The sequence below is a fragment of the Variovorax rhizosphaerae genome, assembly GCF_037889975.1.
In the GTDB taxonomy this organism is placed as follows: domain Bacteria; phylum Pseudomonadota; class Gammaproteobacteria; order Burkholderiales; family Burkholderiaceae_C; genus Variovorax; species Variovorax rhizosphaerae.
In genome coordinates this window covers 56,986-113,367 of sequence record NZ_JBBKZT010000005.1, presented here as the reverse complement: position 1 = coordinate 113,367, position 56,382 = coordinate 56,986, and the positions used below count along the sequence as shown (strand labels likewise).

Sequence of the window (56,382 nt, the reverse complement as noted above, 5' to 3'; positions counted from 1 at the left end):
GCCCATGTAGCCCTGCATGGCTTGGCCGTAGAAACGGATGATGCTGGCGAGCACCTGTTCGGTGAACATCGGCGCGCCGCCGGCCTCTTCTTCAAGGATGATCTGCAGCAGGATGCTGCGCGTCAGGTCGTCGCCGCTCTTGGCGTCGCGCACCACGAATGCCGCCTTGGACATGACGAGTTGCTTGACCTCCGCCAACGTGATGTAGGTGGAGGTGTCAGTGTCATACAGCCGCCGGTTCGGGTACTTCTTGATGACCCGTATGGCCGGCTTTCCACCGACTTTCTTACTCTGCACTAGAACTCCTTGAGGTCGGAAGCGACCGCGCCCGAGGCATTCTAGGGAGCGGTTTTGTTGCACTGCGCCAAGGTTTACCCTGACCGGCAGTGCCGTGTTTTCGAAGGTTTTCTAGAGAATTCGAGGCTATTCGAGGGAACTTGTGTACTCCGCGCCGCAGACCTTGCAGATCGCAGTTTCGGGTCGGTCGTCGCTGGCCTCGCGGAAGTGCAGGGGGCTCTTGATGCCGTTGAAGACCCAGCAGCGCGGGCAGTGCTCGTGGCCCGCGACAGGAAGGTAGGCGCGTGCTCGCTGCTCGGCACGCTCGCGTGTGACAGGGACACCCTGGCGCACGGTGCGGGCCACTTCCTCAGCGGCCATGGTGCCAGCACGGCCGCTCGCCCGATCGTTCAGGCCGTAGACCACGCGGGCGAATTCGAGGGGCGCCTGCCGCAGCAGGGAAGCGAGCCGAACTTCTTCGGTCGCCGGAAAGGGCGGCGTCGAGGCCATGAATTCGCTTGGATTCCGAGTTGTCACGATAGACACTCAAGTTAACACAATCACGTCCGCGAACGCCACCAAACGAATGGGTTAAATCGCTCGTCTGGATGTTGGAGCGAATGATCGGTGAAAGAAAAAAGCCACTCGATCGAGTGGCCTTTTCTTCTCGATGCCGAGAATCACATCGAGAGTATTTTGGTAGGCCCAGACGAATTCGAATCGCCGACCTCTTCCATGTCAAGGAAGCGCTCTAACCAGCTGAGCTATGGGCCTGATGTGTGGAGCCATCGACTATAGCATGGTTTTCCGGCTCTCGACAAAATTGTCATCAACGACGTCGCGCGTGGCGCACACCATCGACCATGCCGACCACGCCCAGAACCTGCATCAGGCGCGCCGCATCGGGAATCTCGACGGTGAAGGTCATCCATGCGGTGCCCTTGATCGACTGCGTCTGCACGCCGATCACATTCATCTTCTCGCGCGCGAAGACCTCCGAGATGTCTCGCAGCAGGCCTTGGCGATCCAATGCCTCCACGGCAACATCAACGGCGTAGACGGCGCCCTCCTCGCCCTTGCTCGCGCCCCACTGGACCTCGATGACGCGCTCGGGGGATTGGGAACTCATCGTGCGGAAATTGCTGCAATCCGAACGGTGAACGCTGACCCCGTGGCCGCGCGTGACGAATCCGCTGATGCGATCCGGCGGCGCCGGCCGGCAGCATTTGGCGAGTTGGGTCATGAGCGACGACACGCCGACCACCAGCACGCCCCCCTGCACCGCCTTTTCCGTGGCGCGCGACTTGCGGATCAGCACGCCATCGTCGGGGCCCGGAGGCGGCTCGGGCGGGCGCAACAGCGTCTCGATGGTGCGCAGCGAGAACTCGTCCTTGCCGACCACTTCGAACAGGTCGTCCGCTGACTTGAAGCCCAGCCGGGAGGCCAAGTCTTCCAGCTTGAGCGCCGTCTTGCCTTCGCGCTGCAGCAGTTTCTCGACCGCCTCGCGTCCTCGCGCCACCGTCTCGTGCGTGACCTGGGCATTGAACCAGGCCCGAACCTTGGCACGCGCCCGATGGCTGACCAGGTAGCCCAGTTCGGCGTTGAGCCAGTCGCGCGAAGGGCCGCCCTCCTTGGCCGCGATGATCTCGACGGTCTGGCCGTTCTGCAGCGGCGTGTTGAGCGGCACCATCGCGCCGTCGATGCGCGCGCCGCGGCAGCGATGGCCGAGGCTGGTGTGTACGGTGTACGCGAAGTCGACCGCCGTCGCGCCCTGCGGCAACTCGACGATGGCGGCATCGGGCGTCAGCACATAGATGCGGTCGTCGAACAGGCCCTGGCCCTGCTGGCCGCCGGACAGGTCGCGTTCCCACGCCAACAGTTGGCGCAACACGGCGATCTTGGCGTCGTACTCGCCACCGGCCCACACACCGCTGTATCCCTTGGGGCCGGCTTCCTTGTAGGCCCAGTGCGCGGCCACGCCGTGCTCGGCATGGTCGTGCATTTCCTCGGTGCGGATCTGGATTTCGATGGGCTTGCCGGCCACGCCGTTGACGACCGCTCGCACCACCGTGTGCAGCGACTGATAACCGTTGGCCTTCGGGCGAGCGATGTAGTCGTCGAACTCCGCCTCTATCGGCAGGAAATGGGAATGCACCCAGGCCAGCGCGGCGTAGCAGTCCTTCACGTCCTTCACAACGACGCGCAAGGCGAGGATATCGAATACCTGCGCGAAGTCGAGCGACTTGCCACGCATCTTCTTGACGATGCTGAAGATGTTCTTCGGGCGGCCCTGCACCTTGGCCGGCACGCCCTGCGCCAACAGATCCTTTTCGAGCCGCAGGCGAAGTTGCTCGACGTAGCCTTCGCGCTCGATCCGCTTCTCATCGAGCAGGCGCGCGATGAGCTTGTAGGTCTCGGGTTCGAGGAAGCGGAACGAGAGGTCCTCGATTTCCCACTTGACCTGCCAGATGCCCAGCCGGTTGGCCAGCGGCGCGAACACCTGCAAGGACTCCCGCGCCACGCTCTCCGCCACGGGCCGTTTGCTGGCCGCCGCATAGCGCAGCGTCTGCAGCCGCGAGGCGAGGCGCAGCATCACCACGCGCAGGTCGCGCGAAAACGCGAGCAGCATCTTGCGGACGCTCTCCGTCTGGTTGGGCGCGCCATCGGCACGCGAGCCCACGGCGGCCGAACGGGTCTGCTTCTGGACGTTGACCAGCTTGGTCGTCTCGACCGCCAACGCCGCGAAGTTGTCGCCGAAGACCTTCGCGATCACTTCCAGCGGACGGTTCAGGTGCTGGCAAGAGTAGACGAGGTAACTGGCGGCCTGCATCGCCTCGGAGCCACCCATGGCAGCGACGATGGCCGCGACGGCGTCCGCGTGCGCCATCGTGTTCTCGCCGGTGTCGAGCGTCTCGTGCGCTATCAGGGGCTCGGCGAACGCGCGGGCACGCGCCAGCATGTGCTCCTGGACCGGCATCTTCTCGGCTGTGGCGGCCGACAAGGGGTAGTCGACCATCGACTCCGACGGCTTGGTGGGAGTGGCGCTTCCGAGTTCGCGCTTCACGGGGACAGCAGGAACGAACTGACGACATCGTGCTGATCCGGCGCCACCAGCGTCGGCGCGTGCCCGATGCCCTCGAACTCGACGAGCCTCGCGCGCGGACCGCGCTGCACCATGGCTTGCGCCGTGGCGGGGGAAAGCAGATCGGACACCGCGCCGCGCAGCAGCAGGGTCTGCGCGGTGATGCCGTCATAGAGCGACCACATGACGGCCTCGGATTGCGCGATGCCTTCAGGCGTCAGTGCGCGCAGGGGCGCGCCGATGGCCGGGTCGTAATGGAGCAGGAAGGCGTGGTCCTCGCCGCCGGCTTCGGGTGCGACCTTGGCGCGTCCGTCAGCGCTGCGCTGCGAGGCCGGCACCACCATGTGCCGCGAAAGTTCCATCCACTGGGCGGGCGTGTGCGGGCCGAATGTCGTCGAGATCGACCACATCGCGGCGGCAGCGTCGGCCACCGAAGCGAAGCGCCCGCTCTGCCCGACGTAGGCGCTGATGCGCTGGATCGCCTCCGGGTTGATGACCGGGCCGACGTCATTCAGCACCAGGCGACGGATCGGTGCCGGCAACGGCAGTTCGCGATTACCCGCGAGCACCATGCCGATCAGCCCGCCCATGCTGGTACCGATGTAGTCGAAGGTGGTGATGGGGTGTTCGCGCTGCAATTGGGCGAGCAGCGTCAGCATGTCGCCCGCATAAAGAGGAAGCTGGTATCCGGTGGGGTCGCGCAGCCAGTCGCTCACGCCACGGCCGACCACGTCGGGGCACACCACGCGCACGTTGCCGTCGGCGCGCACCAGCAATGCCTTGGCGAGTTCGTCGAAATCGCGGCCTTGGCGCGTCAGGCCATGCACGCAGACCACGAGGTGCGGACTTGCGGGATTCCCCCATTGCCACCAGGCCATGCGATGACCGCCCGCGGCATCGTTGCAGGGAGTGAAATGGAGGGTGGGTTCGGTCATGAAAAGGGGCCGCTGCGGCTGCTGGTAATCTTGTCGATGCATCCTAATTCATCCGGAGATTGATCAACATGCTCAAAGGCAAAACCGCCCTCGTGACGGGGTCCACCAGTGGTATCGGACTGGGTATCGCGAAAGCACTCGCGCAACAGGGCGCGAACATCGTGCTGAACGGCTTCGGCGATGCCGAGGGGCCGAAGTCGGAGGTTGCCGCGCTGGGCGTGCAGGTCGAGTACCACGGCGCCGACATGAGCAAGCCCGCGCAGATCGAGGACATGATGAAGTTCGCCGCGTCGAAGTTCGGCCGCGTCGACATCTTGGTGAACAACGCAGGGATCCAGTACGTTGCCAATGTCGAGGACTTCCCGGCGGAACGCTGGGACGCCATCATCGCCATCAACCTGACGAGCGCCTTTCACACCACGCGCCTTGCCGTGCCGGCCATGCGCCAGGCCAACTGGGGGCGCATCGTGAACGTCGCGTCCGCCCATGGCCTGGTGGCCTCGGCGCAGAAGTCGGCCTACGTGGCTTCCAAGCATGGCATCGTGGGTTTCACCAAGTCGGTGGCGCTGGAAACGGCCAGGACCGGCGTGACCTGCAATGCGATCTGCCCGGGCTGGGTGCTGACCCCGCTGGTCCAGAAGCAGATTGACGACCGCGCCGCGCGCGAAGGCATTCCGGTGAGCCAGGCACAGAATGAACTGCTCGGCGAGAAGCAGCCATCGCTGCAGTTCACGACAGTGGATCAACTCGGCGCGCTCGCGGTGTTCTTCTGCTCGCCGACCGCCGATCAGGTGCGCGGCGTGGCCTGGCAGATGGACGGCGGCTGGACGGCGCAATAGTTGCACGGCCCCCCTGGCTTCCAGGACGGCTATTTCAACTGCACGGAGCCGGACACGTTGACCACGACGCTGGTCTTGCCGGCTTCGATCGGCACGGCCGAATCGGACGCCATCGACTTGGCCTGCGCTGCCATCATGCGCGGACGGATGGGGTCGCCGCTGTTCGCGTTGACCGACACCTCCCGAAGCGTGTAGCCACCAAAGCCGAAACCCTTGGCGAGTTCGTCGGCCTTGTGCTTGAACGCGTTGATGGCGAGCGTCTGGGCTTCGGCTTCCACCTTGGCGCGCTGTTCGCGGCTCAACGCAAAGCCGACGTTACCAACCGTCAGTGTCGTGACGCGGCCGGCGACTTGGGTGATGCGGGGGAAGTCGCGGCCTTCCAGCACCATTTCGGCATAGCCGGCCCAACCACTGATCTTGCCGTCTCGCGTGTAGCGGGGTGCGAGGCTGAAGTTGCCGATGCGAACTTCGAGTTGTCCGGCCTCCGCGTTCTTGCGGGCTTCCGCCAACGCGCTCTCGAGCGCAATCTTGAGCTGGCCCTGGATGGTGGCGGCATCGGGGCCGTCACGCGTGGTGGAGAGCGTCATGGTCAGCAGGTCTTGCTGGACTTCGACCGTGCCACTGGCGGACAACTGCAGGACGTTCTGGGGCGGCGGGATCTGGGCAGAGGCAGCGCTGGCACCGGCCAGCACGACACAGGCCGCAATCCGTTGAATGGCGTTCAAGGAGGAGGACTTTCGATTGGAAGGGGGCGGTTGCAAATCAAGGGCGCTGGCTGCGCACGGTACCCGAAAGCGCGCGAGCAGGCTGGGCGTCGGCGATCGGTGTCGCAGTGGGCGCGAAGGCGGAAGGCGCACTGACGCGCCCGGCCGCTTGCGATTCAACCGTGCGCGAGGGGGAGGCACTGGCGGATTCGGACCATTGCCGTCGCAGTTGTTGCCGCAACTCGAGGCGCTCGGCGGGATTGAGATGCCGCCCCGCCATTGCATCCTCGGTCCGGACCTGGGCAACCCGCGCGGCGAGATCCGCCTCGACCGCACCCCGCAATTCGCCGCGGTGGGCTCTTTCGCCAACCACAATTTCATGCGCTGCGAGGGCGGGCGCGCAGGCGGCGGCAAGAAGCAAGGACAAGGTTCTGAAGACGGGTTGCATGGGGGTGCCAGAAGTCATAACAGGCCCACTCTGCCACCGTCAATGGCCTGGCCGGGGGTAGTAAGGCATGCTTCCGCAAGTTTTGTAACTTAGTGTCAGACGGCTGCCAAAACGACCTCAATGGGGTTGCAACGCATACAGAATCAGCGCTGTTACAAATTCACCGTTGCTGAAATGACTCAAGTTCCTGCTCGCACCGACAAGATCGTCATCGTCGACGACGACGCCCGCATACGTGACCTGCTGCGCCGGTACCTGACGCAAGAAGGGTTCGAGGTGATCGTCGCGGAAGACGGCAAGGCGCTGAACCGAATCCTGTTGCGCGACACCGTGGACCTGATCGTGCTGGACCTGATGATGCCCGGCGAGGACGGTCTTTCCGTCTGCCGCCGCCTGCGCGCAGCCAACGACCGCACGCCCATCATCATGCTGACCGCCAAGGGCGAGGACGTAGACCGGATCGTCGGCCTGGAGGTCGGCGCAGACGATTACCTGGGCAAGCCCTTCAATCCGCGCGAGTTGCTGGCGCGCGTGCATGCGGTGCTTCGCCGCCGGCCGCCGTTGGAAGCGCCGGGCGCGCCCTCCACCGACAACGAGACCGTGAGTTTCGGCCCCTTCAGCTTCGACCTGGGTTCGCGCACGCTGCGCAAGGACGGCGAAGAGCTTTCCCTGACCACCGGCGAGTTCGCCATGCTGAAGGCATTGGTGCGTCACCCACGCCAGCCGCTGTCTCGCGAAAAGCTGGCCCAACTGGCGCGCGGCCGCGAGTTCGAGCCTTTCGACCGCAGCCTGGACGTGCAGATTTCGCGCTTGCGCAAGCTGGTCGAATCCGATGCCGCGGCGCCGCGTTATATCCAGACGGTCTGGGGCGTTGGCTACGTCTTCGTGCCAGACGGCACGACCTGATCGACGTGCCTATCCCCAACGGACCCCGGCCGACACAAGCCGCTCCGCTGCCCGAAGACAGCTCGCAGCTGACGCTGCCGAGCCCGCTCGAAGGCGGCGGACCTGCGTCGCGCGGCGCACGGCTGAAGGTCGGGTTCAGCCTGTTCTGGCGCACCTTCTTCCTGTTGGCGCTCTTGTTGGTCGGCAGCACGGTGGCCTGGCTGCAAACCTTCCGACAGCTGGAGTACGAGCCGCGGGCCATCCAGACGGCGCACCAGATCGCCTCACTCGTCAACCTGACGCGGGCGGCGCTGCTGTATTCGGACGCCATCACGCGCATGTCGCTGATCAAGACCCTGGCCGATCAGGAAGGCGTGCGCATCCTGCCGCGCGAACCGGCCGACCGGTTCGCGCCGTACACCAGCGGGGCGCTGGACGAGCGGGTGACGGAGGAACTGATCGACCGGCTGGGTGAAGGCACGGTGGTGGCCAGCCAGGTCAACAACCAGGCGGGGCTGTGGATCGGCTTCACGATCGAGACCGACAACTATTGGCTGCTGCTCGACCCGACGCGCTTCAGCCGCGTGGGCGGGCGAACCTGGCTGGTCTGGCTGATCACGGCGATGGCGTTGTCACTCGCTGGCGCGGCCTTGATCACGCGCTTCATCAACCGGCCGCTGAGCCAGTTGTCGCGGGCGGCACGCGAGGTTCGCGACGGCGAGTACGAAGCGCATCGGCTCGACGAGCGCGCCCGCACCAACGAGATCCGCGCGGTGAACATCGGCTTCAACCGCATGGCCGACCAGTTGGCCAAGATCGAGCAGGACCGCGCGGTGATGCTGGCCGGGATCTCGCACGACCTGCGTACGCCGCTCGCCCGCCTGCGGCTGGAAACCGAGATGAGCGTGGAAGACGAGGACGCGCGGGCGCACATGGCGGCCGACATCGCCCAGCTCGACTCGATCATCGACAAGTTCCTGGACTACGCGCGTCCGGACCATGTGGACTTCAAGCCGGTCATGCTGCGCGACGTGATCGACGCCTGCACCTACGCCGTGCAGGACCATGAGGACGTCAAGATCAAGGTTGACGTGGCGCCTGACCTGGCCGTCATGGCGGACGAGGTGGAGCTCACGCGGGTGGTCTCGAACCTGGTTGAAAACGCACGGCGCTATGGCAAGTCGCCGGCCACCGGCGTGGCGGACATCAACATCCAGGCGCAGGCGCACAACGACGCGGTGCTGATCAAGGTGCGCGACCATGGCGCGGGTGTGGCGCCTGCCCTGCTGTCGCAATTGACCAAGCCGTTTTTTCGCGGCGATGCGGCGCGAACCTCGGCGGCAGGTGCGGGGCTGGGGCTGTCGATCGTGGCGAAGAACATCGATCGCATGGGCGGGACCTTCGCGCTCACCAGCACGCCGGGGCGTGGCTTGGCGGCGCACATCCGGATGCCGCGGGCGGCGGCGGGCGTCAAGCCGAAGCCGCCGGCGCCGAAGCAGGCGGCTTAGCCTACTACCGGTGCAGCAGCACGGTCGCGCGGGCTTCCATCGCGCGGCCTTCGCCGACCGGGCCGAGCTTTTCGGCGGTCTTGGCTTTCACGTTGACCTGACTTGGCTCGATGCTCAGCGCCTGCGCGATCCGCGCGCACATCGCGGTGATGTGCGGGGCGAGTTTTGGCGCTTGCGCGATCACGGTACTGTCGACATTGCCGATCTGCCAGCCCTCGGCGCGCACGCGCCGCGCCGCCTCGGCCAACAGGACGATCGAATCGGCGCCGCGGAACTGCGCGTCGGTGTCCGGGAAGTGACGGCCAATGTCACCCAGGGCGGCGGCGCCGAGCAGCGCGTCGGTGATGGCATGCAGGAGCACGTCCGCGTCGGAATGGCCGAGCAGGCCTGTGACGTGCGGAATCTCGACGCCACCAAGGATCAGCTTGCGGCCGGCCACGAGTTGATGAACGTCCCAACCCTCGCCGATGCGGAATGGAAAGCCTGTGGTCATGGTGCGGTGCGGGCGTGGAGGATGGCTTCGGCCAGCGCGAAGTCTTCCGGGTAGGTGAGTTTGAAGTTCTGGGCGCTGGCGGGCACCAGCAGCGGGGCCAGGCCCAACGCTTCGACGGCGCTGGCCTCGTCGGTGACGGCATCGCCGACCGATTCAAGGGCATCGATCAGCATGCCGATGCGGAACATCTGCGGCGTCTGCGCCAGCCATTTGTCGTTGCGGTCGAGCGTGGAAGTGACGCGGCCATCCGTGCCTGCCTGCTTGAGCGTATCGGCGAGCCGGTGCGCGAGCAGGCCACCGACCGGATCGCTTTCGCAGGCCGCGATCAGCGACTCGATCTGCGCTGGCGTGACGAGGCAGCGCGCCGCATCGTGGACCAGCGCCCAGTCGCGCAGGGCGGCACCGTTGGCGAGCCACGCGCGCAGGCCGGCGAGCACCGTGGCCGCGCGCGTGGCACCGCCGGCGGGGACAAGGCGCTCGGCTGCTTGCGGGAAATCCGGCAGCGTTGCGTGCACGGCCTCGTCGCCCGGCGACACGACCAGCATCAGCCCGGCCAGACGATCCCCGAGCGAGCGAAAGACATCCAAGGTGTACGCGACCATCGGCCGGCCCGCAATCGACCGGTATTGCTTCGGCCCCTCGCCGCCCGCACGGCTGCCCGTGCCCGCACAGGGAATGACAACAAACAGGCGCTCAGGGGATTGGGACATGGGGCACGGCAGCGAAAGGGCCGCCATTCTAGAATCGCCCTCGCACACCCCTCGTCCCTCGACGCGGGGTGTTCTGCATTGTCTGCACACCTGCCATGGACCTCCCCACCCTCGTCGCCGGCAAGCGCTTCACGCTGCCACGGCCGCCCTCTTCCGCTGACGCGCTGCTGATCGCGCGCCTGGCCGAACGCGAGAAGTCGGCGGGCCGCGCCGTCGCCGTGTTCACCGCCGATGCCAATGATGCGCAACGGCTCATCGACGAACTGGTGTTCTTCGCGCCCGGCCTGCGCTGCGCGCTGTTCCCCGACTGGGAAACGCTGCCGTACGACAGCTTCTCGCCCCACCAGGACCTGATCAGCGAACGGCTGGCCACGTTGTGGCGCATCAGCCAGCGCGAGGCCGACCTGGTGCTGGTGCCAGCGACCACCGCGCTCTATCGCCTAGCCCCACCCGCCTTCCTGGCCGGCTATACCTTCCACTTCAAGACCAAGCAGAAGCTTCAGGAATCGAAGCTCAAGGCGCAGCTCACGTTGGCCGGCTACAGCCACGTGACGCAGGTGGTGAGCCCCGGCGAATACGCGGTGCGCGGCGGGCTGATCGACCTGTTCCCGATGGGCTCGAGCCAGCCCTTTCGCGTCGACCTGTTCGATGACGAGATCGACTCGATCCGCACCTTCGACCCCGACACGCAGCGCAGCCTCTACCCCGTGCCCGAAGTGCGCCTGCTGCCCGGGCGCGAGTTCCCGATGGACGACGATGCCCGGGCGCGTTTCCGCAGCCGCTGGCGCGAACTGCTCGAAGGCGACCCGACCAAGAGCCGCATCTACAAGGACATGGGCAATGGCGTCGCGACCGCCGGCATCGAGTACTACCTTCCGCTGTTCTTCGAGGAGACGGCGACGGTGTTCGACTACCTCGGCGCCGAGGCGACCGTGGTGCTGCACGGCGACATGGAGCCGGCGTTCCAGCATTTCTGGACCGACACGCGCGAGCGCTATCGGCTGGTGCAAGGCGACCCGGAGCGGCCCGCGCTGCCGCCGGAAGCGCTGTTCCTGAGCGCGGAGCAGTTTTATTCGCGGGCCAAGCCGCATGCGCAGTTGGCCTTGCGCAGTGGCGACGGCGAGTCGACGCCGTTTGCCGAGATCGAAGTGCTGCCGCCGTTGTCCGTGGTGCGTGGTGCGGAAGAGCCCTTGCAGCGCCTGCAGACCCACCTGCGCAATACGCAGCAGCGCGTGCTGGTGCTGGCAGAGAGCGATGGCCGGCGCGAGAGCCTGCTCGACTTCCTGCGTGCCAGCGGCGTGAACCCGCCGGCCTTCGACACGCTCGCGCAGTTCCAGGCCGACACCGATGAGCGCATCGGCATCGCGACCGCCGCACTGGCCTCGGGCTTCGCATGGCTCGAAGCCGGCATCGACCTGGTCACCGAAACCGAGCTGTTCGCCAGCGCGCCCACCACGCGCCGCCGCAACAAGAAGCAGGAACAGGTCAGCGATGTCGAGGCGCTGATCAAGGACCTGAGCGAGCTGAACATCGGCGATCCGATCGTGCATTCGGCGCATGGCATCGGGCGCTACCGCGGCCTGGTCAACATGGACCTGGGCCAGGGCAAGAACCCTGATGGCTCGCCGGTGTTGCAGGAGATGCTGCACCTGGAGTACGCGGACAAGGCGACGCTGTACGTGCCGGTCTCACAACTGCATCTGGTGAGCCGCTACACGGGCGTGAGCGCGGATGAGGCGCCGCTGCACAAGCTGGGCTCCGGCCAGTGGGAAAAGGCCAAGCGCAGGGCGGCCGAGCAGGTGCGCGACTCCGCGGCGGAACTGCTGAATATCTATGCACGACGCGCGGCGCGCCAGGGCCATGCCTTCCGTTTTTCGGCGGGCGACTACGAGACCTTCGCGAACGACTTCGGCTTCGAGGAAACGGCCGACCAGAAGGCCGCGATCCATGCGGTGATCCAGGACATGATTTCGCCGCAGCCGATGGACCGGCTGGTGTGCGGGGATGTGGGTTTCGGCAAGACGGAAGTGGCGTTGCGCGCTGCCTTCGTCGCGGTCACGGGCGGCAAGCAGGTCGCCTTCCTCGCGCCTACCACGCTGCTGGCCGAGCAGCACTACCAGACGCTGATCGACCGCTTCGCCAAGTGGCCGGTGAAGGTGGCGGAGATGAGCCGCTTCCGCTCGACCAAGGAAATCAACACCGCCGCCAAGGGACTGGGCGACGGCACGGTCGACATCGTGGTCGGCACGCACAAGCTCCTCTCGCAGACCGTTCAGTTCAAGAACCTGGGCCTGCTCATCATCGACGAGGAACACCGCTTCGGCGTGCGCCACAAGGAGGCGATGAAGGCGATGCGCGCCGAGGTCGACGTGCTGACGCTCACCGCCACGCCGATCCCGCGCACGCTGGGCATGGCGCTGGAAGGCCTGCGCGACCTCAGCGTGATCGCCACCGCGCCGCAGCGCCGGCTGGCCATCAAGACCTTCGTGCGCACCGAAGGCAACGGCGTGATCCGTGAAGCCGTGCTGCGCGAGTTGAAGCGCGGCGGACAGGTCTACTTCCTGCACAACGAGGTCGAGACCATCGATAACCGCCGCCAGAAGCTGGAGGAGATCCTGCCCGAGGCCCGCATCGCCGTGGCCCACGGCCAGATGCCGGAGCGCGAGCTGGAGCGCGTGATGCGCGACTTCGTGGCGCAGCGCTACAACATCCTGCTGTGCTCGACGATCATCGAGACCGGCATCGACGTGCCGACCGCCAACACCATCGTGATGAGCCGCGCCGACAAGTTCGGCCTGGCGCAGTTGCATCAGCTGCGTGGCCGCGTCGGCCGCAGCCACCACCAAGCCTATGCGTACCTCATGGTGCCGGACATCGAGGGCCTGACCAAGCAGGCGTCGCAGCGGCTGGACGCGATCCAGCAGATGGAAGAGTTGGGTTCCGGCTTCTACCTCGCGATGCACGACCTGGAAATCCGCGGCGCTGGCGAAGTGCTGGGCGAGAACCAGAGCGGCAACATGATGGAGATCGGCTTCCAGCTCTACAACGAGATGCTGAGCGAGGCCGTGCGCTCGCTGAAGGCCGGCCAGGAGCCGGACCTGCTCTCGCCGCTGAGCGTGACGACCGAGATCAACCTGCACGCCCCCGCCCTGCTGCCGGACGACTACTGCGGCGACGTGCACCTGCGGCTGTCGTTCTACAAGAAGCTGGCGACGGCCAGGACCTCGGACCAGATCGACATCCTGCTGGAAGAAATCGTCGACCGCTTCGGCAAGCTGCCGCCGCAGGCGCAGACGCTGATCGACGTGCACCGCCTGCGCGTGCTGGCGCGGCCGTACGGCGTGGTGAAGGTGGACGCGGCGCCCGGCGTGATTCACATCACCTTCAAGAAGGATCCGCCGGTCGAGTCGCTGGCGATCATCCAGTTGATCCAGAAGAACAAGCACATCAAGCTGGCCGGCAACGAGAAACTGCGCATCGAGCGCGAGCTGAAGGAGCCGAAGGATCGGGCGCAACTGGTGCGGGATGTGTTGCGCAGCCTGGGGCAGCCGAAGAAGGCAGAAGTTGCTGCCGTATAAGTACGCACCGCCCACGTGGCGAAGCTTCAAATGAAAAATTGGTACGTCTGATGTCTGCTCTCCAAGAAATTGCTCCCGGCCTGGTCCTCCAGCGCCTCACCCCTCCCCTGCAACTCGCCGACTACAAGCTGATCGCCTTCGACATGGACTCGACGCTGATCAACATCGAGTGCATCGACGAGATCGCCGATGCAGTCGGCAAGAAGGCAGAGGTCGCGGCAATCACCGAGGCCACGATGCGTGGCGAGATCAAGGACTTCAAGGAAAGTCTGCGGCGGCGCGTGGCGTTGCTGGAAGGCGTGCCGGTGTCATCGCTGCAGCAGGTCTATGACGAGCGCTTGCGGCTCAACCCCGGCGCTGCCGAACTCGTGAAGGCCTGCAAGCAGGTCGGCATGAAAGTGCTGCTGGTCTCCGGCGGCTTCACTTTCTTCGCAAACCGCGTGAAGGAGCGCCTGGGCATCGACTTCGCCCGCTCCAACTTGCTCGACGAAGCCGATGGCAAGCTCACCGGCCGCGTCGTCACGCAATCGTGGGGGGACATCTGCGACGGCGCGGAGAAGCGACGTACGCTGCTGGAGGTGGCCTCGCTGCTGGGCGTCTCCCCGGCCGAGACCATCGCGGTCGGCGATGGCGCGAACGACCTGCCGATGATGGGTGAGGCCGGCCTGTCGGTGGCGTACCACGCGAAGCCGAAGGTGCGCGAGCAGGCCATGGTCGCCATCAATGAAGGCGGGCTCGACCGCCTGCTGGAAATCTGCCGCTGAGGCTGCGCCACCTCCCACGCTCCTCGAACATTTGAAAGCCTGAATGACCGACAACACGCCCCTCTACCGCGCCGATGCGTTGACGACCTTCGCTGACGCGCTCCTGCAAAAAGCCGGCCTCGCCGCGCCGATGGCCGCAGCGGTCGCGCGAACGCTGGTCGAAGGCGACCTGCTGGGCCACGACACGCACGGTCTCGCGCTGCTGGCCGGCTACGTGAAGGAACTCGAATCCGGTGGCATGACCCGGGACGGCGCGCCAACCGTGCTCTCCGACCGCCCCGCTGCCGTGCTGTGGGACGGCATGCGCCTGCCCGGCCCATGGCTCATGGAACAGGGCATGGACCTGCTCGTGCCGCGTGCGCGCCAACTCGGCACCGCGTCGCTCGTGATCCGGCGCAGCCACCACATCGCCTGCCTGGCGGTCTACATGCTGCGTGCGCTTCAGGAAGACATGCTGATGCTGCTCGCCTGCTCCGACCCCAATGCGGCAAGCGTTGCGCCCTTTGGCGGGACGCAGGCCGTGTTCACGCCCAATCCGCTGGCGATGGGCTTTCCTTTATCGCAGGGCGGCGTGATGGTCGACATCTCGGCCTCGATCACGACCAACGGGATGAGCAATCGCAAGCGCGCGGCCGGCGAGACTTTTGCGGAGGACTGGCTGATCGACTCCACCGGCAAGCCGACCAACGATCCGCAGGTGCTGTTCGACCAGCCGCCGGGCACGCTGCTGCCGGTCGGCGGCCTGAGCCATGGCCACAAGGGCTACGGGATGGCGCTGCTCGTCGAGACGCTGACAGCCGGCTTGGCGGGCCATGGCCGTGCCGATGCACCCGAAGGCTGGGGCGCGACGATCTACGTCACGATGCACGACCTGAACGCCTTCGGCGGCAAGGATGCGTTCCTGCGCCAGATGGACCATGTGGCACAAAAGTGCCAGGGCAACACGCCTGTCGACACCGCGAAGCCGGTGCGCCTGCCCGGACAGGGCGGCCTCGCGCGCCGCAATGCACAGATGCAGGCCGGTGTGCGGCTGCATCCCTCGATCGCCGCGGCGTTGGCGCCTGCGGCGGCGCGTCACGGCCTGTCGCTGGCCGACGCGCTGCTGTAGCTGTCGTTCAGGCTGAGGCTGAGGCGCTGGCCTCGCCCGCGGGCTTGGCCTTGCGGTGCCCGTGCTTGGCCAGGATCTCGACGTAGAACTGCGGGCCTTCCGCCTTGGCGATGCCGTCGATCAGGCCGGTGAGTTCGGCCAGGTGAACCGTCGCGGCGGTGTCTTGCGCGGTGCCGAACTTGCAGTCGAAGTCCCAGAAGTCGACGCCTTCTGGCAGGTCGCGGCGGCGCTCGCGCTTGATGTACTTGCGGATTTCGTGCTTGACGGCGTCGAGGACGCGGTCGGGGTGCTTGCCCTCGGGGCGCAGCTGAAAGGTTTTTCTCATGGGGCATGCTAACGCCGCGCGTAAAGTGGGCGTTGTTTCAGAAAAGAAGGTGAACAAATGGCGCGCGCAAACGACTGGGCAGGCAAGGTGATGGCGCTGATCAATGGTGGCAACCCCTCGGCGGCCATCGCGCAGATCAAGGTCGCGCCGACGGTGAAGGACCTGAAGGCGCTTCAGACCATCATGACGCTCTCGAAGATGACGGGTAAGTACCGCCAGGTCGACGCGGCGATCACCGACAACCTGGCCTTGTTGTCGGCGCCACGCCTGCACCGTTCACCCTGAAGGCGCGAGTCTTTCTACTGCGGCCGCCGATCCCGGGCCTGCGGGGTTGGCTCCGGCATGACAAGCGCTTTCGCGCAGTTGTCAGCCTCTGCCGCAACTTCGTTGGCACCGCACCAGCGTGCGGTGCCGTTCCGCGTCGCGGCTTCCCGGCTGGCGCCCTTGCTACGAAATCTTCACACTTTCGTCACAGCGCTTGACCAAGGCGCGCGATCCCCTCTTCGATCTTCTCGACATTGGCCGTCGCAAAGCTCAGGCGCAGCGTCGACACATCGGGATTCGCCGCAAAGAACGGCGCGCCGGGCACGAAGGCCACGAGCTTTTCGATGGCCCGCTTGGCGAACACATTCGCGTCGGCCAGTTTGCCATTGGCACCGGTCAGGCGGGCCCAGAAGAACAGGCCGCCACCCGGCTGTTCGAAGGCAATGGCGTCACCCAGTTCTCGCTTCAGCGCCGCGCCCATCGCTGCCGCACGCTCACCGTAGACCTTGCGAACGTTCGCCAGCGTCGCCGGCATCCGCCCGCTCTTGAGGTATTGCGCGGCGGTGGCTTGCGCGAAGGTGCTGGTGTGCGCATCGCTGAACTGCTTGCACATCGTGGCCTTGGCCAGCAGCGCGGCGGGCGCGATCATCCAGCCGATGCGCAGGCCGGGGCTCAGCACCTTGCTGAGCGAGCCGCAATGCGCGACGAGTTCGCGGCTGCCCGCCACGTCCTTCGTCAGCGCCATGATCGATGGCGGCGGCGCTTCGCCGAAGTACAGGTCGCCGTACGGATCGTCCTCCACGATCAGCGTCTGGTACTTCACCGCCAACTCCAGCACCTTCTTGCGGCGTTCGAGGCTCAGCATCGCGCCGCTGGGGTTGCCGAAAGTCGGGATCAGGTAGACGAACTTGGGCTTGTGCTCTTCGATCAGCTTCTCGAGTTCATCGGTCTTCACGCCGTTGGCATCGATTGGCGCGCTGATGAGTTCGGCGCCGTAGAGGCGGAAGCACTGGATGGTGGCCAGGAAAGTCGGACCTTCGACGATGACCTTGTCGCCGGGCGAGATCAGGGTCTTGCCGAGCAGGTCCAGCGCCTGCTGGCTACCGGTGGTGACGATCAGGCCGCTGGGGTCGACATCCACGCCCTTGGTCTTCATGAAGGCGCTCAGCTGCGAGCGCAGCGGCTCGTAGCCTTCGGTGGCGCCGTATTGCAGTGCGCCGCCGGGCTCCTCGGCCAATGCCTTCGAACTGGCTTCCTTCAGTCCCTCCACGTCGAACATCGCGCTGTCCGGAAAGCCACCGGCAAAGCTGATGATGCCGGGCGTGCCCAGCAGCTTGAAGAGTTCGCGGATGGCGGAGGTTTCGACGTTGTCGAGGCGGGTGGCGAATTGCATGGAAGGTCTCACTTTGGGGTCCGCCATTGTGGCGAAAATCCGGAATCCCGGTTGATCGCTTTCAAGCGATATTTTGACAAAATCGCCCTGAGAAGATATTGTGCATTTACCACCTTGGGGCGGTATTTCATGAACATCCTTGTCCACTCACCCTCGCAGTTGTCGGCGCACCTGAAATCGCTGCGCAAGGCACAGAAGCTGACGCAAACACAGCTGGGTGCGCGCGTCGGCGTCAAGCAGACGCGCATTGCCGACATCGAGAAGAATCCCGGCGCCGTCAGCGTCGCGCAACTGATGCAGGTGCTGCACGCCCTCGATGCCCGACTGCTGATCGCGCCGCCCAATCCGCCAGCGACGGTCGTCACCGCGCAGATGCCGACGGCCGACTGGTAAGCCGTGGCGCATCCCGAACTCGACATCTGGATGAACGGCGAATACGTCGGCGCGTGGTTCTGGACCCGCACCGGCGTGCCGGCGCTGCGCTATGACGATGCCTGGCTGCGCTCGCCGAATGTCCGTGCGCTCTCGCTGTCGTTGCCCATCCCGGCGGGTACGAAGGAACTGCGCGGCCCCGCCGTCGAAAACTACTTCGACAACCTGCTGCCTGACAGCGACCGCATCCGCGAACGACTGCGCCGGCGCTTCCAGGCCTCGAGCATCGAAGCCGCCGACCTGCTCTCGGCCATCGGCCGCGATTGCGTGGGCGCCGTCCAGTTGCTGCCCGCAGGCCAGGCACCCGAGCCATTCGACAGGATCGAGAGCGAGCCGCTGACCGACACCCAGGTGGCCCAGACACTGCGTAACGTCACCGCAGATCCCGTGCTCGGCCAGACCGCGGGTGACGAGGACGATTTCCGCATCTCGATCGCCGGCGCGCAGGAGAAGACCGCCTTGCTGCGCCTTGGCAACCGCTGGCACCGCCCGCATGGCGCGACGCCGACCACGCACATCTTCAAGCTGCCGCTGGGACTGGTCGGCAACATGCGAGCGAACATGAGCGATTCGGTCGAGAACGAATGGCTGTGCGCGCGCCTGCTGGCTGCCTTGGGCTTTGCGGTGGCCGGGAGTGAAATGGCGCGCTTCGACGACCAGAAAGCACTCATCGTCGAGCGCTTCGATCGTCGCCGGATGGATGCGGGCCGATGGATCGCACGCCTGCCGCAGGAAGACTTCTGCCAAGCCACCAGCACGCCCGCGCAACGCAAGTACGAAAGCGACGGTGGACCGGGCATGCGCGAATGCCTGTCGCTGCTCGCGGCCAGCGACGACGCGCAGGCCGACCGGCTTCGCTTCGCGCTCACGCAATTGGCATTCTGGCTGCTGGCCGCAACCGACGGCCATGCCAAGAACTACTCCATCTTCCTGCGCCGCGGCGGCGGCTATTCCATGACGCCCTTGTACGACGTGATTTCGGCATGGCCCATCATCGGCAAGGGGGCCAGCCAGGTGCCATGGCAAAAGGCGAAGCTCGCCATGGCGCTTCGATCGAAAAACGTGCACTACAACCTGGCTGGAATCCAGACGCGCCATTGGCATGAACTGGCGATCCAGGTGGGCGTGGACGGCGCATTCGAACGCATGTGCGAGCTTGTTCGCAACGCGCCTGCCGCACTGCACAGTGTCGAGCGCGAACTGCCGCCGGATTTTCCCGAGCGCGTCTGGCGAGCGGTGGACACCGGGGTTCGCGCCCAATGCCAACGCTTCGAATCCGGACTGCCCGAATCCCGGAACACCCCATGAAAAAAGACAACATCGCCCCTTTCTTCGCCATCCTGCAAGCGGCCAATCCGACGCCCGAGACGGAGCTCGAATACACCACGCCCTTCGAGCTGCTAGCCGCCGTGCTGCTGTCCGCGCAAGCCACCGATGTCGGCGTCAACAAGGCCACGCGCAAGCTCTACCCGGTGGCCAACACGCCGCAGGCCATCCTCGACCTGGGCGTGGAAGGGCTGGAGAGCTACATCAAGACCATCGGCCTCTATCGCAGCAAGGCCAAGCACCTGATCGAAGCCTGCCGCATGCTGGTAGAGCAACATGACGGCGAGGTGCCGCGCACGCGGGCCGAACTGGAAGCCCTGCCCGGCGTCGGCCGCAAGACGGCCAACGTGGTGCTGAACGTGGCCTTCGGCGAGCCGACGATGGCCGTTGACACGCACATCTTCCGCGTCAGCAACCGCACCGGCCTGGCGCCTGGCAAGACGCCGCTGGAAGTCGAATTGAAGCTGGAGAAACGCGTGCCGCCCGAATACCGCCTGCACGCGCACCACTGGCTCATCCTGCACGGGCGCTACGTGTGCATCGCGCGCAAGCCTCAGTGCTGGCAGTGCGCGGTGGCGGCGTATTGCGATTTCAAGCCAAAGACGCCGGCGCCGAAAAGCGCCTGACTCCAGGCAGGCCGCTCAAACCTCGACCAGCACGCACTCGCCAAACTCGATCGGCGCTTGCGGCCAGTGCTCGGCGCGCAACGCGACACGCACCCCGCGGGCCAGCAACTGCGTCGCGCGGATGACGCCTGCGTGCGTGATCCAGAAACCATCACGGTCGGAGAGCTGCCATTCGTCGAACGCATCGCCCACTCGCCGCATGAACTGGCGCGTGCTCTCGCCGGTGCCGCCCGGATGGGTATCGGCGAAATTGCCGATCCAGCCATCGAATTCCGCACGCGAAATGGCGGACCACTCGCGGCCCTCCCAGGCGCCGAAGTCCATCTCCGCCAGGCGGGTGTCGGCGCTGGCAGCCAGCTCCGGCCGGATGGCTTCGATGGCCAGCGCCAGCTCGGCACATCGCTGCAACGGGGAGCAGCTCACCACCACGTCGGCGGGAATCAGCGGCGCGATCTGCCGGGCCAGCGCCTGCGTGGCCTCTGCAGACACAGTGATATCGGTCGACCCGAAGCACACACCCGGGTCGGCGTCGGTCTGCGCATGACGCAACAGCCAAAGCTTCATGGTGCTTGCAGCGCCAGCGAGCGCAGGACGCCCGCGTCGAAATGCTGGTCGATGTAGTCGGCGAGACTGTCGAACACGCTGTCCAGCGTCGGTGTCGTGGCGCCGAACAACGCATGCAGCGCCGCGGCGTCTTCGAACAATCCGTGAAGGTAGATCCCCAGCACGTTGCCCTTGTCGTTCTGCCAAGCCAGCCCGTCTGCCATCACCGCATGGGCATGCGTCCCCGCCGCAGCCATCGCCGTGTGCTCGAGGGTCTGGCCGTGGTGAATCTCGTAGCCTCGCACCGCGACGGCCGACAACGCGCTCCACGGCCCGCGAAGCGCGCCAAAACTGGCGCTGCAATGCTGCACGGTCTTGTCGCGCTCGAAGCGCGTCACCACCGGCAGCAGACCCAGGCCTGGGCCGTTGCCATCGACGCCGTACGGATCGATCAATGCCTCGCCAAGCATCTGCAGCCCGCCACACACGCCCAGCACCCGCCTGCCACTCGCGGCGTGCGCGGCAATGGCCTGGTCGATGCCCTGCGCACGCAGCCACGCAAGATCGCTGCTGGTGTGCTTGGAGCCCGGCAGGATCAGCGTGTCGGCATCGGCCAGCTCGGCCGCGCTGCGCGCCCAACGCAGACGCACGTTGGGAATGTTCTTCAGAGGCTGGAACTCATCGAGGTTGCTGATGCGCGGATACACGATGACCGTGACGACCTCGCGCCTTGCCCCGGCGGGCAATGGTTGTGTTGGGGACGTGCGGTCATCAAACAAGCCATCTTCCTCCGGGAGACCATGTTGCCACCACATCGGCAGGGTTGCCACTGTCGGAATGCCGGTCATGTCCTGCAGCATCCGGGGCGCAGGGGCCAGCAGCGCGGCATCGCCCCGGAACTTGTTCAGCACGAAGCCTGCCAGCCGCGTCTGATCCTCCTCGGGCAGCAAGGCCCAGGTCCCATAAAGGTGCGCAAAGGCACCGCCGCGATCGATATCGGTGACCAGCAGGCAACGCGCGTCGGCATGCCGCGCCACACGCAGGTTCACGATGTCACTGCTCATCAGGTTGATCTCGGCCGGCGAGCCCGCGCCTTCGATGACCACCACGTCGTTCTCGGCGCGAAGCTCATCCAGCGCCTGTGATATCTGTGGCCAGACCTTTTCACTTCGGCCCCGCCACGGCAACGCGGAAAGCGATTCACTCACCTTGCCCATCAGCACGACCTGGCTGTGCGTGTCGCGCTCGGGCTTGAGCAGCAAGGGGTTCATGCGGACATCCGGCGTGGCCCCTGCGGCCAGCGCCTGAAAGTACTGGGCGCTGCCAATCTCGCCACCCGCCACGACGCGCGCGTTGTTGCTCATGTTCTGTGCCTTGAAGGGCGCGACCTTGAGGCCCTGGCGTGCATGCCAGCGGCACAAGGCCGTGGTGAGCCAGCTCTTTCCCGCCCCGCTCGTGGTGCCGAGCACCATGACGCAGCGCGCATTCACAGGGCGCCCCCGGCGCGCCGGGATGCGAAGAACGACAACGGAAACATGGGACTGGAATGCATGGTGCCTTGGGTCGCCATCATCGTACGTGCGCAGCCATTGCGCCAGTAGCGTCAATGTCTTACGGAGGACCGATGTAGTCCCCCTCTCACCCCAGACTCGTGCGCCATCCTGCACCAAAGACATACATGGCAAGCGACAGTGCACGCACTCAAACTCACTTGGAGCACCTCATGAAAAGCGTCATCCTCTGGTTGTGCGGCGTGCCACTCGGCGTGATCATCCTGCTCAAAGTCTTTGGGGTTTACTGACCCAACTGCGCGAAGTGCCGAAGCGATGGGCGCACCCCGGAATGGGCACAGCCAGCGGGCCGGCAAAGCCGGTTTCGCAGGCACCCACAACTGACTCTTCGTTCATCGCCTTCGTTTGAGATCAGCAAGCGCGCTTGCCTCGAGCATGGTGTGGCTACGTCAACGGGGCAACACCACCCACCGTCCAGCCACCTTGTGAATATCGATACGGTTGTCGAAAACATCTCGCAACGCGGCGTGCGTGACAGGGTCGTTGCAGGCGCCTTGATGCACCGGCCGACCCCTCTGCAGCACAAGCAATTCGTCCGCATGCAACGCCATGCCGAGTTCATGCAATACGCTCACCACGGTTCGGCCGGATGCAACGAGTTCCCGTACGGCGAGCATCCAGTCGGCTTGGTGCGGCGCATCGAGGTTGGCCAGCGGCTCGTCCATCAGCAGGACTTCCGCTTCGACAGCGAAAGCGCGAGCAAGCAGCACCCGCTGTCGTTCGCCGCCTGACAGCCGACCGAGCGGCCGGTCGCGCCACTCCCAACACTGGGTCCTTCGCATGGCGCGCTCGACCGCCGCATGGTCTGCCACACTGGGCGCGGCAAGCCACGGCTGATGTGGCAAGCGCCCGAGCATTGCGACATCGTGTGCAAGCAAGTCGTCCGCGCCGGGCTCGCCCTGGCCCAGCCAGGCGAGCGCACGGGCGCGTGCCTTCGCCGGCCATTCCTCCAAGCGGCGTCCCAGGAGATGAACGCTGCCTTGCGACGGCAGCACATGCGCCAATGCCTTCAGCAAGGTGGTCTTGCCCGCACCATTGGGCCCGACCACTGCCGTCCAGCGGCCTGCAGCCAGGGTGAGTTCGCGGGCATCCACGACAAGCCTAGCGCCAAAAAACACCTGCAGCCGCTGCGCAGCCAGCGCCGGAACGGTCGTCACAGCGACCTCCTGTGCATCAGCCACAAGAGGTAGCCGCCGCCCAGCATCGCCGTGACCACGCCCACAGGCAACTCCTGCGGCGCCACGAGCCAGCGCGCGACCACGTCAGCCGCCATCAGCAACGCGCCCCCCATCAACGTCGCCAGCGACACGAGCCAGCCATGCGTCGGCTTGACGACACCGCGCACCAGGTGCGGTGCGACCAGCCCGACAAAGGCCACCAGCCCGACCTGCGCCACAGCTGTGCCCGTGGCCAGCGCCAGCGCCGCCACCAGTACGACGCGCACGCGCGGCAAGGCAATGCCCAGGCTGCTTGCGCTGGCCTCGCCCAGCGTGAGCGCATCCAGCGCACGCGCAAGCGCCAGCGAAGGCATCAGGCACAGCACCAGCGCACCCGCCAGCAAGGTCACGTTCGGCCAGCCGAGGAAGCCGGTCGTACCCAGCATGAAGGCCTGCATCGTCCGCATGATCTCCGGCACCCACAGCACGACCAGCGCACTCGCCGCGCCGAGCACCATGCCGACGACGACGCCCGCCAGCAGCAGGCGCAGCGTCTGCTGCACACCGCGCGCGAGGCTCAGCGTGACCAGCACCGCCAGCACCGCGCCCACGAAGGCGGCGCCCGTCATGCCAAGCCGCGCAGCCCAACCGCCCGTTGCTCCGAGCCCTGAAGACGTGCCCAGCACCACCAGCAGCAAGGCCACCCCGAGGTTCGCGCCCGACGCGCTGCCCAACAGATAGGGGTCGGCCAGCGGATTGCGAAACAGCCCCTGCGCAAGCGCGCCGCCCAAACCCAGCAAAGCGCCAGCGAGCCAGGCGCCCAGCGTGCGCGGCAGCCGGATGTCCCGCACGATCTGCATGGCGGTCGCGTCGCTGCCCGCGTTCAACACGCTCTCGAAGCCGGTGCTGCCGATGCTCGCCCCCACCAGCCCCAACGCAAGGCTGGCGAGGACGATGGCAACGGCAAACCCCGGCTTGGTCACTTGAACTTGTCTTTCAGGCAGTCGGCCATGATGCCCGCGCCCTCGGCCATGCGCGGGCCGGGGCGCGCGAGCACATCGCCCTGCGCGGGCGTGAACACACAGATGCGCCCGGACTTCACCGCATCGATGCGCTCCCATCCCGGCCGGGCCGCCAGGGCCACCGCGTTGCGATCCCCCACCATGATGACTTGCGGATCGGCGCGAACCACGAACTCGGGGCTGAGCTTGGGAAAAGGACCAAGTGCGCCCGTCACTACGTTGATCGCACCCAGCCGCGCCAGCGTCTCGCCGATGAACGACGACGCGCTGGCCGCATACGGCCCGCTGCCGGCTTCGAAGTACACGCGTTTGCCTCTTGCACCCGCAGGCAGCGCAGCAGCGACGCGATCCATGCTGGTATCGAGCTGCTGCCACAGTGCCACGGCCTCGGCCTCGCGGTCGAGCACGCGACCGAGCTGCCCCAGCACCCGCTCCATGTCCTTCATCGACCGGGGCTCGAGCGTCAGCACCTTGAGCCCGAGCGCCTCGAGCCGATCGGTCACTCGCGCAGATTTCGCCAACAGAACCAAGTCCGGCTTGAGCGCCACGATGCGTTCGACGTTCGCGTCCTCCAGCCCACCCACGCTCGGCAGCGACTGCGCCGCCGCGGGCCAGTTCGACCAGGTGTCGACACCGACCAAGCGCTCGCACGCATCGAGCGCGCAAACGGTCTCGGTCAATGACGGCAGCATCGACACGATGCGCCGCGGTGATTGCGTCAGCGTGACCGCCACGCCGCGGTCGTCGACCAGGCTCACCACCCCCCGAGCCTGCGCCGGCCCGGCCAGCCAGCACAAGAGCAGAAGAGCCCCCAGGACCAGGCCGCGCCCGGCACGCCCCACGCGGGAGGTTGGGTCGAGATGGCAGAGCCACATCGAAGCACGAGCCCCCAGGGCCGAGCTGCGCCCGGCCCGCCCCCCGCGGGGGATCGGGTCGAGATGGCGGAGCCACATCGACCCAAGGCACAGCAGTCGAAGCATCATCGGCGTGGCGCCCACTTCACCGTGAGGAAACCGCTCAGCCCGCGCTGGTTGTAGCCGTAGGCGGTTTCATAGGTGGCGTCGAACAAGTTGGCCACGCGCCCCTGCACGGTCCACTCCGGCGTCAGCTTGTATTCGCCGAACAGGTCGACCGTCGTGAAGCTGCCTAAGCGCCTAGACTCCGTGTTGGCCACGTCGTCATAACGCCGGCCCACATAGAGCGCCGTGACGCCGAACTTCCACTGCCCGGTCGAATAGTCGATGCCGAGCTTGACCTGGTCCTTCGCGCGGCGCGGCAGCATCTTGCCGGTGAGTTCGTTGTGCGGGTCCAGCTTGTCGTAGCTGGCATGCACGCCCAGCGCATCGAAGTTGCCGTCGTAGCCCAGCGTCCAGCCCTGGATGCGGGCACGCGGGACATTCTGCGGGACGATGGTGTTCGTGATGAAGCCGGTGATCTTGTTGTCGAAGCCTACCAGCTTCACGCTGTGCGCACCCTGCGTCCAGGTGATGCCGAGGTCCAGGTTCTTGCCTTCCTCCGGCTGCAGCCGGGGGTTGCTGAAGAACGGGTAGTAGAGCTGGTTGAACGACGGCGCCACGAAGCTCGTGCCATAGGACGCGTTGACGCGCCAGTTCGGCGAGATGCGGTAGCCATAACCAGCGAACCAGGTGTCGTGGTCCCCGAACTGCGAGTTCTCGTCGCGCCGCGCGTTGAGCTGCCAGCTGTGCCCGCCAGCGTTGCCATTCAACCCGACGAAAGCCGAGTTGATGGCGCGGCTGGTGACCTCATAGGCCGTGTCGCTGTCCACGCTCTGCACGTTGCGCTCGAGCCCCGCGACGACGATGCCGATGGGCGTCGTCACATCGTTCTGCCAGCTGTACTGGTTCTGCTTGGTCCGGAAGCTGCCGAACTGGCCGAAATCGTCCTTCACCTTCGCCCGTGTCAGGTCAGTGCCCTGCGCGACGCGAAGCTGCGTGGTCCAGTTGGCCATCACCTTGCCCTGCAGGCCCACGTACTGTGTCTCCGTTCGCACGACGCCGTGCGCATCGCGGTTGGGGCCATCGTCATAGTGGTTCTCGCCATTGGCGCTCATCGCGCCCGCCGTCAGCTTCCAGTCGTTGTTGAACTGGTAGCCGAGCGAGAGGCTGCCTGCGTCCTGGGTGAACGGATCGCGGTCCCGGTTGTAGAGGCCGAAGGGCACGCGCGCATTGGTGGCCGAGAAACCCTCGTCGTGCGTGTGCTGCACGTCCAGCGAATAGGTGAAACCCCCTTCCGCGCCGCTGAAGCCCAGCGCTTCCTGCGAGTAGCCCTTGCTGCCGATGGTGGCGGAGGCGCGCGGCACGAAGGCCGGATCGCCCGGCTTGCCCTTGCGCATGAACACCTGCACCACGCCGCCCACGCCATCGCTGCCGTAGAGTGCCGATGCCGGACCCTTCACCACCTCGATGTGGTCGATCAGGTCGACCGGGATGTTGTCCCAGATCGGCGTGCCCGCCGTGGCCGAGCCATAGCGCACGCCGTCGATCAGCAGGATGGTGTGGCGCGCCTCGGTGCCACGAATGAAAACGCTGCTCAGCTTGCCGGAGCCGCCGTTCGATGACACCTGCACGCCGGCCGTGCGCGCCAGCAACTCGGGCAAGGTGCGCTCGCCCAATTGCTCGATCTGGGCGCGATCGATGACGACCACGTCGGACACCAGTTGATCCACGCGCGTCGGCGTGCGGGTTGCGGTGACCACGGTTTCGCGCAGCATCTGCGGCTCTGTCGTCTGCGCATGCGCGGGCAGGATGGCGAGGGCGCCGAGCGCTAGCGTGGTGGCCGGGAGACGCGTGGCAGCCCAGGGATTGGATTTGCAGGAAATCATGATGAGAAAGAAAGTCGCAGACGAATGCCCGTCACCGGCTTCCCCGCCGATGCATGGACGTATGGCCGCCAAGCTTGCGCAGGCAGCCGCCTCGTTGGCCGGTATCCGGGCTGGCAGCGCTTCCCTCACTCGCCTTCCCAGGCGCCTGTTTCAGGGCGCCCAGTGGCTTTGTGGAGTGAGAGTGGCGCCGGAAGCCTGGACTTCGGGCGCCGTCTGCTTGACCGTTGCGGGGGCAGCGCAGGTGGCCTTGGCCGGTGACACGGCGTCGACTCCTGCTTCCCGTTGAACTGGGCCGCGTGAACCGCGGCGCGAGCACCAACGGGCGGGATTTTAGGCGCATGGCGGCCACTGCCGCATCGAACCGGCAGGGCAGCGTCTTACCTTTGCCGGGGTGAATATGCACACACGGCGGCGCGCTGGGGCCCACATACAATCCCCAGCCATGCCCGCCCCCAGCCCCATCGACCAAATTGCCGAGCGAGTCGAACGTTTGCTCGTGCGCCATGAAGAGGTGCAACGCACCAACGCGCTCTTGCAGGAGCAGGTCGAGGCGCTGACGCGCGAACGCGATGCCCTCAAGGCGCGACTTGCGGCGGCGCGCACGCGCATCGACGCCATGCTTGAGCGCCTGTCCGAAGAACCACCCGCCACAGAATAATCCAGGCCGAGAAGATGAAGCAGATCGAAGTTCAGATCATGGGCCAGAGCTACCTGCTCGGCTGCCCCGAAGGTGGAGAAGCGCAACTGCGCAACGCGGTCGAACGCGTCGATGCAGCCATGTGCAAGATCCGCGATGCCGGCAAGGTCAAGGCGCGCGACCGCATCGCCGTACTGGCATCGTTGAACCTGGCATTCGATCTGGTGCAGTCCGAGGCTGCAACATCCGCTGCGGCGGCGGCCCTGCTCGCCGTCACCACGGGCGCCGCGCCGGATGAATCAAATACCACCGATCCGCGCGTGCCGCAACTCATCCAGAGGCTCGATCAGGCCCTGGCCGGCGATGGCCATTTGCTCTGAAATTTAAGGTTTTCGCGACGGCGTCACGGGCGTAAAATCAACACTGTCTGCAGTACGCGCCGGGCTTAATATTTCCTTGTTCCAATGCTCTACGGAGCAGGGCTTGGTACATCGCTTGACGGGCGTGATCATCTCGCGTCAGATGAACCCGAAGTCTTGCTGCCCTCGCCCACCTGAACCCTGGTTCAGGATGCGGGTCCGGTGCACCCTACTGCAGACACCTATTCGCAAATCCAGCGGCCCGTTTCACCGGGCCGTTGGTTTTTTTGTATCCGCCGCGGCCAAGGGTCAAGCCCGTGCATTCCGGTGGACTGGCGTTATAAGCGAGTGTCCTGAACCAAAGAGGTACGTCATGAAAATCGTGATCGCGGTCGATGGCAGCAAACACACCCAGAAGGCGATGGATTACCTCGCGAAGCATCGCGCCAACTTCGTCGTCGGACACGAACTCGTCGTGGTGCACGTCTGCAGCGGCGTTCCGCATCACGCCGCACGGCACGTGAGCAAGGACGTGCTGGAGGGCTACTACGCGGAGGAGAACGACAAGGTGATCGTGCCGGTCAAGGCCGGCCTCACCGAACGCGGCATCACCGACTACACGCTGGAACAGCGCCACGGCAACGCAGCCGAGGAAATCCTCAAGGTCGCCACCAAGGTCCATGCCGACCTGATCGTGATGGGCACGCACGGCCACGGCATCTTCGGCCGCGCGCTGATGGGCTCGGTCACCACCAAGGTGATCGCGGAGACTGACATCTCCGTGCTGCTGGTGCAGTAGCGCGTTAGCGTGAACCCGGGCCGAACAGGCCCTTGTGCTGCTCGCGCAGCAGCGCCTTTTGCACCTTGCCCATGGTGTTGCGCGGCAACTCCGGCACCACGAAGCAGCGCTTCGGAATCTTGAAGTTTGCCAGCTGAGATTTCAACGTGGCCAGCACCGCATCGCCATCGACCGTCGCGCCGGATTTCGCGATGACGATGGCCACGCCCACTTCGCCGAAGTCCGAATGCGGCACGCCGACGACGGCGCTCTCGGCCACGCCGGGCAACTCGTTGATGTAGCCCTCGATCTCGGCGGGATAAACGTTGTAGCCGCCGCTGATGATCAGGTCCTTGCTGCGGCCGACGATGGTGACGTAGCCCAGGCCATCGATCTTGCCGACGTCACCGGTCTTGAAGAAGCCGTCGTGCGTGAATTCCTCTCGCGTTTTCTCGGGCATGCGCCAGTAGCCGATGAAGACGTTGGGGCCGCTGACCTCGATGGCGCCGATTTCATCCGTGGTGCACTCGCGGCCATCGGCGCCCTCCTCCGTCGACATCACGCGCAGTTGCACGCCCGGCAGCGGAAAGCCGACCGTGCCGCCACGCCGCTCGCCCTGCACCGGGTTGTAAGGGTTGGAGGTGAGCATGGCCGTCTCGCTCATGCCGTAGCGTTCCAAGATGGTGTAGCCGGTGCGCTCGCGCCAATCGTTGAAGGTCTCGATCAGCAAGGGCGCCGATCCGGAGATGAACAGGCGCATGTTGCGCACCGCCTCCTTCGTGAGTCCGGCTTCGGCCAACATGCGCACATACAGGGTCGGCACGCCCATGAACACCGTCGCCTCGGGCAGCCTGGCGATCACGCGCTTGGGGTCGAACTTTCCGAACCATAGCATCTTGCTGCCGTTGAGCAATGCGCCATGCAGCGCCACGAACAGGCCGTGCACATGGAAGATGGGCAGCGCATGGATCAGCACATCGCCCTCTTTCCAGCCCCAGTAGTCCTTCAGCACCTCGGCGTTCGACAGCAGGTTGCGATGCGTCAGCATCGCGCCCTTGCTGCGACCAGTGGTGCCGCTGGTGTAGAGGATGGCGGCCATGTCGTCTTCCGCCTTCTGCGCGATGGCGTGCTGGTCGCTGCATTGCACGGCCACATCGAGCAGCGAGCCGGTCCGGTCGTCGTCGAGCGTGAACACGTGGCGCGTGCCCGCCGCCTGCGCGATCGCGCCCACCCAACTGGCGTTCTCGCTGCTACACACGATTACGGCCGGTTCCGCGTTGCTGATGAAGTACTCGATCTCCGCGCTCTGGTAGGCCGTGTTGAGCGGCAGGAACACATAGCCGGCACGCAGCGTGCCAAGGTAGAGCGTCATCGCCTCGACCGACTTCTCGACCTGCACCGCGATGCGCGCGCCAGGCTCCAGCTTCAATGCATCCAGCAGGTTGGCGATCATCGCGCTGGCGCGGTCCAGGTCGCGCCACGAATAGAAGAGGCCGTTGTCGGTTTCGACGGCCACCTGGTCGAGGTTGGCCGGGAACGCAGCGCGCAGGGCCGCGAAGAGATTGGCGTTGGTCGTTGTCATGGTTGTCTCAGAAAACGGGAGATCGTTTGGCAAGAAAAGCGGCGATGCCTTCGCGATGTTCGGGCGAGTCGGCGTAGCGGTAGGCGGTGGGAACCAGCTCCGACGCGGCGGACCGGTTCAACGCAAGAAAGGTGGCCTTGTTGAGCCGGGCGGCCGCCGGCGCGAGTGCGGCGATGCGGCTCGCATGGGCGAGCGCAGCGGCAGGCAATTCGTCGTCGGGCACGACCTGCAGCAGGAAGCCGGCCTCGTAGAGCCGCTGCGCGCCATGCACGCTGGCCGCCAGAAGCATGTCGCGCGCAAGCACGTCGCCCACGGCGCGCTGCACAAGGGCGGCTTCGCGCGGCGCCATCGGAAAGCCGAGCTTGGCGATGGGTGCGCCGAACTTCGCGGAGGCTGCTGCCATCCGGATGTCGCAGCAGCTTGCGATCTCGATGCCGGCGCCCATGCAGGCGCCCTCGATCTGCGCGACCATGGGCACCGGGCAATCGAGCATCGCCTGCAAGCCGGCCCAGACCTCGTCTTCATGGAAAGTGCGCAGGCTCTGTTCCTCGAAGCGGAAGGACGGGTACTCCGAAATATCGCCGCCCGCGCAGAAGGCACCGCTCTCTCCGCGCACCAGGATGCATCGCAAGGCCTCGTCCGCCGATAACGCCTCGAAGTTCGAACGCAAGGCGAGCCACATCGCGCGCGACATGGCATTGAGGCGACCGGGATGCGACAACGTGACGAAGGCCATGGCGCCTTCGCGACGGACCTCGACCGTTCCGCTCATCGACGCCCCCAAGCCCTGCGCTTCGTGTCCTCGCTGCCTCCCAGGCGACCGGGCACCGCGCTCATTCCAGCTTCGCGCCGGACGTTTTCGCCACCAATGCCCAACGCTTGATCTCCGCACTGACGAAGTTGCCATAAGCCGTCATCGTGAGATCCGGGATGTCCGAGCCATTGGCCGTCCAGATGGACTTCACCTCGTCCGCGGCCCAGGACTTCTTCACGCTCTCGACGATGCGCGCCTGCACGTCCGCCGACGTGCCCTTGGGCGTCCACAGCCCGTACCACGTGGTCACCGTGTAGTCGGGCAAGCCGACCTCGGCGGCGCAGGGCAGGTCAGGAAACGCGGGATTGCGCTTGGCACCCGCCACCATCAAGGCCTTGATGCGCCCGCCCTTGATGTGCTGCGCCGAAGAGCCGAGGCCGTCGAAGCACACGTCCACGTTGCCGGAGATCAAGTCCTGCAGCATCGGACCGGCGCCGCGGTAGGGAATGTGGGTGATGAAGGTACCGGTCTGCTGCTTGAACAACTCGCCTGCCAGGTGGTGCGAGGTACCGGCGCCGGCCGATCCGTAGTTCATCTTCGCCGGGTTCTTCTTCGCGTAGGCGATGAACTCCTGGATCGTGTCCTGCGTCACGCGCTTCGGATTCACGACCACCACCTGCGGCGGCCGGGCCAGCAGCATCAGCGGCACGAAATCCTTCTCGATGTTGTAGTCGAGCTTGGGATAGATCGCCGGTGCGATCGCGTGGTGCACCGCGCCCATGAACAGGGTGTAGCCGTCGGCAGGCGCCCGCGCCGCGATGCTCGCGCCCAGCGTGCCACCGGCGCCGCCGCGGTTGTCGATGACCAGCGTCTGACCCGTGACCTTGCTGAACTGCGCCGACAGCGGCCGCGCGAAGGCATCGGTCCCACCACCGGCGGGAAAGGGCACGATCAAGGTGACAGGCTTGCTCGGCCAGTTGGCGTCGGCGCGCGCAGCGCCGCACAAGACGGCCGCGCCGGCCGCGGCCATCCGCAGCGCGTCCCGCCGTTGAATGTTCTCGATCATCCTGAAGTCTCCTGTCGTCGTGGTGGATCAGCTCTTGAAATAGAGCCCTTCGATATCGCCTGACACGGCCACGCGGCCATTGGCAAGCCAGGCTCGATGTTTATCGAGACGCTTGAGGTCGTACAGGTAGTTAACCATGAGGCCCCACGACTGTTTCTGCCCCTTCGGCGACGGGTCGCCGCCCCAATTGAGCCGCTCCACGCGCGCGCCGTTGCCCAGGTGGAAGCGCGCCACCGGGTCAACTGGCTTGCCGTCCGTCATCGCGCGACCGAGGTATTCGGCCGCGCACTGCGTCAGCCACTGGCGCAGCGGCGACTTGGGATCGGCGAGGGAACCGGGCGCCTCCACCGCGGCCAGCAGACGCTCCGCGGTGGGCGGCAGCGAGCCGGTCAGGCGGCCGAGTTCGTTGGCACGCTTCTCGTCGAGCAGCGGCACCAGCGTGGCCGCGTTCTTCAGGAGCCAGCTCCGGAATCCCGGGATCGGCGAAAGCGTCGCGAACACCTTCAGGCGCGGCAGTTCGGCCTGCAGCGTCTCGACCACGCGCTTGATCAGCGAATCGCCAAAGCTCACGCCGCGTAGGCCGGCCTGCGTGTTGCTGATCGAATAGAAGATCGCGGTGGTCGCCTTGGCTGCATGAACCGCGATCGCGGTTTCGTCCAGCAGCGGCGTGATGCCGTCGCTGATGCGGTCGACCAGCGCCACCTCGACGAAGATCAACGGCTCGTTCGGCAGGCGCGGATGGAAGAAGCCGTAACAACGGCGGTCCTGGTGGTCCAGCCGGTTCTTCACGTCGTCCCAGCCCTTGATGTCGTGCACCGCTTCATAGCGGATCAACTTCTCGATCAGCGATGCGGGCGAATCCCAGTCGATGCGGCGCAACTCCAGGAAGGCCACGTCGAACCAGGTGGAGAACAGGTGCTCCAACTCTGCGTCGAGCGCGAGCAATCGATGGTCGGCCTTCAGATGCGGCAACAGATCGGCACGCAGGTCGACGAGGTAGCGCATCCCCTCAGGTTCGACCGCGAAGCGTTGCAACAGGCGCATGCGCGGCGACACGAGTGCACGGCGCAGGCGCATTTCGGCCTGCCCTTCCTCGGGCGTGCCGACAGAGGCCTGATGCTGGTCGCGCGCGGCCTTGAGCGTCTCCGCATCGGCCGCGAAATGCTCGCTCATCAGCGCCCAATAGTCGCGACGCTCTTCAGGCGTCGCCGCCAGGTAGTCCAGCGCCACGGCATGCGCGCGGCGCCCGCCTTCGACCTCGCTGACGCGCGGGTCGATCACCGCCTCGAGGGCCGTCAGCACCTTGCGCAACATGCGCGGCGACAGCACCTCGTCGGACTTGCGCAGCGTCGCCTGCAGCCGCTCATGGGTCGAGCGCTCGCTCGGCTTCGCGAGCGACTTCGCCGCCGGCCAGCGCGGCAGGGTGAGTGCCATCGGCACTTTCGATTTGAACCATTCCGTTGCGCTCACGATGCCCCCTTGATTGCTGTTTTGCGTCATGCCAGCCTCACGCCAAATGCCTTCATTGTGAAAGCTCGCGCGTGCAACTCACAGCCAACTGCCGTAAACCTTACGGATTGAACGTCCACTCGCCTCTGTGCGCGGCGCTGGCGTTGGCGTGGCTGCGCGCGTCGAGGTCAGCGGGTGGCGATCACCGCCGCCGGCCGGCGCGCCGCCCAGATCCACAACCCGATGCCGAACAGGATCATCGGCAAGCTGAGCCACTGCCCCTGGCTCAGGTTGAGCGCCTGCAGGCCGAGGAAGTCATCCGGCTCGCGGAAGAATTCGGCGATGAAGCGGAACACGCCATACCCCAAGGCGAACACCGCAGCGACCTGCCCTTCCTTGCGCTCCTTGCGCGCATAGAGCCAGAGCAGCACGAACAGCAGCAAGCCCTCCAGCAGGAACTGATAGACCTGCGAGGGATGGCGCGGCAGCATCGATCCGCTTTGCGGAAACACCATGCCCCAGGGCAGGTCCGGGCTCGAGAAACGCCCCCACAACTCACCATTGATGAAGTTACCGACGCGCCCCGCCGCCAGCCCCGTCGGCACGCACGGCGCAACGAAATCCATCACCTGCCAGAACGGCCGCTTTCGCGAATGCGCAAACCAGATCATCGACCCGATCACGCCCAGGAAGCCGCCATGGAAACTCATGCCGCCTTGCCACACCATGAAGATCTCGAGCGGGTGCGACAGGTAGTAGCCGGGCTTGTAGAAAAAGCAGTAGCCCAGCCGGCCGCCGATGATGACGCCGGCGACGCCCAGGAACAGGATGTCCTCCACGTCCTTGCGCTCCCACCCGCCGGGCCCGCCCAGCGAGCGAAAGGGCTCGTGCTGCAAGCGCCGCGTGCCGAGGAACCAGAACAAACCGAAAGCAGCCAGATAGGTCAGGCCATACCAGTGAATGGCGATCGGCCCGAGTTGCAGGGCAACCGGGTCGATGTGGGGATACATGAGCATGCGGCTATTGTGCCAACCCGCGCTCCCGCACAAAGTCGACGAAGCGCGCCAGCGCCGGGTTGTCGCTGGCCGCGGGCCAGACCAGGCTGGTTTCGCACCCGGGCAACGCCAGTGCTGCGCGGCGTCGACCAGGCAGCGCTGCAAACTCGGCCGCAGTGCGATAGACCACGCCGGCCCGCCGGAACTGCGTGACGCTTTCCGGCACCCAGGCCACGCCCAGGCCGCCCGACACTAGGTTGACGATGGTCTGCATCTGGATCGCTTCCTGCGCGACCTCGGGCACGCGTCCGACCCCGTGATAGAGCGCCAGGATCGCGTCGTGCACCGAAGGCAGGATGCGGCGCGGGAACGCGACCAACGGCTCGGCCAGCACCGCTTCGAGTTCCAGTTGCTTGACGCGCGCAAGCGGATGCTGCGTCGGCACCGCCAGCACCAAGGGCTCTGTGGCCACAGCCAGACATGCCAGCCCCGCCGGTGCAGCGCCCGGTGAATGCAGCACCAGCCCCGCATCGATTTCTCCACGCGCCAACGCTTCCAACTGCACGTCGCCCGTGGCTTCGACCAGTTCCAACGCGACCGCCGGGCACAGCGCGCGGAATTCGCGTACCCAGGCGGGCAGGCGCTCGAAGCCGATGGTCGAGACGAAGGCCAAACGCACCCGCCCCACTTCGCCAGCCGCGGCCGCCCGCGCCCGCGCCGGCAGGGCCTGGGCCCGCGCCAGCAAGTCGCGCACCTCCGGCACCAGCGCCGCACCCGCGGGCGTCAGCGCGACGCTGCGCCGCGTGCGGTCGAACAGGCGCACGCCGATTGCCTTTTCCAACTGCGCAATCGCCTGCGTCACGGGCGGCTGCGTCATGTGCAGGCGCGTGGCCGCACGGCCGAAGTGGAGTTCCTCGGCCACCGCCAGGAACTGCCGCCACACGCGCAGGTCGATCGAAGCTGTCATTCACGCAGCATATCAATAGACGCTTCCAAATGGATTGGCGCCAATCACAGAACACGCCGATACTTGGCGCCCCACGAGATATTCCGCTAGAGAGGCACACCACATGGCTGACACCCCGATCAACCGCCGCAGCATCAACATCGTCGACGGCAAGTCGCGCGCCCCCAACCGCTCGATGTTCTACGCGATGGGCTACGAAGAGAGCGATTTCAAGAAGCCGATGGTCGGCGTGGCCAACGGCCACAGCACCATCACCCCCTGCAATTCCGGCCTGCAAAAGTTGACGGATGCCGCCATCGAAGGCATCGAGGAAGCCGGCGGCAACGCACAGGTGTTCGGCACGCCGACCATCTCCGACGGCATGGCGATGGGCACCGAAGGCATGAAGTATTCGCTGGTCAGCCGCGAAGTGATTTCGGACTGCATCGAGACTTGCGTCGGCGGCCAGTGGATGGACGGCGTGCTCGTCGTCGGCGGCTGCGACAAGAACATGCCGGGCGGCATGATGGGCATGCTTCGCGCCAACGTGCCGGCCATCTACGTCTACGGCGGCACCATCCTGCCGGGCCGCTACAAGGGCCAGGACCTGAACATCGTCAGCGTGTTCGAGGCCGTGGGCCAGAACGCCGCCGGCAACATGAGCGACGAGGACCTGCTGGAGATCGAGAAGCGCGCCATCCCCGGCACCGGCTCCTGCGGCGGCATGTACACGGCCAACACCATGTCGAGTTCCTTCGAGGCGCTGGGCCTGTCGCTGCCCTACTCGTCCACCATGGCCAACCCGCACGATGAGAAGCAGAACTCGGCCAAGGAATCGGCCAAGGTCCTGATCGAGGCGATCAAGAAGGACCTGAAGCCGCGCGACATCGTCACCAAGAAGGCGATCGAGAACGCGGTCGCGGTGATCATGGCCACGGGCGGTTCGACCAACGCGGTGCTGCACTTCCTGGCCATCGCCCACGCGGCCGAGGTCGACTGGACCATCGACGACTTCGAGCGCATGCGCAAGAAGGTGCCGGTGCTGTGCGACCTCAAGCCCTCGGGCAAGTACCTCGCGGTCGACCTGCACCAGGCCGGCGGCATTCCGCAGGTCATGAAGATCCTGCTGAAGGCCGGACTGCTGCACGGCGACTGCATCACCATCAGTGGCCAGACCATCGAGGAAGTGCTGAAGGACGTGCCCGACACGCCGCGCGCCGACCAGGACGTGATCCGCCCGATCGACAAGCCCATGTACGTCGAAGGCCACCTCGCGATCCTCAAGGGCAACCTCTCGCCCGAAGGTGCGGTCGCCAAGATCACCGGCCTGAAGAACCCGGTCATCACCGGCCCGGCGCGTGTGTTCGACGACGAGCAATCGGCGCTCGCTGCGATCCTCGCCGGCAAGATCAAGGCCGGCGACGTGATGGTGCTGCGCTACCTCGGTCCCAAGGGCGGTCCGGGCATGCCGGAAATGCTGGCGCCCACCGGCGCGCTGATCGGCGCTGGCCTGGGTGAGTCCGTCGGCCTCATCACCGACGGCCGCTTCTCGGGTGGCACCTGGGGCATGGTGGTCGGCCACGTCGCGCCGGAAGCCTATGCGGGCGGCACGATCGCCTTCGTGAACGAAGGCGACTCGATCACCATCGACGCGCACGAACTCAAGCTCGAGCTCAACGTGCCCGAAGCCGAGATCGCGAAACGCCGCGAAGGCTGGAAGGCTCCCGCCCCGCGCTACACGCGTGGCGTGCAAGCCAAGTTCGCGTTCAATGCCTCCAGCGCCAGTTCAGGCGCGGTGCTCGACAAGTATTGAGCGAGTCCGCGTAGCGGGCTCATCGCAGTTCCACAACGCTGGAGCTGTGTTCTGCGCAGCACAAGCGAGGGCGAGCGAAGCGAAGCCTGTTCGTGAGCGCCCGCGGAAACGGCGGCTTTGCCGGGCCGCTGGAGGGGCTGAGGGCCGCGGCTCCAAGGCCTGCCTGCGCCGGCTTGGACGGCCCGCAAGAGCAGCCGCCCCCGGCGGCCGCCCGGGCGCCGCAGGCACTGCGGGGTGGGCTTTACTTCCCGCGGCGCTTGCGTTGGGATGGGCTGTCCAGCATGCCCAGCCGACTTCGCTTCCGTTCCTCCTTGCGCTTGTCTTCCCTCTTGATCACCTGGGACTTGGTGTAGCCCGACCAATCGGCCCAAGCCCACCAGATCACGGCAAGCGCAAACGGGATCAGCACGATGGCCCAGTGCAACGAGGCGACGGGGCCCCATTCGAAGTACTTGAGAGCGACACCGAGCACACCCAATAAAAGAAACCACATGGAGCAACCCTCGGAAAATTGAGTGGAACGGCCTACATTGCCGCTCACGTGCTCCCTACAATCTGATTTGGCTCAATGTAACGCAACTGATACCAACCACTTCCCATGAGACGAATCCTCTTGATGTCCGCCCTCGCATTGTTGAGTGCTGGTCCCGCCATGGCCGACCTCGCATTGGCCACGTCCAAGAACTGCATGGCCTGCCACACCGTGGACAAGAAGGTTCTCGGCCCAGCCTTCAAGGACATCGCCGCCAAGTACAAGGACGACAAGACCGCGCCCGAGAAGCTCGCGGTCAAGATCATGAAGGGGAGCAGCGGCGTATGGGGGTCACTGGCAATGCCGGCCAACACCCAGGTCAGCGAGAGCGAGGCCGCCCGACTGGCGGCCTGGGTACTCTCCGCCAAGTAATCAGCCGCGCTGCGGCACCACCTCGCCAATCGCGGGGCGGAAGCGGTCTTCCAGTTGGCCGACATGCGCCGCCGTGGTGTTGTCCGACTGGTCCGCGCGCTGGCGCAAGGACGCCTCGAGCTGCTGAACGCGCGCCAACAGCACTTCTTGTCGCTGGTTGGCTTGCGTCACTCGCGTGAGTTCCTGTGCTTCGAGGAAGCTGCGCAGTTCGGTGAAGCGAGACAGTTCGGCCTTGTCGGCCAATTCGCGCTGCGATTGCAGTTCCTTGGTGTGGCGACGCGTCTCCAGCATCACTGAACTCTGCAGATAGAAGACGTAGGCCAGGAAGAGTACACCGAGCAACGAGGTCAGGCCGAGCATGATGACGCCAAACGGCGCAGTCACCTGCATGAAGCCGATCGACATCAAGGTGGGTTGAACAAGGATGCCCCAGTTCAACGTGGCCAATGCTGCGATCAGCACCACCAGCAAAATCAAAAAACCTGATCTAACGCCCATGATTTCGTCCCCGTCTGTTGCTTGAGCCTTCGTTTGTAACTCACGCGCTGGACGAAATACGTCCGACGCGTGCCCAAACCTCAGTAGGCTTGCCCCAACTGTTCAAGGATGGCAGGGTTCTCCAGCGTCGAGGTGTCCTGCGTGATGGCCTCGCCCTTGGCGATCGAGCGCAGCAGGCGGCGCATGATCTTGCCGCTGCGCGTCTTGGGCAGGTTGTCGCCGAAGCGGATGTCCTTGGGCTTGGCGATCGGGCCGATTTCCTTGGCCACCCAGTTGCGCAGTTCCTTCGCGATCTCCTTGGCCTCGTCATCGCTCGGCCGGCCGCGCTTGAGCACCACGAAGGCACAGACCGCCTCGCCGGTCACGTCGTCGGGCCGGCCGACCACTGCGGCCTCGGCCACCAGGTCGGTCTTCGACACCAGCGCCGATTCGATCTCCATCGTGCCCAAACGGTGGCCCGACACGTTCAGCACGTCGTCGATGCGCCCGGTGATGCGGAAGTAGCCCCGGTCGGCGCTGCGCACCGCGCCGTCGCCGGCCAGGTAGATCGTGCCGCCCATCTCTTCGGGGAAATAGCTCTTCTTGAAGCGCTCCGGATCGTTCCAGATGGTGCGGATCATGGAAGGCCAAGGCCGCTTGATGACCAGCATGCCGCCGGCGCCGTTGGGCAAATCCTTGCCGGTCTCGTCGACGATCGCGGCCATGATGCCCGGCAGCGGCAAGGTGCAGGAACCCGGCACCAGCGGCGTGGCGCCCGGCAGCGGCGTGATCACGTGGCCGCCTGTTTCGGTCTGCCAGAAGGTGTCGACAATCGGACAACGCTCGTGGCCGATGTTCCGGTGGTACCACATCCAGGCCTCCGGGTTGATCGGTTCGCCGACGCTGCCGAGGATGCGCAGGCTGGAGAGATCGGAGCGGTCCGGGTGCGACTTCTCGTCGGATTCGGCGGCCTTGATCAGCGAGCGGATCGCGGTCGGTGCGGTGTAGAAGATCGTGACGCGGTGCTTCTCGATCATCTGCCAGAAGCGGCCCGCGTTCGGATACGTCGGGATGCCTTCGAAGACCACCTGGGTGGCGCCGGCAGCGAGCGGGCCGTAGGCGACATAGGTGTGGCCGGTGATCCAGCCGATGTCGGCGGTGCACCAGAACACGTCCTCCGGCCGCAGGTCGAAGGTCCAGTCCATCGTGAGCTTGGCCCACAGCAGGTAGCCGCCCGTCGCATGCTGCACGCCCTTGGGCTTGCCGGTGGAGCCGGAGGTGTAGAGGATGAACAGCGGATGCTCGGCGTTGACCGGCTCGGGCGGGCACAGGCCCTGCCCTTCGACTTCGGCCAACGCTTCGGTGAAGCTGATGTCGCGCCCTTCGACCCGCTTCCAGTCCGTCAACGTGCGTTCATAGACCAGCACCGTCTTGATCGTGGTGCAGCCGCCGAGCGCGATGCCGTCGTCGACGATGGCCTTGAGCGGCAGTTCCTTGCCGCCGCGCAGCTGGTAGTTGGCCGTGATGACTGCGACGGCGCCGGCGTCGATGATGCGTTCCTGCAGCGCCTTGGCCGAGAAGCCGCCGAACACGACGCTGTGGGTCGCGCCGATGCGCGCACAGGCCTGCATCGCGATCACGCCCTCGATGGTCATCGGCATGTAGACGATGACGCGGTCCCCCTTCTGGATGCCCTGCGCCTTCAGCGCGTTGGCGAACTGCGAGACGCGGGTCAGCAGGTCCTTGTAGGTGATCTTCGTGACGGCGCCGTCGTCGGCCTCGAAGATGATCGCGGTCTTGTCCTCGGTCGGCGTACCGATGTGCTTGTCGAGGCAGTTGGCGCTGGCGTTGAGTTCTCCGTCGCCGAACCATTGGTAGAACGGCGCGTTGGATTCGTCGAGCGTGCGCGTGAAGGGTTTCGTCCACTGCACGTTCTCGCGGGCCAGGCGGGTCCAGAAGCCATCGAAGTCGGTCTCCGCTTCCTTGCACAGCGCGTCGTACGCGGCCATGCCGGAGATGCGCGCGCCTTCGGTGGCGCGATGGTCGGGCGGGAACACGCGGGTCTCGACCAAAACGGACTCGATGTTCTTCGATGTGCTGCTCATTTCTGTATGTCTCCTCGGCCTTGGGGGGGGTGGTTTTCGCGTAATGTCGATGGTGGCACTTACGGGCCACTGACGTTCGCATCCTACGGCGTAAGGGCATCCTTCGTTCACCAGAGCAGCGCTTCTAGAATCGCGCCTTCGTCCGAAACACTACCCGATGTCACTTCCAGATTCCACTTCCGCCGTGCCCCGAAAGGGATCACCCCTGCGTCCCCTGCCCAAGCTCATCTTTGCGAGCCGCTGGCTGCAGTTGCCCCTGTACCTGGGCCTGATCGTTGCGCAGGGCATGTATGTCATCCACTTCCTGATCGAACTGCTGCACCTGGTGGAAGCCGCCTTCGGCAGCGAGCAGGCGCTGCAGGCACTGATCAGCAGCATTGGCTACAAGACCGACGCGCCCATCACCACGCTGAACGAAACGGTGATCATGCTCGTGGTGCTCGCCCTGATCGACGTGGTGATGATCTCGAACTTGCTCATCATGGTGATCGTCGGCGGCTACGAGACATTCGTCAGCCGCATGGACCTCGAAGGCCACCGGGACCAGCCGGAATGGCTTAGCCACGTGAACGCATCGGTATTGAAGGTGAAGCTGGCGATGTCGATCATCGGCATCAGCTCCATCCACCTGCTCAAGACCTTCATCAATGCCGGCAACTACACCGACCGGGTGCTGATCGCGCAAACGGCCATCCACATCGCCTTCCTGTTGTCCGCCCTGGCCATTGCCTACACCGACAAGATCATGTCGGGGATCGCCGAGAACAAGCACTGAAAGGTTGCCCACCCACGACCCGGCATGGCGAACTCAGCGGCCGGTCATGTTTTCCGGGATCACCCACTGGTCGAACTGCTCGCCGGTGAGGTGACCTGAGGCGACCGCCGCTTCGCGCAGGCTGGTGCCTTCCTTGTGCGCCTTCTTGGCGATGTAGGCGGCCTTGTCATAGCCAATGTGCGTGTTGAGCGCGGTCACCAGCATCAGTGACCGTTGCACGAGTTCGGTGATGCGCTCCCGGTTCGGCTCGATGCCGACGGCGCAGTGGTCGTTGAAGCTCACCATGCCGTCGGCCAGCAGCCGCACGCTTTGCAGGAAGTTGTGGGCCACCATCGGGCGGAACACGTTGAGCTCGAAGTTGCCGGAAGCGCCGCCGATGTTGATGGCCACGTCGTTGCCGAACACCTGCGCGGCGAGCATCGTGACGGCTTCGCTCTGCGTCGGGTTGACCTTGCCCGGCATGATCGACGAGCCAGGCTCGTTCTCCGGGATGCTCAGTTCGCCGATGCCGCTGCGCGGGCCACTGGCGAGCCAGCGCACGTCGTTGGCGATCTTGGTCATGCTGGCGGCCAGTGTCTTCAGGGCGCCATGGGCATGCACGAGGGCATCGACGCTCGCCATCGCCTCGAACTTGTTGGGCGCGGTGATGAAAGGCAGGCCCGTGAGCCTTGCGAGTTCCGCCGCGACCTGCTCCGCGTATCCCTTCGGCGCATTGAGCCCGGTGCCGACGGCCGTGCCGCCCAGGGCCAGTTCACACAGGTGCGGCAAGGCGGCACGGACGTGGGCCTCGCCGTGCGCCAGTTGGGCCGCATAGCCTGAGAACTCCTGGCCCAGCGTCAGCGGCGTCGCGTCCTGCAGATGGGTGCGGCCGATCTTGACGATGTCCATGAAGTCCACCGACTTCTGCGCCAAGGTGCCGCGCAGCTTCGCGATGGCCGGCAGCAGTTGGCGGGTCAGCGCCTCGACCGCCGCGACGTGCATCGCGGTGGGAAACACGTCATTGCTGGACTGGCTGCGGTTCACATCGTCATTCGGATGCACCAGCCGGCCCTCGCCGCGCTCGCCGCCCAGCAGTTCGCTCGCGCGATTGGCCAGCACCTCGTTGACGTTCATGTTGGTCTGGGTGCCCGAGCCGGTCTGCCAGACCACCAGCGGAAATTCTTCAGGATGCTTGCCGGCGATCACCTCGTCGGCCGCGGCGACGATGGCCTGGGTCTTCTTCTCGTCCTGCAGGCCCAGCGCGTGGTTCACGACCGCCGACGCTCGCTTGACCTGTGCCAGCGCCGTGATGATCTCGCGCGGTTGCCGCTCGCCGGAGATGTCGAAGTTGTGCAGCGAGCGCTGCGTCTGGGCGCCCCATAGTTTGTTCGACGGTACGTCGATGGGCCCGAAGGTGTCGCGCTCGATACGTGTGGTCATGGCGGTAGGCAAATTCGATGGAGGGGCGGCAAGTATCGGCGCGACACCGCCATGCCATTCCCCCGACCCAAAACAGCCCTGCTGCGAGCGGGTTCGTGCTTCAAGCCGAGCCGAGGACGGTCCGATCTTGGTCAACGTCTCGCCAATAAGGGATAGTCCTGCCCGACCTTGTCTCCTGCGGGACCATTCGCCGCCGCCCCGGCGTCCTAATGTCACGACTCACTACACACCCCAGGGAGACCTCATGCGCCGATTGCGTTTTGCCCAACCCGTCCGGCTGTTGTTGGGTGCTGCGGCATTTGCGGCCTGCAGTGCCACCGCCTTCGCTGCTGATGCCGTCAAGATTGCCTTCATCGAAGTGCTGTCCGGTCCGTTTGCCAATTCGGGCCAGACATCGCTCAACCAACTGCGCGAAGTGGTCGCCCAGCTCAATGCCACGGCATCGCCCACCGACGCAAAGCTGCAGATCGTGCCTTTCGATGGCAAGGGTTCGCCACAAGAGAGCGCCTCCGCCCTGAAAGCCGCCTTCGATCAGGACATCCGCTACGTGACCCAGGGGGGCGGCTCTGGGGTCGCATTGGCGCTGATCGACGCCATCAACAAACAGGCGGATCGCGACCCGGGCAACGCCATGGTCTACCTCAACTACGCGGCCCAGGACCCGAGCCTGACCAATGACAAGTGCAGCTTCTGGCACTTCCGCTTCTACCCGTCGAGCGAAATGCAGATCGAGGGCCTGACGACCTACCTCGAGAAGAAGCCGGAAATCAAGAAAGTGTTCCTGTTCAACCAGAACTACACCCACGGCCAGCAGGTGGCCAAGGCCTCGCGCGCCTACCTCGCACGCAAGCGGCCCGACATCCAGATCGTCGGCGAGGATTTCATTCCCATCGCCACCGTGCGCGACTTTGCGCCCTACGTCGCCAAGATCGCGGCTTCCGGTGCTGACACCGTCATCACATCCAACTGGGGCACCGACCTCGGCCTGTTGTTCAAGGCGGCCAAGGACTACAACCTCAACATCAACTTCTACACCTTCAATGGCAACAATCCGGGCATCCCTGCACAGATCGGATCGTGGGGCGCGGGCAAGATCTGGTCGATGTGGAATTGGGGCAGCAACGCACCCACGCCGGCTCTCGAGAAGATTGCGGTGGCGTACAAGAAGAAGGTGCCGGACGAGGACTTCATCTACGCCTCGCACTGGTACACCATGCACATGCTGCGTGCCGCGCTGCGCAAGGCGAAATCGAGCGATCCGACGAAGGTGGCATTCGCTCTCGAGGGCATGAAATACGACAGTCCGCTGGGCGAGGTCGAGATGCGCAAGACCGATCACCAACTGCTCGCACCCGTCTACATGGGCGTCTGGGCCAAGCAGGGCAGCCCCGGTGTCAAGTACGACGCCGAGAACACAGGCTATGGATTCAAGTCCGAGGTCGTGTGGGAGCCCTACCTGAGTGCGCAGCCGACTTCCTGCCAGATGAAACGCCCTCCGGCCTGAGGAGCCGCAGCGACGGGGCGGCTTGGCGCTGCGGTGGGATAATTTCGCCTCCCCACCGCATACAAAAGCTCCAACCATGACCACGACGATCCAGCAAGCCGACCTGATCGAATCCGTCGCTGCCGCGCTGCAGTACATCAGCTACTACCACCCGACCGACTACATCGCCCACCTGGCCAAGGCCTACGAGCGCGAGCAGAGCCCGGCCGCCAAGGACGCGATCGCCCAGATCCTCACCAACAGCAAGATGAGCGCGACCGGCCAGCGCCCGATCTGCCAGGACACCGGCATCGTCAACGTGTTCCTCAAGGTCGGCATGGACGTGCGCTGGGGCGGCTTCACCGGCAGCCTGGACGACGCCATCAACGAAGGCGTGCGCCGCGGCTACAACCACCCGGACAACACGCTGCGCGCCTCGGTCGTGGCCGATCCGCAGTTTGATCGCAAGAACACCAAGGACAACACGCCCGCCGTCATCTTCACCGAGATCGTCCCCGGCAACACCGTCGAAGTGACCGTCGCGGCCAAGGGCGGCGGCAGCGAGAACAAGAGCAAGCTGGTCATGCTGAACCCCGGCGACAGCGTGGTCGACTGGGTGCTGAAGACCGTGCCGACCATGGGCGCCGGCTGGTGCCCGCCGGGCATGCTGGGCATCGGCATCGGCGGCACGGCCGAAAAGGCCGCGCTGATGGCCAAGGAAAGCCTGATGGACGACCTCGACATGCACGAACTGCAGGCCAAGAAGGCCTCCGGCGCCGAACTGACCAAGGTCGAGGCGCTGCGCATCGAACTCTATGAAAAGGTCAATGCGCTGGGCATCGGCGCGCAGGGCCTGGGTGGCCTGTCGACCGTGCTGGACATCAAGATCAAGATGTACCCGACGCACGCCGCCAGCAAGCCCGTGGCAATGATCCCCAATTGCGCGGCCACGCGCCATGCGCATTTCGTGCTCGACGGCAGCGGCGCGGTCTACCTCACGCCGCCCTCGCTCGACCTGTGGCCGGACGTCAACTGGGCGCCCGACTACAACAAGAGCAAGAAGGTCAACCTCGACACGCTCACGCCCGAGGAAGTCGCCAGCTGGAAGCCCGGCGACACATTGCTGCTCAACGGCAAGATGCTCACGGGCCGCGACGCCGCGCACAAGCGCATCTCCGACATGCTGGCCAAGGGCGAGAAGCTGCCGGTGGACTTCACCAACCGCGTCATCTACTACGTCGGCCCGGTCGATCCGGTCAAGGGCGAAGCGGTCGGCCCGGCTGGCCCGACCACCGCCACGCGCATGGACGGGTTCACCGAAATGATGCTCGCGCAAACCGGCCTGATCGCGATGATCGGCAAGGCCGAGCGCGGCCCGGTCGCCATCGAAGCCATCAAGAAGCACAAGAGCGCCTACCTGATGGCGGTCGGCGGCGCGGCCTACCTGGTCAGCAAGGCGATCAAGACCGCGAAGGTCGTGGGCTTTGCGGACTTGGGCATGGAAGCCATCTACGAGTTCGACGTGGTCGACATGCCCGTCACCGTGGCGGTCGATTCCGGCGGCACCAGCGCCCACATCACCGGCCCGGCCGAATGGCAGAAGCGCATTGCCTCGGGCGAATTCAAGACCATCACGCTGGAACCGGCTTGACCTTGCTGCCGATCGACGAGCCTGCGGACGCCGCTCCATCGATCGGCGCGAGGAATAGCCCCCGGGACCGGGCTGCGCGCAGCCCGCCCCCCGAGGGGGATCGAGGCGAACTGGCGAAGCCGCATCGACCAGAGTGCGCGAACCTGCCTATCGGCGTGTTCGACAGCGGCGTCGGCGGATTGAGCGTCCTCAATGCGCTTCGCGCCGAATTGCCGCACGAGCGCTTCGTGTACTTCGCCGACACGGCAAACGCGCCCTACGGCGAGCGCGGCGACGCCTTCGTCACGCAGCGCACGCTGGCTATCGCGGTCGACCTGATCGAGCGGCACCGGATCAAGGCACTGGTCGTAGCGTGCAACACCGCGACCGCCGCCGCCATTCACCTCGTGCGGGCGACGTACCCTGCCCTTCCAGTCGTGGGCGTAGAGCCCGCCCTGAAACCCGCAGTGGCAACAAGTACCACCAGGAACATCGGCGTGCTCGCGACGCGCGGCACCCTCGACAGCCTGAAGTTCAGGAAGCTGCACGCCAGCCTGGTGGCCCAGGCGACTTTCAACCTGGTGCCTTGCGATGGTCTGGCAGCGGCGATCGAGACGTCGAACACCGCGGAAATCGCCGAACTGTGCGCCCGCTACATGCACGCCGCTGGCCGCTTCGGCACTGCGCCGGATCAAATCGACACCGTGGTACTCGGTTGCACCCACTACCCCTTCGTGACCGACGAACTGCGGCGCCATGCGGGGCAGGCTGTGCGTTTCATCGACACCGGCGCGCCCGTGGCGCTGCAGACGCGACGCCTGCTGACCGCCGCACACGCCTTGACCGAAGAACGCGATGACAACATCGCCACCGTGCTCGAATCCAGCGGCGCCCAGGAGGCACTGGCTGCCGCCGCAGCGCGCTGGCTCCGCCAACCCGCGGTGCTGGCCTGCTGACGCTCTCCAGGACGACCGTGCGCCCCACCCGAATCGCTGCGGCATTGCTGCTTGCCCTGCCCACCCTCGGGGTGCAGGCTGCGTGCGAGAACGGGCTGGCCGAGCGCATGCATGCCAAGCTGAATCCCGACCGGCACCTCGATGAGGAGCGCGCCGCCTGCAAGCCCTGGCCCGCATACCCGGGCCGCAGCATCGTGGTGCTACCGATGCCGCGTCCGTCCTCCGAGCCGGGCGTGACCAGCTACGACGTGGAAGTGCTCGTCATCCAACGACCCGACAACGGCAACACAGAACGCGACACGATCCTCGCCCGCGCCTTCGAGCCCAATGCACTGACCGAGGACGCCATCACCATCCAGGACATCCGCATCGATACCGGGCGCTACACGCTCGCGGCCAATACGCGCGCCTTCGGCATCCGCATCCGCTACCGCGGTGCGTCGCGGGTGAACCCCTACTCCAGCGAGACGCTGCAGCTCTACGTGGCGCAGGGCACGAAGGTTCGGAAGGTGCTTGACGAGATCGAACTGGACATGGACGGCGGCGAATGGGACGCCACCTGTACCGGCCACTTTGAGCAGGTGCGCGGTACGCTGGCGGTCGGCCAGGGAGTCAGCGAAGGCTTCGCCGACCTGGTCGTGCATCGCACCCAGACCGAAAACCGCGCCGAGTGGCAAGAAAGCGGCGAATGCATCGAGAAGGCGTTGCCCGTGAAGCTGCGCACTTTCACGTTGCACTACGACGGCGAACGCTACCCGATTCCCAAGGCGCTGCGAACCGAGTAATCCGACTTCGCAATCAGGCGCAGAACAAGGCGGAGAGCCGCTGACAGTGCTGTAGCACGGCAATCCAACGCAGTTGTGCGCCTGATTGCGAAGCCGTATCAGCGCGCAGCGCCAAGGGCGGCGGCGCGACCACGTCGCATGTCGATCGGCAGCAGCAGCAACAGGCCGGCAATGAACAAGCCCGTGGTCGCAAAGATTGCAATGCGCTGGTTGCCACCGGTCATCCAGGTGATGGCGCCATAGCTCAAGGGCCCGATGATGCTGGCCAGTCGCGTCGCAAAGCTCCACAGCCCGAAGAATTCAGCAAGTTGCTGCGGGGGTGCCAGGACGCCCGCCATGGCGCGCCCCGCCGATTGGCTGGAGCCCATCGCCAGCCCGGCAATCGCCGCGGCACCCCAGAAGCCGCCCTTGGTCGTGACCGAACCGGCGATGATGCACACCGCCATCCATGCCACCAAGGTCATCGACAGCGAGATCTTGTGGCCGATGCGGTCCTGCAGGTAGCCGAAGCTGAACGCACCGATCGCCGCGGCCAGGTTCAACGCGAAGATCAGAACCATCGTCTCCTGCGGCTTGAATCCGATCACCTGCTCCGCATAGATCGCGGCGAGCGTGATCGCCACCGCCACGCCGCCTTGGTAGGCCACCGTGCAGGCCAGCAGCCACATGAAGTCGGAGAAGGCGCGCGCCTGGTCGAAAGTGCGACGCAGCTGGCGCCAGGAGTCGCTCCACGAGACGCGACCGGAAGCGGCCGCCGGCTTGGCGCGCTCGGGCAGCAACGCAAAAGTCACGCACGCCGCCAGACCGTACATCAGCGCGGTCACCAGCATCGTCACCGACACGAAGTGCGAGGCCGGCAAACCCTGCGACTGTGCCCACAGCACATAGGCCAGGCACAGGCCCAGCGTCAGCATGCCGCCGATGTAGCCAAAGGCCCAGCCCCACCCGCTGACCTTGCCCATGCCGTCGGCGGTGGCCAGTTCCGGCAGGAAGGCGCCGGTCAGCGATTCGCCATACGAGTAGAAGGTGTTGGACACGACGACCAACAGCATCGCCATCGCGACCGCTTCCATGCCGGAGAGACGCGGCGTCAGTGCAAGCGCGGCGGTACTGAGGACGCAACCCGCCGTCGCCAGCATCAGCACCCGCTTCTTGGCCGCGCGCAGATCGGCCCAGGCGCCGATCATCGGCATCGTGAACATCACGATCGCGTAGGCAATGCTCAGGGACAACGTCCACGCGAAAGCGCCCCAGGCTGCGCCCTTCGCCAGGCCACCCACGAAGTAGGCGGCGAACACCGCCGTGATGACGACCGTCGTGTAGCCGGAGTTGGCGAAGTCGTACATCGCCCAGCCGAACACCTCGCGCTTTCGCACGCCAGCGTTCAAGGCCGATGAAGGAAACAGCGCCAAGCGTTGTCTTGGGTAGTTCTACGCAGGAACCGGCTCAGTGGAGGTGGCGCGGACGGCGACCGCCGCCATGACCCCCCGCACCCGGCGCACCACCGCTGCCGCGCGGACGCTTGCCGATTTCGAGCGAACTGACCAGCGCGTCGAAGCGATCGCCGAACAGCTTGTCGATTTCGCCGACCACGCCGCCGAGTTCCGAGCCGTCGAAGTGGCGCTCCATCAGCGCGACCACGTCTTCCACGAGCAGGTCGCGTTGCACCTGCATGATCGCGGCCGGGTTCGGGCCGACGAAGAGCATGATGAAGTCGTCGCGCGATTCTTCGTCGGCGTCGCCTTCTTCCTCGTCGTAGTCGGTGTCGTAGAAGGTGATCTCGATGGCCGCGCCCTGCTCGGCCAACTCGTTGAGCGCCATGCACATCTCGTCGAGTTCCTGGCGGAAGTCTTCATCACCGGGGACGGTCCAGCACATCGTCAGCATGTGCTCCTTCTGGTCGAAGCGGATGCCGGGCTCTTCTTCATAGGCGCTGGTAGCGCCATCGGCCAGCGACTTGGCGCCGGCGTATTTCCAGAGCGGGCGCAGGGCCTCCTGGATCTGGTCGAAGCTGACGTCGGCGCGCAGCGGCACATCGCCGTGCACGTGTATTTCGAACGGAGCGTTGTAGCGAGGCATGTCTTGCTCCCTTGTAAGTTGGTGCCCGGGGCCGGAATCGAACCGGCATGCCCCTTTTCAGGAAGCGGCGGATTTTAAGTCCGATGTGTCTACCAGTTTCACCACCCGGGCGATGGAGGTCAATGCGTCGAAGATAACCCAAACAAAAACAGCCTCGCCAACGAAGTTGATGAGGCTGTCGAATCGGTCTCTCGCGAACGATGACCAAGAGGTGGAGGCGCGTTCCAGAGTCGAACTGGACTAGACGGATTTGCAATCCGTTGCATAACCGATTTGCTAACGCGCCACGCTTGATACTGACATTCGACCCCGCCGACTCGTCGTCGATTGGCGGTCGAAAAAAAGGGAAGCGGTTGCTTCCCTTTTTCAAAACTGGAGCGGGAAAAGAGTCTCGAACTCTCGACCTCAACCTTGGCAAGGTTGCGCTCTACCAACTGAGCTATTCCCGCGTTTCGAGCCTCGAATTATATACCGGTTTTTCGAGGCTTGGCAAACATCCCGTTCAATGTTTCACGGAAGACGAATCTTCCGCGGGCTGCACGGCCGCACGTTGCTTGGCCAATTCGGCGACGGCGGCTGCGGATGCGGCCACTTCTTCGTCGGACAGCGGCGTCGGCGTCTTCTCGAGCGCGATCTCCAGCACCTTGTCGATCCACTTGACCGGGATGATCTCGAGGCCGTTCTTCACGTTCTCGGGAATGTCCTGCAAGTCCTTCGCGTTCTCCTCTGGGATCAGCACCGTCTTGATGCCGCCACGCAGGGCCGCAAGCAGCTTTTCCTTCAGGCCGCCGATGGCCGTGACTTCACCGCGCAAGGTGATCTCGCCGGTCATCGCGACGTCGGCCCGCACCGGGATGCCGGTGAGCGCCGACACGAAGGCCGTCGTCATCGCCGCGCCCGCGCTCGGGCCGTCCTTCGGCGTTGCGCCATCGGGCACGTGGATGTGAATGTCGCGCTTCTCGAACATCTCGTCCTTGATGCCGAGGCGGCGCGAACGGCTGCGCACCACCGTGCGTGCAGCCTCGACCGATTCCTTCATCACGTCACCGAGCGAACCCGTGCGGCTGATGACGCCCTTGCCCGGCATGGTCACGGCCTCGATCGTCAGCAGGTCGCCGCCGACTTCGGTCCATGCGAGGCCGACCACCTGGCCGACCTGGTTCTGCTTCTCGGCACGGCCGAAGGTGTACTTGCGCACGCCCAGGAAGTCGTTGAGGTTCTCGCCGTTGACCGTGACCTGCGGCGTCATCTTCTTCAGCAGCAGGCCCTTCACCACCTTGCGGCAGATCTTGGACAGCTCGCGCTCGAGCGAACGCACGCCGGCTTCACGGGTGTAGTAGCGCACGATGTCGCGCACCGCTTCCTCGGTGACCAGCAGTTCGCCTTCCTTCACGCCGTTGTTCTTCAGCTGCTTGGGCAGCAGGTACTTCAGCGCGATGTGCGTCTTCTCGTCTTCCGTGTAGCCGGCCAGGCGGATGACTTCCATCCGATCCAGCAGCGCCGGCGGAATGTTCATCGAATTCGACGTCGCCACGAACATCACGTCGCTGAGGTCGAAATCGACCTCGACGTAATGGTCCCCGAAGGTGTGGTTCTGTTCGGGGTCCAGCACTTCCAGCAGCGCGCTCGACGGGTCACCACGGAAGTCCGTGCCGAGCTTGTCGATCTCGTCCAGCAGGAACAGCGGATTGCGCGTGCCGACCTTGTTCAGGCTCTGCAGCACCTTGCCCGGCAGCGCGCCGATGTAGGTGCGGCGATGGCCGCGGATCTCGGCCTCGTCACGCATGCCGCCCAGCGCCATGCGGGTGTACTTGCGGCCGGTCGCCTTGGCGATCGACTGGCCCAGCGAGGTCTTGCCCACGCCCGGAGGCCCGACCAGGCACAAGATCGGCGCCTTCACCTTGTCGACGCGTTGCTGCACCGCGAGGTATTCCAGGATGCGGTCCTTGACCTTGTCGAGGCCATAGTGGTCCTCGTTGAGCACTTCCTCGGCATGCGCCAGGTCGTGCTTGATCTTGGTCTTCTTGCTCCACGGCAGGCCGACCAGCACGTCGATGTAGTTGCGCACGACGGTCGCTTCGGCCGACATCGGCGACATCAGCTTGAGCTTCTTGAGTTCGCTCTCGGCCTTCTTGAGCGCGTCCTTCGGCATCTTGGCAAGCTTGATCTTCTTCTCGATCTCCTCGATGTCCGCGCCCTCTTCGCCTTCGCCAAGCTCCTTCTGGATCGCCTTGACCTGTTCGTTGAGGTAGAAGTCGCGCTGGTTCTTCTCCATCTGGCGCTTCACACGGCCACGGATCTTCTTGTCGACGTTGAGGATGTCGACTTCACGCTCCAGCTGGCCGAACAGGTTTTCCAGCCGCGCCTTGACGTCGGCCAAGTCCAGCACCGACTGCTTGTTGTCGAGCTTGAGCGGCAGGTGCGCGGCGATCGTGTCGGCCAGGCGGCCCGGATCATCGATGCTGGAGATGGACGTGAGGATCTCCGGCGGGATCTTCTTGTTGAGCTTCACATACTGGTCGAACTGCTGCATCACGGCGCGACGCAGTGCTTCGATCTCGGTGCCGGTCTGCGCGGCGCCTTCACCGCCGATCGGGCTCACGTTGGCCGAGAAGTGGGTCTCGCCATCGTCGATGCGGTTGACGCGGGCGCGCTGCTGGCCTTCGACCAGCACCTTGACCGTGCCATCGGGCAGCTTGAGCATCTGCAGGATGGTCGAGACGCAGCCGACTTCGAACATGTCTTCGACGGCAGGCTCGTCCTTGGCCGCGGCTTTTTGCGCGACCAGCATGATGCGGCGCTCGGCTTCCATCGCGAGTTCCAGCGCCTTGATGCTCTTGGCGCGGCCGACGAACAGCGGAATCACCATGTGGGGGAACACCACGACATCCCGCAGCGGCAGCAGCGGCAGATCGATGGCTTCAGGTGGCAGGGGTGTGTGACCGGACATGCGAATCCTCTTGATGTGTCAGGCAAAGATGGAACGCGCCGCGCGGATTTCAAGCCCGCGCGGCGCGTTCAATGTGGGGCACACGCCGGTTGGCGTGTGAAAGGTCGGCGTGAGGACCGCGGCCACCTATGCCTTTTTGGCCGCCTCGCGGTAGACGAGCAACGGTGGCTTGCTTTCGTCGATGGTCGATTCCTCGACCACGACCTTGTCGACGTTGGTGGCATTCGGCAGTTCGAACATCGTGTCGATCAGCGACTGTTCGAGGATGGAACGCAGGCCGCGCGCGCCGGTCTTGCGGGCCAGCGCCTTGCGGGCGATGGCCTTCAAAGCGGCGGGGCGGATCTCCAAGTCCACGCCTTCCATCTGCAACAGCTTGGTGAACTGCTTGACGACGGCGTTCTTGGGTTCGGTCAGGATCTGCACCAGCGCGTCTTCGCTGAGTTCAGCCAGCGATGCAACGACCGGCATACGACCCACCAATTCGGGAATCAAGCCGAACTTGATCAGGTCTTCCGGCTCGACCTCGCGGAACACTTCCGTGACGCTGCGCTGCTGCTTGCTGCGCACCGATGCGCCAAAGCCGATGCCCGAGGCTTCCGTGCGGTTCTCGATGACCTTCTCCAGCCCCGCGAACGCGCCGCCGCAGATGAACAGGATGTTGGTCGTGTCGATCTGCAGGAAGTCCTGGTTCGGATGCTTGCGACCGCCCTGCGGCGGCACGCTGGCCATGGTGCCTTCGATGAGCTTCAACAGCGCCTGCTGCACGCCCTCGCCCGACACGTCGCGCGTGATCGAGGGGTTGTCTGACTTGCGCGAGATCTTGTCGATTTCGTCGATGTAGACGATGCCGCGCTGGGCGCGCTCGACCTCGTAGTTGCAGCTTTGCAGCAGCTTCTGGATGATGTTCTCGACGTCTTCGCCGACATAGCCGGCTTCGGTCAGCGTGGTGGCGTCGGCCATCACGAAAGGCACGTCGAGCATGCGTGCGAGCGTCTGCGCGAGCAGCGTCTTACCCGAGCCCGTGGGGCCGATCAGCAGGATGTTGCTCTTGCTGAGTTCGACGTCGTCGCCCTTGGCCTTTTCCTTGTGGCGCAGGCGCTTGTAGTGGTTGTAGACCGCCACCGCGAGCATGCGCTTGGCCGGCTCCTGGCCGATCACGTAGTTGTCGAGGTTGGCCTTGATTTCGAGCGGCGTCGGCAGGTCGTTGCGGGCGTCGCGCGCTTCCTCGCCGGCCGGCAATTCATCGCGAATGATCTCGTTGCACAGGTCGATGCATTCGTCGCAGATGAACACCGACGGACCGGCGATCAGCTTCTTGACCTCGTGCTGGCTCTTCCCGCAGAACGAGCAGTAAAGCGTCTTTTCGCTGGAGGAGCCTTTTTTCTCGGCCATGAAGGTGCCTCGTAACTGGAATTTAACAATGATAGCGAAACAAAAACGGCGTTCCCCGTGTGGGCAAACGCCGTTGTTGCTCGAATACGCGCCCCTGGCGCGGTACTGGCGCCGCAGCGCTTTGCAGCTGCGATCAGCTGCGCTTGGAAATCACCTGGTCGATGAGCCCGTATTCCTTGGACTCGTCGGCCGTCAGGAAATAGTCGCGTTCGGTGTCGCGGGCAATTTTCTCAAAGCTCTGGCCGGTGCGTTCGGCTAGGATTTTGTTCATTTGCTCGCGCGTCTTCAAAATGTCACGGGCATGGATCTCGATGTCCGTGGCCTGGCCGCGAGCGCCGCCGAGCACCTGGTGGATCATGATCTTCGAATTGGGCAGCGAGAAGCGCTTGCCCTTTTCACCCGCCGCCAGCAGGAAGGCGCCCATGCTGGCCGCGAAGCCGATGCACAGCGTCGACACGGCCGGCTTGATGAACTGCATGGTGTCGTAGATCGCCATGCCGGCGCTCACGCTGCCGCCCGGGGAATTGATGTAGAACGAGATGTCCTTGTCCGGGTTTTCGCTCTCGAGGAACAGCAACTGCGCCACCACGAGATTGGCCGTCTGGTCGTTGACCTCGCCGACCAGGAAAATCACGCGCTCCTTCAGCAAGCGCGAATAGATGTCATAGGACCGCTCGCCGCGGCCCGATTGCTCGATCACCATCGGCACCATGCCGAGAGCTTTAGTGTCCAGTGCGCTCATGAAAATGCTCCGTTCAGTGCTTGACCTTGCCAGCGGATGCCGGCACGGTGCAAATGGGGTGGGCCTGCGCAGTTACAAGCCCGCCCGATCGTGCAGTATCGGTCAGCTGGCGATCAGCCTTGTTGCTGCTGCGCCATCAGTTCGTCGAACGAGACAGCCTTGTCAGCGACCTGCGCCGTGCCCAGCACGAAATCGGTCACGTTGTTTTCAATGACCACCGATTCGACTTCGGCCAAGCGGTTGTTGTCGCTGAAATACCAGCGGACGACGTCTTGCGGCTTTTCGTAGCTGGCGGCGAGTTCGTCGATGTGGGCCTTGATCTGCTCCGGCTTGGCTTGCAGGTTGTTGGCACGCACCAGTTCGGCGACCACCAGGCCGAGGCGCACGCGGCGTTCGGCTTGCGACTGGAAGATCTCTTCGGGGATCGGGGCCTTGTCGGCGTCCTTGATGCCGCGCTGCTTGAGTTCGGCACGGGCGCCTTCGACCATGCGCTGGACTTCCTGCTGTACGCTGGCCTTGGGCAGGTCGAGTTCGGCATTGGCGATCAGCGCGTCCATGACGGCGGTCTTGTTCCTGGCCAGCAGGCGGAACTTCACTTCGCGCTCGAGGTTGCGCTTGATGTCGGCGCGCAGGCCTTCGACCGTGGCTTCGGCAATGCCGAGCGACTTGGCGAGTTGCTCGTTGACTTCGGGCAGGTTGGTCGACTCGATCTTCTTCACGGTGACCATGAAGTCGGCTTGCTTGCCGGCCACGTCCTTGCCGTGGTAGTCGGCCGGGAAGGACAGCGGGAAGGTGCGGCTGTCGCCGTTCTTCAGGCCGCGCACGGCATCTTCGAATTCCTTGAGCATCTGGCCTTCGCCGACGATGAACTGGAAGTCCTCGGCCTTGCCGCCCTGGAAGGTTTCGCCGTCGATCTTGCCTTCGAAGTCGACCGTCACGCGGTCGCTGTCCTGGGCTTGCGCGTCCATCGCGCGTTGGGCGAAAGTGCGGCGTTGCTTGCGCAGGATGTCGAGGGTCTTGTCGATGGCTTCGTCGCTGACGTCGGCCGTGAGGCGTTCGACGGTGGCGCCGGACAGGTCGTTGATCTTGACCTCGGGGAACACTTCGAAGACGGCGTCGAAGGCGAGTTGGCCTTCAGGTGCTTCTTCCTTTTCCGTGATGCGGGGCTGGCCGGCGACGCGGAGCTTCGCTTCGTTGGCGGCTTGCGAGAAGGCTTCGCCGACCTTGTCGTTCATGACCTCGTAGTGCACCGAATAGCCGTATCGCTGGGCCACGACGTTCATCGGCACCTTGCCCGGACGGAAGCCGTCCATCTTGACGGTGCGCGCGAGCTTCTTGAGGCGCGAATCGACTTCGTTCTGGATGGAGCCGACCGGCAGGGTCAGCGTGATCTTGCGCTCGAGCTTTTCGAGGGTCTCAACAGTCACGGTCATTTTTTGTTCCTCAAAAGGAGTTTGGAGCTGGTGCGCGGGGCC

52 protein-coding genes, 5 tRNA genes and 1 riboswitch (2 of these 58 cut by a window edge) are annotated in these 56,382 nt (G+C 65.2%); of the genes, 20 read left to right on the top strand and 37 right to left on the bottom strand.

Annotated features, from left to right (window positions below; all coding sequences use genetic code 11):
* The 5 genes from phaR to WKW82_RS11995 all read right to left on the bottom strand — a co-directional run.
* Positions 1–297 carry the 5' portion of a polyhydroxyalkanoate synthesis repressor PhaR gene (phaR, locus tag WKW82_RS12015; protein ID WP_340342521.1) on the bottom strand. 237 nt of this gene lie to the left of the window's left edge, so 297 of the gene's 534 nt are visible here — the first part of the coding sequence; it begins with the start codon at positions 295–297; its stop codon lies beyond the left edge, outside the window.
* A gap of 126 nt (positions 298–423) precedes the next feature.
* The gene (locus tag WKW82_RS12010; protein ID WP_340342520.1) at positions 424–786 is read right to left on the bottom strand and encodes a hypothetical protein; all 363 of its coding nucleotides are present in this window, start codon (positions 784–786) and stop codon (positions 424–426) included.
* A 187-nt stretch (positions 787–973) separates the two neighbouring features.
* A tRNA-Val gene (locus WKW82_RS12005) sits at positions 974–1,050 on the bottom strand.
* A 55-nt stretch (positions 1,051–1,105) separates the two neighbouring features.
* Positions 1,106–3,292 (bottom strand): RelA/SpoT family protein, encoded by a 2,187-nt coding sequence (locus WKW82_RS12000; protein WP_340342830.1) that lies wholly within the window; start codon positions 3,290–3,292, stop codon positions 1,106–1,108.
* Positions 3,293–3,336: 44 nt separating this feature from the next.
* The gene (locus WKW82_RS11995; RefSeq protein ID WP_340342519.1) at positions 3,337–4,293 is read right to left on the bottom strand and encodes an alpha/beta fold hydrolase; all 957 of its coding nucleotides are present in this window, start codon (positions 4,291–4,293) and stop codon (positions 3,337–3,339) included.
* Between the two features lie 68 nt (positions 4,294–4,361).
* On the opposite strand from WKW82_RS11995, the gene WKW82_RS11990 reads away from it, so the two are divergent.
* A complete protein-coding gene (locus WKW82_RS11990; RefSeq protein WP_340342518.1) occupies positions 4,362–5,132 on the top strand; it encodes a 3-hydroxybutyrate dehydrogenase in 771 nt (256 codons plus the stop codon).
* A gap of 29 nt (positions 5,133–5,161) precedes the next feature.
* On the opposite strand, the gene WKW82_RS11985 is transcribed toward WKW82_RS11990, so the two are convergent.
* Positions 5,162–5,848 (bottom strand): SIMPL domain-containing protein, encoded by a 687-nt coding sequence (locus tag WKW82_RS11985; RefSeq protein ID WP_340342829.1) that lies wholly within the window; start codon positions 5,846–5,848, stop codon positions 5,162–5,164.
* Positions 5,849–5,894: 46 nt separating this feature from the next.
* Complete coding sequence (locus WKW82_RS11980) at positions 5,895–6,284, bottom strand: hypothetical protein (protein ID WP_340342517.1); 390 nt, start codon at positions 6,282–6,284, stop codon at positions 5,895–5,897.
* Positions 6,285–6,458: 174 nt separating this feature from the next.
* On the opposite strand from WKW82_RS11980, the gene ompR reads away from it, so the two are divergent.
* Both ompR and WKW82_RS11970 read left to right on the top strand, forming a co-directional pair.
* Positions 6,459–7,190 (top strand): osmolarity response regulator transcription factor OmpR, encoded by a 732-nt coding sequence (ompR, locus tag WKW82_RS11975; RefSeq protein WP_340342516.1) that lies wholly within the window; start codon positions 6,459–6,461, stop codon positions 7,188–7,190.
* A gap of 74 nt (positions 7,191–7,264) precedes the next feature.
* Positions 7,265–8,677: a sensor histidine kinase gene (locus WKW82_RS11970; RefSeq protein WP_340342828.1), complete on the top strand. Its 1,413-nt coding sequence runs from the start codon at positions 7,265–7,267 to the stop codon at positions 8,675–8,677.
* Between the two features lie 4 nt (positions 8,678–8,681).
* Here WKW82_RS11970 and ispF read toward each other — a convergent pair whose 3' ends face one another.
* Complete coding sequence (gene ispF / locus WKW82_RS11965; protein WP_340342515.1) at positions 8,682–9,170, bottom strand: 2-C-methyl-D-erythritol 2,4-cyclodiphosphate synthase; 489 nt, start codon at positions 9,168–9,170, stop codon at positions 8,682–8,684.
* Entirely contained in the window at positions 9,167–9,907 is a 741-nt protein-coding gene (gene ispD / locus WKW82_RS11960; RefSeq protein WP_340342514.1) for a 2-C-methyl-D-erythritol 4-phosphate cytidylyltransferase, read from the bottom strand. Before ispD ends, ispF begins: the two co-directional genes overlap by 4 nt.
* Before the next feature lie 68 nt (positions 9,908–9,975).
* Here ispD and mfd point away from each other — a divergent pair, with 68 nt between their 5' ends.
* From mfd to WKW82_RS11945, 3 genes are read left to right on the top strand one after another with little or no spacing between them, the layout of a single operon-like run.
* Positions 9,976–13,458 (top strand): transcription-repair coupling factor, encoded by a 3,483-nt coding sequence (gene mfd / locus WKW82_RS11955; protein ID WP_340342513.1) that lies wholly within the window; start codon positions 9,976–9,978, stop codon positions 13,456–13,458.
* Positions 13,459–13,508: 50 nt separating this feature from the next.
* A complete protein-coding gene (serB, locus tag WKW82_RS11950) occupies positions 13,509–14,222 on the top strand; it encodes a phosphoserine phosphatase SerB (protein ID WP_340342512.1) in 714 nt (237 codons plus the stop codon).
* Positions 14,223–14,265: 43 nt separating this feature from the next.
* The gene (locus WKW82_RS11945; RefSeq protein WP_340342511.1) at positions 14,266–15,330 is read left to right on the top strand and encodes an Ldh family oxidoreductase; all 1,065 of its coding nucleotides are present in this window, start codon (positions 14,266–14,268) and stop codon (positions 15,328–15,330) included.
* A gap of 7 nt (positions 15,331–15,337) precedes the next feature.
* Here the strand turns inward: WKW82_RS11945 and WKW82_RS11940 are convergent, their stop codons facing one another.
* Positions 15,338–15,655, bottom strand: a complete 318-nt coding sequence (locus tag WKW82_RS11940; protein ID WP_340342510.1) for a DUF6172 family protein — start codon at positions 15,653–15,655, stop codon at positions 15,338–15,340.
* 57 nt (positions 15,656–15,712) lie between these two features.
* Between WKW82_RS11940 and WKW82_RS11935 the strand changes: the two genes are divergently transcribed.
* On the top strand, positions 15,713–15,940 hold the full coding sequence (locus tag WKW82_RS11935; protein ID WP_340336516.1) for a hypothetical protein: 228 nt from the start codon (positions 15,713–15,715) through the stop codon (positions 15,938–15,940).
* 184 nt (positions 15,941–16,124) lie between these two features.
* Here WKW82_RS11935 and WKW82_RS11930 read toward each other — a convergent pair whose 3' ends face one another.
* Positions 16,125–17,312, bottom strand: a complete 1,188-nt coding sequence (locus WKW82_RS11930; RefSeq protein WP_340342509.1) for an aminotransferase-like domain-containing protein — start codon at positions 17,310–17,312, stop codon at positions 16,125–16,127.
* A 129-nt stretch (positions 17,313–17,441) separates the two neighbouring features.
* Between WKW82_RS11930 and WKW82_RS11925 the strand changes: the two genes are divergently transcribed.
* The 3 genes from WKW82_RS11925 to nth are packed head-to-tail and all read left to right on the top strand — an operon-like array spanning position 17,442 to position 19,696.
* Complete coding sequence (locus tag WKW82_RS11925) at positions 17,442–17,705, top strand: helix-turn-helix domain-containing protein (protein ID WP_340342508.1); 264 nt, start codon at positions 17,442–17,444, stop codon at positions 17,703–17,705.
* A 3-nt stretch (positions 17,706–17,708) separates the two neighbouring features.
* Entirely contained in the window at positions 17,709–19,052 is a 1,344-nt protein-coding gene (locus WKW82_RS11920; RefSeq protein WP_340342507.1) for a type II toxin-antitoxin system HipA family toxin, read from the top strand.
* Positions 19,049–19,696 carry an endonuclease III gene (gene nth / locus WKW82_RS11915; protein ID WP_340342506.1) on the top strand — a complete coding sequence of 216 codons (648 nt, stop codon included), beginning with the start codon at positions 19,049–19,051 and terminating at the stop codon, positions 19,694–19,696. The genes WKW82_RS11920 and nth overlap by 4 nt, the downstream gene beginning before the upstream one ends.
* 15 nt (positions 19,697–19,711) lie before the next feature.
* On the opposite strand, the gene WKW82_RS11910 is transcribed toward nth, so the two are convergent.
* From WKW82_RS11910 to WKW82_RS11885, 6 genes are all read right to left on the bottom strand, one after another.
* Positions 19,712–20,260, bottom strand: coding sequence for a histidine phosphatase family protein (locus WKW82_RS11910; protein WP_340342505.1), 549 nt, complete (start codon positions 20,258–20,260; stop codon positions 19,712–19,714).
* Positions 20,257–21,729 (bottom strand): cobyric acid synthase, encoded by a 1,473-nt coding sequence (locus WKW82_RS11905; protein WP_340342504.1) that lies wholly within the window; start codon positions 21,727–21,729, stop codon positions 20,257–20,259. The genes WKW82_RS11910 and WKW82_RS11905 overlap by 4 nt, the downstream gene beginning before the upstream one ends.
* Before the next feature lie 470 nt (positions 21,730–22,199).
* Positions 22,200–22,967, bottom strand: coding sequence for an ABC transporter ATP-binding protein (locus tag WKW82_RS11900; protein ID WP_422823462.1), 768 nt, complete (start codon positions 22,965–22,967; stop codon positions 22,200–22,202).
* Positions 22,964–23,950 (bottom strand): FecCD family ABC transporter permease, encoded by a 987-nt coding sequence (locus WKW82_RS11895; RefSeq protein ID WP_340342503.1) that lies wholly within the window; start codon positions 23,948–23,950, stop codon positions 22,964–22,966. Before WKW82_RS11895 ends, WKW82_RS11900 begins: the two co-directional genes overlap by 4 nt.
* A complete protein-coding gene (locus WKW82_RS11890; protein ID WP_340342502.1) occupies positions 23,947–24,747 on the bottom strand; it encodes an ABC transporter substrate-binding protein in 801 nt (266 codons plus the stop codon). Before WKW82_RS11890 ends, WKW82_RS11895 begins: the two co-directional genes overlap by 4 nt.
* A 221-nt stretch (positions 24,748–24,968) precedes the next feature.
* Positions 24,969–26,831, bottom strand: a complete 1,863-nt coding sequence (locus WKW82_RS11885; RefSeq protein ID WP_340342501.1) for a TonB-dependent receptor domain-containing protein — start codon at positions 26,829–26,831, stop codon at positions 24,969–24,971.
* A 79-nt stretch (positions 26,832–26,910) separates the two neighbouring features.
* A riboswitch (cobalamin riboswitch) is annotated at positions 26,911–27,165 on the bottom strand.
* A 108-nt stretch (positions 27,166–27,273) separates the two neighbouring features.
* Between WKW82_RS11885 and WKW82_RS11880 the strand changes: the two genes are divergently transcribed.
* From WKW82_RS11880 to WKW82_RS11870, 3 genes are all read left to right on the top strand, one after another.
* Positions 27,274–27,489: a DUF904 domain-containing protein gene (locus tag WKW82_RS11880; RefSeq protein WP_340342500.1), complete on the top strand. Its 216-nt coding sequence runs from the start codon at positions 27,274–27,276 to the stop codon at positions 27,487–27,489.
* 14 nt (positions 27,490–27,503) lie between these two features.
* Positions 27,504–27,848 (top strand): cell division protein ZapA, encoded by a 345-nt coding sequence (locus WKW82_RS11875; protein WP_340342499.1) that lies wholly within the window; start codon positions 27,504–27,506, stop codon positions 27,846–27,848.
* A gap of 352 nt (positions 27,849–28,200) precedes the next feature.
* Complete coding sequence (locus tag WKW82_RS11870) at positions 28,201–28,626, top strand: universal stress protein (protein ID WP_340342498.1); 426 nt, start codon at positions 28,201–28,203, stop codon at positions 28,624–28,626.
* 4 nt (positions 28,627–28,630) lie between these two features.
* Here WKW82_RS11870 and WKW82_RS11865 read toward each other — a convergent pair whose 3' ends face one another.
* The 6 genes from WKW82_RS11865 to WKW82_RS11840 all read right to left on the bottom strand — a co-directional run bounded on the left by WKW82_RS11865 (position 28,631) and on the right by WKW82_RS11840 (position 35,418).
* Entirely contained in the window at positions 28,631–30,187 is a 1,557-nt protein-coding gene (locus tag WKW82_RS11865; RefSeq protein WP_340342497.1) for a malonate--CoA ligase, read from the bottom strand.
* A gap of 7 nt (positions 30,188–30,194) precedes the next feature.
* Positions 30,195–30,959: an enoyl-CoA hydratase/isomerase family protein gene (locus WKW82_RS11860; protein WP_340342496.1), complete on the bottom strand. Its 765-nt coding sequence runs from the start codon at positions 30,957–30,959 to the stop codon at positions 30,195–30,197.
* Positions 30,960–31,020: 61 nt separating this feature from the next.
* A complete protein-coding gene (locus WKW82_RS11855; protein WP_340342495.1) occupies positions 31,021–32,007 on the bottom strand; it encodes a Bug family tripartite tricarboxylate transporter substrate binding protein in 987 nt (328 codons plus the stop codon).
* A 27-nt stretch (positions 32,008–32,034) separates the two neighbouring features.
* Positions 32,035–33,441: a malonyl-CoA decarboxylase gene (locus WKW82_RS11850; RefSeq protein WP_340342494.1), complete on the bottom strand. Its 1,407-nt coding sequence runs from the start codon at positions 33,439–33,441 to the stop codon at positions 32,035–32,037.
* Between the two features lie 203 nt (positions 33,442–33,644).
* Positions 33,645–34,472, bottom strand: a complete 828-nt coding sequence (lgt, locus tag WKW82_RS11845; RefSeq protein ID WP_340342493.1) for a prolipoprotein diacylglyceryl transferase — start codon at positions 34,470–34,472, stop codon at positions 33,645–33,647.
* Between the two features lie 4 nt (positions 34,473–34,476).
* Positions 34,477–35,418, bottom strand: coding sequence for a LysR family transcriptional regulator (locus tag WKW82_RS11840; protein WP_340342492.1), 942 nt, complete (start codon positions 35,416–35,418; stop codon positions 34,477–34,479).
* A gap of 103 nt (positions 35,419–35,521) precedes the next feature.
* On the opposite strand from WKW82_RS11840, the gene ilvD reads away from it, so the two are divergent.
* Positions 35,522–37,210, top strand: a complete 1,689-nt coding sequence (gene ilvD / locus WKW82_RS11835; RefSeq protein WP_340342491.1) for a dihydroxy-acid dehydratase — start codon at positions 35,522–35,524, stop codon at positions 37,208–37,210.
* 241 nt (positions 37,211–37,451) lie between these two features.
* Here ilvD and WKW82_RS11830 read toward each other — a convergent pair whose 3' ends face one another.
* The gene (locus WKW82_RS11830) at positions 37,452–37,703 is read right to left on the bottom strand and encodes a TIGR04438 family Trp-rich protein (RefSeq protein WP_340342490.1); all 252 of its coding nucleotides are present in this window, start codon (positions 37,701–37,703) and stop codon (positions 37,452–37,454) included.
* A 105-nt stretch (positions 37,704–37,808) separates the two neighbouring features.
* On the opposite strand from WKW82_RS11830, the gene WKW82_RS11825 reads away from it, so the two are divergent.
* A complete protein-coding gene (locus WKW82_RS11825; RefSeq protein WP_340342489.1) occupies positions 37,809–38,114 on the top strand; it encodes a c-type cytochrome in 306 nt (101 codons plus the stop codon).
* Here the strand turns inward: WKW82_RS11825 and WKW82_RS11820 are convergent, their stop codons facing one another.
* Both WKW82_RS11820 and acs read right to left on the bottom strand, forming a co-directional pair.
* Positions 38,115–38,612 carry a LapA family protein gene (locus tag WKW82_RS11820; protein ID WP_340342488.1) on the bottom strand — a complete coding sequence of 166 codons (498 nt, stop codon included), beginning with the start codon at positions 38,610–38,612 and terminating at the stop codon, positions 38,115–38,117. It abuts the gene before it with no gap.
* A gap of 80 nt (positions 38,613–38,692) precedes the next feature.
* Complete coding sequence (gene acs / locus WKW82_RS11815; protein ID WP_340342487.1) at positions 38,693–40,696, bottom strand: acetate--CoA ligase; 2,004 nt, start codon at positions 40,694–40,696, stop codon at positions 38,693–38,695.
* A gap of 157 nt (positions 40,697–40,853) precedes the next feature.
* On the opposite strand from acs, the gene WKW82_RS11810 reads away from it, so the two are divergent.
* Complete coding sequence (locus WKW82_RS11810) at positions 40,854–41,471, top strand: TIGR00645 family protein (protein ID WP_340342486.1); 618 nt, start codon at positions 40,854–40,856, stop codon at positions 41,469–41,471.
* Positions 41,472–41,504: 33 nt separating this feature from the next.
* On the opposite strand, the gene fumC is transcribed toward WKW82_RS11810, so the two are convergent.
* On the bottom strand, positions 41,505–42,890 hold the full coding sequence (fumC, locus tag WKW82_RS11805) for a class II fumarate hydratase (RefSeq protein ID WP_340342485.1): 1,386 nt from the start codon (positions 42,888–42,890) through the stop codon (positions 41,505–41,507).
* A gap of 244 nt (positions 42,891–43,134) precedes the next feature.
* Between fumC and WKW82_RS11800 the strand changes: the two genes are divergently transcribed.
* The 4 genes from WKW82_RS11800 to WKW82_RS11785 all read left to right on the top strand — a co-directional run bounded on the left by WKW82_RS11800 (position 43,135) and on the right by WKW82_RS11785 (position 47,744).
* The gene (locus tag WKW82_RS11800) at positions 43,135–44,394 is read left to right on the top strand and encodes a branched-chain amino acid ABC transporter substrate-binding protein (RefSeq protein WP_340342484.1); all 1,260 of its coding nucleotides are present in this window, start codon (positions 43,135–43,137) and stop codon (positions 44,392–44,394) included.
* Positions 44,395–44,470: 76 nt separating this feature from the next.
* Positions 44,471–46,024, top strand: coding sequence for a fumarate hydratase (locus WKW82_RS11795; protein WP_340342483.1), 1,554 nt, complete (start codon positions 44,471–44,473; stop codon positions 46,022–46,024).
* A gap of 155 nt (positions 46,025–46,179) precedes the next feature.
* Positions 46,180–46,959 carry a glutamate racemase gene (murI, locus tag WKW82_RS11790; RefSeq protein WP_340342482.1) on the top strand — a complete coding sequence of 260 codons (780 nt, stop codon included), beginning with the start codon at positions 46,180–46,182 and terminating at the stop codon, positions 46,957–46,959.
* Between the two features lie 17 nt (positions 46,960–46,976).
* A complete protein-coding gene (locus tag WKW82_RS11785) occupies positions 46,977–47,744 on the top strand; it encodes a PA3715 family protein (protein ID WP_340342481.1) in 768 nt (255 codons plus the stop codon).
* Between the two features lie 98 nt (positions 47,745–47,842).
* Here WKW82_RS11785 and WKW82_RS11780 read toward each other — a convergent pair whose 3' ends face one another.
* The 10 genes from WKW82_RS11780 to WKW82_RS11735 all read right to left on the bottom strand — a co-directional run.
* Positions 47,843–49,156, bottom strand: a complete 1,314-nt coding sequence (locus WKW82_RS11780) for an MFS transporter (RefSeq protein WP_340342480.1) — start codon at positions 49,154–49,156, stop codon at positions 47,843–47,845.
* A 34-nt stretch (positions 49,157–49,190) separates the two neighbouring features.
* Positions 49,191–49,823 (bottom strand): DUF6806 family protein, encoded by a 633-nt coding sequence (locus WKW82_RS11775; RefSeq protein ID WP_340336543.1) that lies wholly within the window; start codon positions 49,821–49,823, stop codon positions 49,191–49,193.
* A 19-nt stretch (positions 49,824–49,842) separates the two neighbouring features.
* A tRNA-Leu gene (locus WKW82_RS11770) sits at positions 49,843–49,934 on the bottom strand.
* A 101-nt stretch (positions 49,935–50,035) separates the two neighbouring features.
* Positions 50,036–50,109, bottom strand: a tRNA-Cys gene (locus tag WKW82_RS11765).
* A gap of 87 nt (positions 50,110–50,196) precedes the next feature.
* Positions 50,197–50,272, bottom strand: a tRNA-Gly gene (locus tag WKW82_RS11760).
* A gap of 53 nt (positions 50,273–50,325) precedes the next feature.
* A complete protein-coding gene (gene lon / locus WKW82_RS11755; RefSeq protein ID WP_340342479.1) occupies positions 50,326–52,773 on the bottom strand; it encodes an endopeptidase La in 2,448 nt (815 codons plus the stop codon).
* A gap of 126 nt (positions 52,774–52,899) precedes the next feature.
* On the bottom strand, positions 52,900–54,165 hold the full coding sequence (gene clpX / locus WKW82_RS11750) for an ATP-dependent Clp protease ATP-binding subunit ClpX (protein ID WP_340342478.1): 1,266 nt from the start codon (positions 54,163–54,165) through the stop codon (positions 52,900–52,902).
* Between the two features lie 133 nt (positions 54,166–54,298).
* Complete coding sequence (clpP, locus tag WKW82_RS11745) at positions 54,299–54,907, bottom strand: ATP-dependent Clp endopeptidase proteolytic subunit ClpP (protein WP_340336546.1); 609 nt, start codon at positions 54,905–54,907, stop codon at positions 54,299–54,301.
* A 113-nt stretch (positions 54,908–55,020) separates the two neighbouring features.
* Positions 55,021–56,340 (bottom strand): trigger factor, encoded by a 1,320-nt coding sequence (gene tig, locus WKW82_RS11740; protein ID WP_340342477.1) that lies wholly within the window; start codon positions 56,338–56,340, stop codon positions 55,021–55,023.
* Positions 56,341–56,368: 28 nt separating this feature from the next.
* Positions 56,369–56,382 (bottom strand) — tRNA-Leu (locus WKW82_RS11735) (it continues 73 nt past the right edge of the window).

Excerpts from the sequence above, each read along its gene's own strand:
- mfd (WP_340342513.1), top strand. The coding sequence starts at position 9,976 with ATGGACCTCCCCACCCTCGTCGCCGGCAAGCGCTTCACGCTGCCACGG.
- WKW82_RS12010 (WP_340342520.1), bottom strand. The coding sequence starts at position 786 with ATGGCCTCGACGCCGCCCTTTCCGGCGACCGAAGAAGTTCGGCTCGCT.
- WKW82_RS11795 (WP_340342483.1), top strand. The coding sequence starts at position 44,471 with ATGACCACGACGATCCAGCAAGCCGACCTGATCGAATCCGTCGCTGCC.
- WKW82_RS11820 (WP_340342488.1), bottom strand. The coding sequence starts at position 38,612 with ATGGGCGTTAGATCAGGTTTTTTGATTTTGCTGGTGGTGCTGATCGCA.
- WKW82_RS11855 (WP_340342495.1), bottom strand. The coding sequence starts at position 32,007 with ATGATCGAGAACATTCAACGGCGGGACGCGCTGCGGATGGCCGCGGCC.
- tig (WP_340342477.1), bottom strand. The coding sequence starts at position 56,340 with ATGACCGTGACTGTTGAGACCCTCGAAAAGCTCGAGCGCAAGATCACG.
- WKW82_RS11995 (WP_340342519.1), bottom strand. The coding sequence starts at position 4,293 with ATGACCGAACCCACCCTCCATTTCACTCCCTGCAACGATGCCGCGGGC.
- WKW82_RS11940 (WP_340342510.1), bottom strand. The coding sequence starts at position 15,655 with ATGAGAAAAACCTTTCAGCTGCGCCCCGAGGGCAAGCACCCCGACCGC.
- WKW82_RS11990 (WP_340342518.1), top strand. The coding sequence starts at position 4,362 with ATGCTCAAAGGCAAAACCGCCCTCGTGACGGGGTCCACCAGTGGTATC.
- WKW82_RS11840 (WP_340342492.1), bottom strand. The coding sequence starts at position 35,418 with ATGACAGCTTCGATCGACCTGCGCGTGTGGCGGCAGTTCCTGGCGGTG.
- WKW82_RS11980 (WP_340342517.1), bottom strand. The coding sequence starts at position 6,284 with ATGCAACCCGTCTTCAGAACCTTGTCCTTGCTTCTTGCCGCCGCCTGC.
- ompR (WP_340342516.1), top strand. The coding sequence starts at position 6,459 with ATGACTCAAGTTCCTGCTCGCACCGACAAGATCGTCATCGTCGACGAC.
- WKW82_RS11825 (WP_340342489.1), top strand. The coding sequence starts at position 37,809 with ATGAGACGAATCCTCTTGATGTCCGCCCTCGCATTGTTGAGTGCTGGT.
- WKW82_RS11875 (WP_340342499.1), top strand. The coding sequence starts at position 27,504 with ATGAAGCAGATCGAAGTTCAGATCATGGGCCAGAGCTACCTGCTCGGC.
- clpX (WP_340342478.1), bottom strand. The coding sequence starts at position 54,165 with ATGGCCGAGAAAAAAGGCTCCTCCAGCGAAAAGACGCTTTACTGCTCG.
- WKW82_RS11830 (WP_340342490.1), bottom strand. The coding sequence starts at position 37,703 with ATGTGGTTTCTTTTATTGGGTGTGCTCGGTGTCGCTCTCAAGTACTTC.
- ispF (WP_340342515.1), bottom strand. The coding sequence starts at position 9,170 with ATGACCACAGGCTTTCCATTCCGCATCGGCGAGGGTTGGGACGTTCAT.
- ispD (WP_340342514.1), bottom strand. The coding sequence starts at position 9,907 with ATGGCGGCCCTTTCGCTGCCGTGCCCCATGTCCCAATCCCCTGAGCGC.
- WKW82_RS11945 (WP_340342511.1), top strand. The coding sequence starts at position 14,266 with ATGACCGACAACACGCCCCTCTACCGCGCCGATGCGTTGACGACCTTC.
- WKW82_RS11865 (WP_340342497.1), bottom strand. The coding sequence starts at position 30,187 with ATGACAACGACCAACGCCAATCTCTTCGCGGCCCTGCGCGCTGCGTTC.
- lgt (WP_340342493.1), bottom strand. The coding sequence starts at position 34,472 with ATGCTCATGTATCCCCACATCGACCCGGTTGCCCTGCAACTCGGGCCG.
- WKW82_RS11935 (WP_340336516.1), top strand. The coding sequence starts at position 15,713 with ATGGCGCGCGCAAACGACTGGGCAGGCAAGGTGATGGCGCTGATCAAT.
- ilvD (WP_340342491.1), top strand. The coding sequence starts at position 35,522 with ATGGCTGACACCCCGATCAACCGCCGCAGCATCAACATCGTCGACGGC.
- lon (WP_340342479.1), bottom strand. The coding sequence starts at position 52,773 with ATGTCCGGTCACACACCCCTGCCACCTGAAGCCATCGATCTGCCGCTG.
- WKW82_RS11810 (WP_340342486.1), top strand. The coding sequence starts at position 40,854 with ATGTCACTTCCAGATTCCACTTCCGCCGTGCCCCGAAAGGGATCACCC.
- fumC (WP_340342485.1), bottom strand. The coding sequence starts at position 42,890 with ATGACCACACGTATCGAGCGCGACACCTTCGGGCCCATCGACGTACCG.
- WKW82_RS11910 (WP_340342505.1), bottom strand. The coding sequence starts at position 20,260 with ATGAAGCTTTGGCTGTTGCGTCATGCGCAGACCGACGCCGACCCGGGT.
- WKW82_RS11860 (WP_340342496.1), bottom strand. The coding sequence starts at position 30,959 with ATGAGCGGAACGGTCGAGGTCCGTCGCGAAGGCGCCATGGCCTTCGTC.
- WKW82_RS11930 (WP_340342509.1), bottom strand. The coding sequence starts at position 17,312 with ATGCAATTCGCCACCCGCCTCGACAACGTCGAAACCTCCGCCATCCGC.
- WKW82_RS12000 (WP_340342830.1), bottom strand. The coding sequence starts at position 3,292 with ATGGTCGACTACCCCTTGTCGGCCGCCACAGCCGAGAAGATGCCGGTC.
- WKW82_RS11880 (WP_340342500.1), top strand. The coding sequence starts at position 27,274 with ATGCCCGCCCCCAGCCCCATCGACCAAATTGCCGAGCGAGTCGAACGT.
- acs (WP_340342487.1), bottom strand. The coding sequence starts at position 40,696 with ATGAGCAGCACATCGAAGAACATCGAGTCCGTTTTGGTCGAGACCCGC.
- WKW82_RS11885 (WP_340342501.1), bottom strand. The coding sequence starts at position 26,831 with ATGATTTCCTGCAAATCCAATCCCTGGGCTGCCACGCGTCTCCCGGCC.
- WKW82_RS11775 (WP_340336543.1), bottom strand. The coding sequence starts at position 49,823 with ATGCCTCGCTACAACGCTCCGTTCGAAATACACGTGCACGGCGATGTG.
- WKW82_RS11800 (WP_340342484.1), top strand. The coding sequence starts at position 43,135 with ATGCGCCGATTGCGTTTTGCCCAACCCGTCCGGCTGTTGTTGGGTGCT.
- nth (WP_340342506.1), top strand. The coding sequence starts at position 19,049 with ATGAAAAAAGACAACATCGCCCCTTTCTTCGCCATCCTGCAAGCGGCC.
- WKW82_RS11925 (WP_340342508.1), top strand. The coding sequence starts at position 17,442 with ATGAACATCCTTGTCCACTCACCCTCGCAGTTGTCGGCGCACCTGAAA.
- WKW82_RS11870 (WP_340342498.1), top strand. The coding sequence starts at position 28,201 with ATGAAAATCGTGATCGCGGTCGATGGCAGCAAACACACCCAGAAGGCG.
- serB (WP_340342512.1), top strand. The coding sequence starts at position 13,509 with ATGTCTGCTCTCCAAGAAATTGCTCCCGGCCTGGTCCTCCAGCGCCTC.
- clpP (WP_340336546.1), bottom strand. The coding sequence starts at position 54,907 with ATGAGCGCACTGGACACTAAAGCTCTCGGCATGGTGCCGATGGTGATC.
- WKW82_RS11850 (WP_340342494.1), bottom strand. The coding sequence starts at position 33,441 with ATGGCACTCACCCTGCCGCGCTGGCCGGCGGCGAAGTCGCTCGCGAAG.